Origin of the sequence: Cupriavidus sp. a3 (assembly GCF_051015765.1) — a bacterium.
Taxonomy (GTDB): Bacteria; Pseudomonadota; Gammaproteobacteria; order Burkholderiales; family Burkholderiaceae; genus Cupriavidus; species Cupriavidus oxalaticus_A.
In genome coordinates, this window is record NZ_CP170643.1 from 3,098,266 (window position 1) to 3,154,730 (window position 56,465).

Below are 56,465 nucleotides of genomic sequence, written 5' to 3' on the forward strand. Positions count from 1 at the left end.
ATCAACAAGCCGCGCTGGATCTATGCCTGCTCCAAGCAACTGATGGACCGCGTGATCCACGCCTACGGCATGGAGCAAGGGCTGAACTACACGCTGTTCCGCCCCTTTAACTGGATCGGCGCGGGCCTGGACTCGATCTTCGAGTCGAAGGAAGGCTCGTCGCGCGTGGTGACGCAGTTCCTCGGCCATATCGTGCGCGGCGAGCCGATCAAGCTGGTCGACGGCGGCGCGCAGAAGCGCGCGTTATCAACAAGCCGCGCTGGATCTATGCCTGCTCCAAGCAACTGATGGACCGCGTGATCCACGCCTACGGCATGGAGCAGGGCCTCCACTACACGCTGTTCCGCCCCTTCAACTGGATCGGCGCGGGGCTGGACTCGATCTTCGAGTCGAAGGAAGGCTCGTCGCGCGTCGTGACGCAGTTCCTCGGCCATATCGTGCGCGGCGAGCCGATCAAGCTGGTCGACGGCGGCGCGCAGAAGCGCGCGTTTGCCGATATCTCGGACGGCATCGGCGCGCTGATGCGCATCATCGAGAACCCGAGCGGCATCGCCAGCGGCAAGATCTTCAATATCGGCAATCCGGCCAACATCCATTCGGTGCGCGAGCTGGCCGAGATGATGCTGAAGATGGCCGCGGACTACCCCGAATACGCCGAGGAGGCGCGCAAGACGCAGATCGTCGAAACCTCGTCGGGCGACTTCTACGGCAAGGGCTACCAGGACGTGCAGCACCGCGTGCCGAAGATCGACAACACCGTCGAGGAACTGGGCTGGAAGCCCGAGGTCACGATGGAGCAGTCGCTGCGCCGCATCTTCGAAGCCTACCGCGGGCACGTGGCCGACGCGCGCACGCTAGTGAACCAGTCGTAGGCGCAGGCAGGCAGGCCACAGGCGCTCGATGTCCTAAGCGTCCGCCCGGTCAAACCCCGCCTTGCGCGCCAGCACGATGGCCTGCGCGCGGTTCTCCACTTCCAGCTTGGCGAAGATGCTGGTGATGTGGTTGCGCACGGTCTTTTCGCACAGGTCCAGGCGCGCGGCGATCTGGGCGTTGTCGCGGCCCTGCGCGATCAGCTCGACGATATCGCGCTCGCGCCGCGTCAGCGCGGTGAAGGCGGGATCGCGCACCGGTGCCGAGGCCGGCAGGAAGGCACGCACCTCGTCGAGCCATCGGTTCCAAGCGGGCTCGGTGTCGAGCAGCAGGTGATTGCCGCTTTCCAGCGGCACGAAGCGCGCGCCGGGAATTTCGCTGGCGATCAGGCGGCCCTCGTCGAACGGCACGCGCGCGTCGCGCACCGCATGCAGCACCAGCGTCGGGCACGTGACCCTCGGCAGCAGTTCGACCACATCGATCTCGTTGAACACGCGCATGAAGCGCGCGGCATTCAGCGGCGACGTGGAGACCCGCTCCAGCTCGTTGAACCACGCATGCTGCTCGGCCGTGCCGCCCGGGATGAACTGGGTCGTGAAGAACTGGCGGAAGGCGGGATTCTCCTGGCCCCAGCCTAGCTCGGCGAGCTTGTTCATCAATTCGGCTTCCTCGCGCAGGCGCGGGCTCAGGTTGTCGCGCTTGAGCCGCCCGCGCGCATAACCGCCGTGGAGGATCAGGTGGCTGACGCGCTCGGGGTGCGCCACGGCGTAGGCCACGGCGATCGATGCGCCCTGCGAGATACCCAGCAGCGGGAAATGCTCCACGCCGTTGGCATCGACGATGGTTTCGAGGTCGCGCAGCCACGCGTCGAACGACAGGTCTTCGATATCGCGGTCGGACAGCCCGCAGCCGCGTTCGTCATAGCGGATCAGCGTGTGGTGCGCCGACAGGGCCATGATCATGTGGCTCCACACCGGGCTGTCCACATCGAACTCGAGGTGGCTCATCCAGTTGGCCGCCTTCACCAGCGGCGCGCCGCTGCCCGTGACGGCGTAGGCAAGGCGAACGCCATCCCGGCTGGTGCACAGGCGAATCTGCTGCTTGAACATCGGCATGTCGGGCCGCGCGGTGCTGGGACGGCCTGCCGGCGGCGCGGCCCTCGGGACCGTGCCTGCCAGGCGGGCGCGCCGCGTGACTTCACTAGTGTAGGAAAGGATCGGTGCGGCTTTGCAAGGGATTGCGCAAGCGCGCATGGCGTTGCGCGAATGCACCGGCCCGGCATGAAACCGGGCCGGTGGTCAGGGACGAGCGTGCGGCAGCGTTTGGCACGGGCGGGTCCTGACGCACATGCGGGCGCATGTGCGCTGGCATGGTGCCTCACCGAGGCACGCGGTTATGCATGGCTGAGGCATTCGCCACTGTCGCGCGGGCCGCTGCGTGCGCCGTCGCTGTAGCCGTCGCGCGATCTGGTGCGGGTCCCTTCCGTAAACGGGTCGAACTGTCCCATGCGCGCGCCGTCGGTATATGGATCGGGCTTGCGCATGCCGTCACGGTACGGATCAAAGTCACGGACCGCGCACACTGACATGCCCTGGCGCGCCACCACGGACAACATCGTGGCCTCGGTCGCGGGCCCGTGCGCTCCGTCGCTGAAGGCGTCGCGCTGTCCGTGGCGGACATGCGCGGCAGTCCGCGTGGCTTCGTCACCCGCCCCGGCGTGGGCGGTCGGGCTCGCGCCGACCGCCAGTGCGGCAAGTGCGGTGACGGTGAGCAGGGTCTCGGCAAACTTCTTATGCATTGCTATCTCCAACCGGGGATGCCGGCAGCGTGGCCGCTGCGGTCCCTCATGCAGGCGATCACCAACGGAATGCACGGGCCGCACGGGATCGCCTTGGCCGTGCGGGCCGATTGCCCGGCGCCTGCCGGCTGCCCTCCCATCGCGGCAGCGGTGCGGCGCCTGACTCCTGGATCAGGAAGATGCGGGTGTGGGGGGTACGGGCGCGCATGGCGCCCCGCTTCAGTCGCTCAACGTCAGTGCAGCCATCCGAACATCGCGAGCAGCGGCACCAGCGGCACCAGCGGCACCAGCGGCATTAGCGGCGACAGCGCCGGCGACGGCATCAGCCGCGCCGGACTGCGCCAGCGTGCCGCCAGGCCCGCCGACACGCGGTCGGCGGCCAGCTGCACCGCGGTGCGCCAGAGCGCCGCATCCGGCGCCTGGCGGCCGCGCAGGGAGCGCGCCAGCGACAACGCGCGTCCCAGCTCGCGCGCCGGCGCGCCGTGATCGTGGTCCAGCTCGCGCAGCGAGGCCAGCCACGACTCCCAGTTCGCGTGTGAATGACAGAAGACGTAGAGCAGCAGCAGCGCCGGCGGCAGCAGCACCGCGCCGGTGGGCGCGATGCGCTCGCGCAGCATGCGTCGCAGCCATGGCGGCAGCGCACGTCGCGGCAGGCGCGCGCGACGGGCTTCGTCGGCATGCCGGCTGGACGGGCGAGACCACTGCTGCAACGAACGCATGGCACGGCTCCTCGAGGAGGCGGACCGCCACGAAGGGGTCCTGTGACAAGTTGAGGGTTGCATTGTCCGGCCCGGGGCCGGCGCGCGCATGAGGCCGTGGTCCCGGGCCGGCTGCTGCGACGCCCGGGTTTCCGGGACAAGTGCCCCGGGGGAGCGCCGGCGGGTGGCGCATGGCAGACGCGCGCCTCGACCGCGCGGGCCGCGTCAGACAAAAAAGCCCCGGGACACGCCTTGCGGCGCCGTCCCGGGGCTTGCAGCGGCGGGCACCAGGCCCGCCCGCTTCAGATCTCGACCTTGGTACCCAGCTCCACCACCCGGTTGGCCGGGATCTGGAAGAAATCTGACGGCTTGGCGCCGTTCTGATGCATCCAGGCGAACAAGCTTTCGCGCCACATCGTCATGCCCGGCAGCTTGGACGGAATCACCGATTCGCGCGCGATGAAGAACGAGGTTTCCATCAGCTCGAAATGCATGCCGAGCTTGCGGTCGGCCAGGTCCAGCACCTTCTGCACGTCCGGCGTTTCCTTGAAGCCGTATTCCGACTTCAGGATAAAGACGCCGCCGCCCAGGTCCTTGCAGCTCAGGCGATGATCGTCGTCGACATACGGCACGTCGCGCGTGATGAAGTGCAGGAACACCACGCGCTCGTGCAGCACGCGGTTATGCTTGAGGTTGTGCAGCAGCGACACCGGCACCGACTCGGTGTTGCCGGTCAGGAACACCGCGGTGCCCTCGACGCGGTGCGGCGGGTGCGCCAGCAGGCCGGCGATGAACGGCTCCAGCGGGATGCCGTCTTCCAGGCTGCGCGCGCGCAGCAGCTTGCGGCCGCTGTACCAGGTCATCAGCATGAAGAAGGCCATGCTGCCCAGCAGCAGCGGGAACCAGCCGCCTTCGGCGACCTTGAGCAGGTTGGCGGCAAAGAACGACAGGTCGACCAGCAGGAAGCCCGCGCCGACCAGTACCACCAGCGCCGTGTTCCACTTCCACACATTGCGCATGCACACCGCCGCCAGGATGCTGGTGATGACCATGGTCGTGGTCACGGCGATGCCGTAGGCCGCCGCCAGGTTCTCGGACTTCTTGAACGAGATCACCACGCCGATCACCAGCACCAGCAGCAGCCAGTTGACCACCGGCAGGTAGATCTGGCCGATCTCCGCGGCCGAGGTGTAGCGCACGCGCATGCGCGGCACAAAGCCCAGCTGGATCGCCTGGCTGGTCAGCGAGAAGGCGCCGGAGATGACCGCCTGCGAGGCGATCACCGTCGCGCAGGTGGCCAGCAGCACCATCGGGATCAGCAGCGGCTCCGGCACCATCAGGTAGAACGGGTTCTCGGCGCCGGCGGGGTTTTGCAGCAGCATCGCGCCCTGGCCGAAGTAGTTCAGCATCAGGCACGGCATCACCAGGATGAACCAGCCGAGGCGGATCGGCCGCGCGCCGAAATGGCCCATGTCGACGTACAGCGCCTCGGCCCCGGTCAGCACCAGGAACACCGAGCCCAGCACGATAAAGGCCTGCAGCGCATGCTCGAGAAGGAAGGTGATGCCGTACAGCGGATTGACCGCCTTGAGGATTTCCGGCGCCTGGACCAGGTTCAATACGCCCAGCGCACCCAGCGTCAGGAACCATGCCGTCATGATCGGCCCGAACAGCTTGCCCACCGCGTGCGTGCCATGGCGCTGGAGCAGGAACAGCCCGGCCAGGATGGCCAGCGTGATCGGTATCACGAATTGCGACAGCTGCGGCGCCGCGATCTCCAGCCCTTCCACCGCTGACAGCACCGAGATCGCCGGTGTGATGACCGCGTCGCCATAGAACATGCAGGCGCCGAAGATGCCCAGCATCATCAGGAACTTGGCCTTGCCCGAGCGCGGTGCCACGGAACGCAGCACCAGCGCCATCAGCGCCAGTACCCCGCCCTCGCCGTCGTTGTCGGCGCGCATGATGAACACCACGTACTTGATCGAGACCACGATGATCATGGCCCAGAACAGCATCGAGATGACGCCCAGCACGGCGTCGGGGCTGAAGGCGATGCCGTGCTCCTTGCTGAAGCACTCCTTGAGCGCGTACAGCGGGCTGGTGCCGATGTCGCCGAAGACGACGCCGACCGCGCCGAGCACCAGGGCGCGCGTGCTCGGACTTTCGACGAAATAATGGCTGGTTGTGGACTGGGTAGTCATGAGATTGGGTCTGCCCGGCCGGCTTGCCGGCAGTTTGGTTGGCTCTGTCAGTCGCCACCCGGCGCGGGGTATCGACTGCTGCGACCGTTTTCCGGCGCTTTTTGCGTTCTATTGCATTGCACAAACCCGCGCAATTCTAGATGAACTGCCCGCGAACGACCACTCCGGTGATCCGGATGCCGTTTTCGTGACCGAGCAAGCATGGGAGGGAAGTGGCCGGTGGTCAAGGCCCGGGTAAGCAATACAGCGTGTCCTTGCGCCCGCAAGGGCCGTTGTGGCACAACAACATTTGTGCCTCAGGCGGCACCCAGGAGGGGCCTATACGCCGAGGTAACGATCCAGCGCTTCCGGCTTGCCGGCCAGGTCGGCCGCCGGGCCAGCCAGTACCACCCGGCCTTTTTCCAGCACCACGGCGCGGTCGGCGTGCGCCAGCACCGAGCGGAAGTTGCGGTCTACCACCACCGAAGCGATCCCGGTGGCGCGCACCGTGGCGATGACTTCCCAGATCTCGCGCACGATGCGCGGGGCCAGCCCTTCGGTGGCTTCGTCCAGCACCAGGCAGTCGGGATTGGTCATCAGCGCGCGGCCGATCGACAGCATCTGCTGCTCGCCGCCGGACAGTTGCTGGCCGCCATGCGAGAGGCGCTCCTTCAGGCGCGGGAACAGGTCGAGCACACGCGCCTCGTCCCAGTCGTTGCGGCCATTGCTGCCCTTGCGGGCGGCCATCAGCAGGTTTTCACGCACCGACAGGCTGGGGAAAATGCCCCGCCCTTCCGGCACGTAGGCGACGCCGAGGCGCGCCACCTCGTAAGGCTGCGCCCGCGACATGTCGCGGCCGGCCACGCGGATCTGCCCCTGGCGCTGGCGCATGTGGCCCAGCAGCGTGCGCAACAGCGTGCTCTTGCCCATGCCGTTGCGCCCCAGCAGGCCCACGGTCTCGCCCACGCCCACGGTGAAATCGATGCCGCGCAGCACATGGCTGGAGCCATACCAGGCGTTGATGCCGGTGGCTTCGATCATCGGTGTGCTGGTGAGTGTGCTAGTAGGCGTACTCATGCGGCCTCGTTTTCTTCTTCGCCCAGGTAGGCAAGCTGGACTTCGCGGTTGGACCGGATCGCCTCGGGCGTGCCGGTGGCGATCACCGCGCCGTTGACCATCACGGTGATACGGTCGGCAACCGAGAACACCGCGTCCATGTCGTGTTCGACCAGCAGGATGGCATGGCCCTCGCGCAGGCCGCGCAGCAGCCCGAGCATGCGCGTCGATTCCTCGGCGCCCATGCCGGCGAGCGGCTCGTCGAGCAGCAGCGCAACCGGCTGCGTAGCCAGGCACATCGCCACCTCGAGCTGGCGCTTCTGGCCATGCGCCAGGTCGCTGGCGCGCCGGTCCGCCAGCGGCGCCAGGCCGGCGCGCTCCATCGCCTCGTCGGCCAGCGTGGCGCTGGTGCGGCAGCCCTGCGCGCTTTCCCACAGGCGCCAGGCCCGCTGCGCGCGCGACTGCGCCGCCAGCCGGCAGTTCTCGCGCACGGTCAGCGGCAGGAAGATGTTGTTGCGCTGGTAGCTGCGCCCCACGCCGTGCCGTGCCAGCCGCGGCTGCGACCAGCCGGTGACCTCCTCGCCCTTCAGAAACAGGCGCCCTGACGTGGGCGGCAGCTCGCACGACAGCATGTTGATCAGCGTGGACTTGCCCGCGCCATTGGTACCGATCACGGCATGGATCTCATGCAGCGCCAGCGACAGGTCGACGCCGGCCACGGCAGTAAGGCCGCCAAAGCGGCGCGTGAGCTGCTGCGCCTGCAATACCGGGGTGTTCATGCGGCCTCCGTATTTCGCGCGTTGCCATCATTGGTCTCGCTGGCTTCGCTCCCCTGCCCGCCATTGTGCCGCCCGGTCTTGCCGCGGCGCCCGTGCCGCAGCACCGCGGGCAGGCTCACCAGCCCCCGCGGCAGCAGCGCGACGGCAACGATGATGAAGCCGCCCATCACGAGCTGCCAGTGCTTGGTCAGCGTGCTGAACCATTCGGCCAGCAGCACGAACGAAAACGCCCCCAGCACCGCCCCGGCAAGGCTGCCGACACCGCCCAGGATCACCATCAGCATGGCGTTGCCCGACTGGTGCCACGACGCGATCTCCGGGTTGACGAAGCCGAACTGGATCGCATAGAGGAAGCCGGCCAGCCCCGCCAGCACCCCGCCGGCGACAAAGGCGCCTAGCTGGTACCGATAGGTGGCATAGCCGGCGGCGCGCATGCGCTGCTCGTTATGGCGGATGCCCACCAGCGCATGGCCGAAGCGCGAACGCAGCACCAGCGCCAGCAGCGCGACCGTGGCCACCAGGCCCGCCCACACCAGCCAGTAGAAGTGCGTGGGGTCGGTGACGGTCAGCAACTGCTCGCCCGGCACCGGGAATTCCGGGCGGAAATAGATATAGGTGCCGTCGCTGCCGCCCGCGAGCTTGGTGTCATGGAAGACGAAGTAGACCATCTGCGCGAAGGCCAGCGTCACCATGATGAAATACACGCCGCGCGTGCGCAGCACCAGCGCGCCCACCACCAGCGCCAGCCCGGCCGAGGCGGCCAGCGCGCCGGCCAGCAGCAGCCAGCCGTTGCCCGGCCCGGATTGCGGCGCGAGCATCGCGGTGGCGTAGGCCGCCATGGCGAAGTACGCGGCATGCCCCAGGCTCACCAGCCCGGTATAGCCGATCAGCAGCTGCAGCGACAGCGCGAAGATCGCCATGATCATCACCTTGCTGAGCAGCTCGATATAGAACTTGTGGCTGTCCGCGGTCAGCAGCAGCGGCAGCACCGCCAGCACGGAGAAGGCCACCAGCCAGCCCAGCGCGGCAAGCAGCGCGGCATTGCCGCGGGAATGCCGGCGCGCCGGCAATGTCGTCGGATTCATGTCAGCCCGCCTTGAACAGCCCCTGCGGCTTCCACAGCAGGATCACCGCCATCAGCAGGTAGATCAGCACGCCGGCCGCCTCCTGCCAGAACACCTTGCCAAAGGTATCGACGAAGCCCAGCAGCAGCGAGGCCACCAGCGCGCCCTTGACCGAGCCGATACCGCCGATCACCACCACCACGAAGCACACGATCAGCACCTGCCCGCCCATGCCCGGATACACCGACGACACCGGCGCCGAGATCATCCCCGCCAGCACCGCCAGCGCCACGCCCAGCGCGAACACGAAGCGGTACAGCACGGTGATGTTGATGCCGAGCGACTGCACCATCTCGCGGTTGGTCGCGCCCGCGCGGATCATCATGCCCAGCCGCGTGCGCCGGATCACGTAGTACATGGCCGCGGCCACCGCCAGGCACACCGCGGAGATAAAGAGCCGGTACACCGGGTACGTCATGTCGTTGCCGATCGGCAGCGCGCCGTCGAGCAGCGCCGGCACCTGCACGCCGTGCACATCGTCGCCGACCAGGATGCTGCGCAGCTCTTCGAACACCAGGATCAGGCCGTAGGTCATCAGCACCTGCTGCAGGTGGTCGCGCTCGTACAGGTAGCTGAAGAAGGCCCACTCCAGCACGTAGCCGAACACCACCGCCAGCACGATGCCGAGCGGGATCGCGATAAACAGGTTGCCGGTCAGCCCGGCGAGCGTGAAGGCAAGGTATGCGCCCAGCATATAGAAGCTGCCGTGCGCCAGGTTGATCACGCCCATGATGCCGAAGATGAGCGTCAGGCCGCTGGCGACCAGGAACAGCAGCAGGCCGTACTGCACGCTGTTCAGGCACTGGATGAGGAAGGAGACGATGTCCATGCGGGCACTTCTGCAGACTACGACAGGGAAGACGGTTTTGGGTGCGCCAAAGCCGCCCGAACTTGCCTGAGCAAGGTGTTCTCCCTCTCCCCGCATGGGGAGAGGGGTGGGGTGAAGGGTGGTTTAGCCAGGTACCAGATCAAGCGGAGCCTTCGGTCTTGAATCGATGGGCGTCAGCCTTTGACCCGCATGCCCTCACCCCCTGCCCCTCTCCCGCAGGCGGGAGAGGGGAGCAAACACGCGGGTATTGAAGCGCTTACAGCCTGCACCCACGCGCCGGATCCGCCAGCGCCTTCACCGCCACCGAGCTGACCTTGTTCTCGCGCCCGTCCACCTTGCGCAGGTAGAAATCCTGCACCGGGTTGTGCGCCTTCGACAGCGTAAAGGCACCGCGCGGGCTGTCGATCTTGGCCGAGCCCATGGCCTTGTACAGGTCCGCCTTGCGCGTCATGTCGCCCTTGACCGCACTGGCACCGGCCGCGAGCAGCTGTGCCGCGTCATACCCCTGCACCGCGTAGACGTCGGGCTGCAGCTTGAAGGTCTTGGCGTAGTCCAGCCGGAAGTTCTTGTCGCGCGCATTGCTCAGGCCGTCCGCGTAGTGCAGCGTCGTTTCCAGCCCCTGCGCGGCGTTGCCCTGCGCTTCCAGCGTGCCGTCGGTCAGGAAGCCCGAGCCGTACAGCGGGATCTTGTCCTTCAGCCCCGCCGCGGCCCAGTCCTTGACGAACTTGACCGCGCCGCCGCCGGCAAAGAACACGAACACGGCATCCGGCTTGAGCGAAGCCACCTCGGTGATCAGCGCCTGGAATTCGACGTTGGGGAAGGGCAGGCTCAGCTCCTTCACCACCTTGCCGCCCTTGGCCTCGAAGGCCTCCTTGAAGCCCTTGACCGACTGCTCGCCGGCGGCGTATTTCCACGTCAGCGTCACCACCTTCTTGAGCCCGCGCTCGGCCAGCACCTGGCCCATCGCATAGCCCGGCTGCCAGTTCGAGAATGAAGTGCGGAAGATGTTCGGGCCGCACAGCGGACCGGTGGCTTCATCGACGCCGGCGTTGGGGATGATCAGCAGCGTGTTGTTTTCCTTGGCGACCTTGACGATGCCCATCTGCACGCCCGAATGCACCGTGCCGACCACCACGTCGACCTGGTCGCGCTTGACCAGCTTGGTGGCGTTTTCCGGGGCCTTGGCGGGGTCGGATTCATCGTCGACCTTGAAGTACTCGATCTCGCGGCCGCCGAGCTTGCCGCCCTGCTGCTGCACATACATGCGGAAGCCGTTCTCGATGGCGGTGCCGAGCGCCGCGTACGTGCCGGTGTACGGCAGCATGAAGCCGACCCTGATCTTGCCGCCCGGTGCGGGCTGGGCTGGCGGGGCGGGCTGGGCCGAGGCGCCGGCCATGGCAAACACGGTGGCGGCGGCAAGGCAGGCAGGCGCGAGCCCGCGCGGTGTGAAGCGACGCATCAATGTCTCCTGGTGGTCAAGCCGGCGGCTTACCGGACCGTTGCCGGTCCCCCTGCCGCTGCCGTGGCCTGCGACGGCGCATGCTGCGCCGCGGACCCTGCGGAGCGGGCGGGAAGCCCAATTATTTTAGGTATGAAGTATGTGTGTTTATATGCCGAACCGCGGCCTGCGTCAACGCCTCAGGCTGGTCGCGGTGTGGCGAATGCCCGCATCGCGCGAGTTTAAGCAACGTGGTTTGTGGGGCATATCGATGGATACCCTCGATCTGCGCCATGGTGCCGTACTCGTCGTCTTCGCCCTGCACCGCCAGCACCGGGCCCGTCAGCCCCGACAGCAGCGGACGCAGGTCCCACTGGCGGAAATCCGGGTCGAGCCAGATATCGTTCCAGCCCCAGAAGGCGGATTCGACGTCGTCATGATGGCGCCCCAGCCGCTGGCGCAGGTCGGTGTCGAGATAGACCTGGCGCGTGGCGGCGATGCTGCTTACTGACAGGTCTTCCACCACGATATGCGGCGCGAGCACGGTGATGCCGTCCAGCGCCTGCGGGAAGCTGGCGGCATAGATCAGCGCGATGGAAGCGCCATCGCTGTGCCCCATCAGCCAGGGCACGCCATGCTTGCGGCCGGGCCCGATATCGAGCGCGTCGAACAATGCCGGCAACGCCTCGCGCGCCTGGCGGTGCATGAAATCGGGGCGCCATTTCTCGGCATGCGGGCGCGGCGTGGAACGGCCGTAGCCGTAGCGTGAGAACACCAGCCCGCGATAGTCGCCGGCCTCGCAGAAATCGCGCGGGAAATCGCGCCACATGCTGACCGAGCCCAGGCCTTCGTGCAGGAAGACCACCAGCGGACGCTGCGTGCGCTCGGGGCGCAGCCACTGGTATTCGATCTGGATACGGCGTTCGTCGAACGGGATTTCCACCAGGCTGGTGGGCATCGGCATCTTGTCGTCTGGCATCGCTTCAGGAAGGAGTTGTCTGGGACTGGCGCGCGGCTTCCTCGCGCTGGCGCAGCCGGAAACGCTGGATCTTGCCGGTGGCGGTCTTGGGCAGTTCCGGCACGCATTCGATCTGGCGCGGGTACTTGTAGGGCGCGAGGCGCGCCTTGATGAACGCCTGCAGCTCCGCGGCCATGCCGTCCTGCCATTGCTGGCCCGGCCGCAGCACGACGAAGGCCTTGGGCTTGACCAGCTCGTCGGCATCGGCCACGCCGATCACCGCGGCTTCGAGCACGGCCGGGTGCAGCGCCAGCGCGGCTTCGACCTCGAACGGCGAGACGTAGATGCCGCCGACCTTGAGCATGTCGTCGCTGCGCCCTGCATAGGTGTAGTAGCCGTCGGCATCGCGCAGGTACTTGTCGCCGCTGCGCGTCCATTCGCCGACAAAGGTGTCGCGGGTCTTTTCGCGATTGCACCAGTACATCAGCGCCGCGCTCGGTCCCTTGATGTAGAGGTCGCCGATCTCGCCGGGCGCGCACGGTTCGCCGCGCTCGTCCAGCAGCTTCAGTTCGTAGCCCGGGACGGCCATGCCCGTGGTGCCGTAGCGCACCTCGCCGGGCCGGTTCGACAGGAAGATATGCAGCATCTCCGTGGAGCCGATGCCATCCAGGATGTCGCAGCCGAAATGCGCCAGGAAACGCTCGCCGATATCGCGCGGCAATGCCTCGCCGGCGGAGGTGCACACGCGCAGGGCCACGTCGCTGCGCACGGGCAGGTCGGGCGCGGCGAGCATGCCGGCGAACAATGTCGGCACGCCGAAAAACACTGTTGGCCGCTGCTCCCGCAGTCGCCGGAACACCGCCGTCGGCGTGGGCCGTTCGGCCATCAGCACGGTGGTCGCGCCAACCGACATCGGGAAGGTCAGCGCATTGCCCAGCCCGTAGGCGAAGAACAGCTTGGCGGCCGAGAACACGACGTCGTCCTCGCGAATGCCGAGCACCTGGCGGGCATAGAGATCGGCGGTGTAGAACAGGTTGCCGTGGGTATGCACCGTGCCCTTGGGGCGGCCGGTCGAGCCCGACGAATAGAGCCAGAACGCCATGTCATCGGGGCCGGTGCGCGCGACCGGCGCCGGCGAGCGGGTGCGCGCCAGCATCGCGCCCACGCTGCATGCCGGCGCCGCATCGCCATGCGGGGCGGCCTGGATCACCATCGGCGACAGGCCGCTCTTGTCGATCGCTGCCTGCATCACCGGCAACAGCGGCGTCGATACCACCACTGCGCGGGCGCCGCTGTGCGCGAGCATGTACGCATAGTCGTCCGCGGTCAGCAGCGTGTTGACCGCCACCGGCACCACCCCGGCCAGCAGGCAGCCGAGAAACACCGTGGGGAAGTCGACAGTATCGAGCGCGCACAGCAGCAGCCGCTCTTCCTGCCGGAATCCCGCATCGCGCAGCGCGCCGCCAAAGCGGCGGGCGCGGGCATCGAGCGCGGCGTAGGTCAGCGAAGTGGCGTCGTCGACATAGGCGACCTTGTCGCCCCGCCCTGCTTCGAGGTTGCGCGAAAGCAGGTCTTCGGCGGCGTTGTAGCGCGTCGGCAGCACCGCGACGGTGCCGTCCGGCGCTGCAGTGCGGGCAATGGCGGCGGTATTCGGGGGCGTCATGTCTCCACTCCTTGGTGTCGCATGCCGCGCGCTGCCTGGACCGGTAGCTACGCGCCAGGCGCCAGGCCAGTCGCTGTTATCTCGATGTCCGGATCACTTGCGTGCCGGCATCCGCTTTGCGATGCATTTTATTTCATATCCACTATTATGCAAGCAAGGGGATGCACTATAAGACAGCGCCTTGCGGGGAGCCGCCGGGCGGGAGCCCGAAGCACCACAGGGCGCGGCAACCCTGCTCGTATAATGCGCCCTTGCTTTTTGCCAGGCGGCCCAGGCGCCGCCCGGCCAACATGACCTTCGACACCATGCGCCGCGACCCAGCCCCGCTGCCTGCCACCGACCCCGACGCCCGCCCCGCGCGCGAAGCGTCCGCGCCGGCCGCCAATGCCGAGCGCGACCCTTACCTGACCCAACTGGGCGACCGCATCCGCTCGCTGCGCGCCTCGCGCGGCATGTCGCGCAAAGACCTGGCGCGCGGCGCCGGCGTGTCCGAGCGCTACCTCGCCAACCTCGAAACCGGCACCGGCAATGCCTCGGTGCTGCTGCTGCGCCAGGTGGCCGGCGCGCTCGACGTGCCGCTGCCGGTGGTGCTGGCCGAGGTGGACGGCCCGAACGGCTTGAACGGCCAGCAGGCGACGGAGTTCGCGCAGATGGTGCAATGGCTGGCGCAACTGCCGGCCGCGGACCTCGCGCGCGTGCGTGAAGCCTGCCGCCATGCGCTGGCGCCTGAAGAATCCGGTGACGCGCGCCACCGCCGCATCGCGCTGATCGGCCTGCGCGGCGCCGGCAAGTCCACGCTGGGCCGCGCGCTGGCGGCCGCGCGCGACGTGCCCTTCGTCGAACTGAACACCGTGATCGAGCAGGAAGCCGGCGCCAGCCTGTCCGAAATCCATTCGCTGTATGGCCAGGCCGCCTACCGCCGCTACGAGATGCGTGCGCTGGAACGCACGCTGCGCGAGAACGAGCGCATGGTGCTGGCCACGCCGGGCAGCCTGGTGTCGGAGCCGGGCACCTTCAACCTGCTGCTGGCGCACTGCTACACCATCTGGGTGCGCACCTCGCCGGAAGAGCACATGGCGCGCGTGGTGGCCCAGGGCGACATGCGCCCGATGGAAGGCAACCGCGAGGCCATGGCCGACCTGCGCCGCATCCTGCAGGCGCGCACGCCGCTGTACGCCCGCGCCGATATCTCGATCGACACCAGCGGCCTGGATGCCGCGACCTCGCTGCAACAGCTGCGCGCACAACTGCAGGCCGCGGGCGCCTGACCTCGCTTTACCCGCTCTCACCCCGCACGCGTTGCGCGCGCGGGGCAATCAGGCATTGCGCCGCGCCCTCCTCTGCACTATATTTCATCAAAAGCCGCAAGGCACTATAGTGCATCAAGGAGACAGCCATGTCCGCGCCGGCACCCGCCCCCGAAGCCCCCGTTCCCGTCACGTTCGAGCGCCATCCCGACCAGTACCGCCACTGGAAGCTCAGCTTCAACGGCCCAGTCGCCACGCTGGCGATGGACGTCGACGAGGAAGCCGGCCTGTGGCCCGGCTACGCGCTTAAGCTGAATTCGTACGACCTCGGCGTCGACATCGAACTGCATGACGCGCTGCAGCGCATCCGCTTCGAGCATCCCGAAGTGCGCACCGTGGTGCTGACCAGCGCGCGCGAGCGCATCTTCTGCTCCGGCGCCAATATCTTCATGCTGGGCCAGTCGTCGCACGCGTGGAAGGTCAACTTCTGCAAGTTCACCAACGAGACCCGCAACGCCATCGAGGATGCCAGCGAGCATTCCGGGCTGAAATTCATTGCCGCCTGCAACGGCACCACCGCCGGCGGCGGCTACGAGCTGGCGCTGGCCTGCGACGAGATCGTGCTGGTCGACGACCGCTCTTCCGCGGTCAGCCTGCCCGAAGTGCCATTGCTGGGCGTGCTGCCCGGCACCGGGGGCCTGACCCGGGTGACCGACAAGCGCAAGGTCCGGCGCGACCATGCCGACATCTTCTGCACCACCACCGAGGGCGTGCGCGGCCAGCGCGCAAAGGACTGGAAGCTGGTCGATGAAGTGGTCAAGCCGGCCCGCTTCGCCGAGTACGTCGCCGAGCGCGCCGCGGCACTGGCCGCCGCCAGCGACCGCCCGCAGGGCCACCACGGCATCACGCTGACGCCGCTGTCGCGCACGGTCGAGCCCGACGGCTACCGCTACGAGACCGTGCGCGTGCATATCGATCCCGCGGCACGCAAGGCCACGCTCACCATATTCGGCCCCGACAAGCACCAGCCCGCCGATCTGGCCGGCGTGGTCGCCGCCGGCGCGCAATGGTGGCCGCTGAAGATGGCGCGCGAGCTCGACGATGCCATCCTGACGCTGCGCACCAACCACCTCGGCATCGGCATCTGGGTGCTGAAAACCGATGGCGACCCGGCGCAGGTGCTGGCCGCCGATGCGCTGCTGGAAGCCAATGCCGGCCACTGGTTCGTGCGCGAGACCATCGGCATGCTGCGCCGCACGCTGGCGCGGCTGGACGTGTCGTCGCGCAGCCTGATCGCGCTGATCGAGCAGGATTCGTGCTTCGCCGGCACGCTGCTGGAACTGGCGCTGGCGGCTGACCGCAGCTACATGCTGCACCTGCCCGACGCGCCCGACGACGCGCCGCGCATCTTTGTTTCGCCAGTCAACTTCGGCCGCTACCCGATGCCGAACGGGCAAGACCGGCTGGCCGCGCGCTTCTATGGCGACGAGACCGCGCTGGCCGCGGTGCGCGAACACGTCGGCGCCCCGCTCGACGCGCTCAGCGCCGACTCGTTCGGCCTGATCACCGCCGCGCCGGACGATATCGACTGGGAAGACGAAATCCGCATCGCGCTGGAAGAGCGCGCCAGCCTGTCGCCGGACGCACTCACCGGCATGGAAGCGAACCTGCGCTTCGGCGGCGCCGAGAACATGGCAACACGCATCTTCGGCCGGCTGACCGCGTGGCAGAACTGGATCTTCCAGCGGCCCAACGCCGTCGGCGAGAACGGCGCGCTGAAGGTGTTCGGCACCGGCAACAAGGCGCGCTTCGACTGGGACCGGGTGTAGCGCCCTGCCCCCTGCCCCGCGCAAGGACAACGAGGAGACACCGTGAGCATCGACTACAGCCAGAAGATCCCCAACAACGTCAACCTGTCAGACGACCGCGCGCTGCAACGCGCGCTCGAGCACTGGCAGCCCGCCTTCCTCGACTGGTGGCGCGACATGGGGCCCGATGGCTCGCACAACTTCGACGTGTACCTGCGCACCGCGGTGTCGGTGGACCCGTCGGGCTGGGCGCATTTCGAGCACGTCAAGATGCCCGACTACCGCTGGGGCATCTTCCTGCAGCCGGCCGACCCGGAGCGCAGGATCCATTTCGGCGAACACAAGGGCGAAGCCGCGTGGCAGGATGTGCCCGGCGAGCACCGCGCCAACCTGCGCCGCATCATCGTCACGCAGGGCGACACCGAGCCGGCATCGGTCGAGCAGCAACGGCACCTGGGCCTGACCGCGCCCAGCCTGTACGACCTGCGCAACCTGTTCCAGGTGAACGTGGAAGAAGGCCGCCACCTGTGGGCCATGGTCTACCTGCTGCACCGCTACTTCGGCCGCGACGGCCGCGAGGAAGCCGAGGCGCTGCTGGAGCGCCGCTCCGGCGACCAGGACAACCCGCGCATCCTCGGCGCCTTCAACGAGCGCACGCCGGACTGGCTGTCGTTCTTCATGTTCACCTACTTCACCGACCGCGACGGCAAGTTCCAGCTGTGTGCGCTGGCCGAGTCGGGCTTCGATCCGCTCGCGCGCACCACGCGCTTCATGCTGACCGAGGAAGCGCACCACATGTTCGTCGGCGAATCGGGCGTATCGCGCGTGATCCAGCGCACCTGCGAGGTCATGCGCGAGCGCGGCATCGAAGATCCGGAACAGGTGCGCGCCGCCGGCGTGATCGACCTGGAGACGATCCAGCGCTACCTGAACTTCCACTACAGCGTGACCATCGACCTGTTTGGCGCGGACCAGTCGTCTAACGCTGCCACCTTCTACAGCGCCGGCCTGAAGGGCCGCTTCGAGGAAGGCAAGCGCGCCGACGACCATGTACTCAAGGGCGATGTCTACCGTGTGCTGGAAGTGCGCGACGGCCGCCTGGGCGAGCGCGAGGTGCCGATGCTCAATGCTCTCAATGAAGTGCTGCGCGACGACTACATCAAGGACAGCATGGGCGGCGTGGCGCGCTGGAACAAGGTGATCGAGAAAGCCGGCATCTCCTTCCGCCTGACCGTGCCGCACAAGGCCTTCAACCGCAAGATCGGCACGCTGGCCAACGTGCATGTGTCGCCGCAGGGAGAACTGATCTCAGAGGCCGAGTGGAAGGCCAACGAACGCAAGTGGCTCGCCACGGACGAGGACCGCGCCTTTGTCGCCAGCCTGATGGGCCGCGTGGTCGAGCCCGGCAAGTACGCCAACTGGATCGCGCCGCCGGCGGTGGGTATCAATCGCCAGCCGATGGATTTCGAGTACGTGCGTTTCAACTGAACCAGGCAAGAAGCCGGCAAGGAGATACCGGACTAACCAGAGATAAGAGCAATGGGCGCCCCCGACATCATCAAGCAGCACCTGATCGACCCGGAAATCTGCATCCGCTGCAATACCTGCGAGGACACCTGCCCGATCGACGCCATCACCCACGACGACCGCAATTACGTGGTCAAGGCCGAGGTCTGCAACGGCTGCAATGCCTGCCTGTCGCCGTGCCCGACCGGCGCCATCGACAACTGGCGCACCATGCCGCGCGGCGACGCCTATACCATCGAGGCGCAGCTGTTGTGGGACGAACTGCCGGCCGAGGTGCCGTTGCCGGAGCTGGACACTGCGATCGAAAACACCGCGGCCGCGGCGCCCGCTACGGCGGCGCCTGACGTGAGCATCCAGGCGGTCGAAGCCAGCCGCCACACCTCGCAGCGCGCGCCATGGTCGGCGGCGCACCCGTATGTGAACCTGCACGGCGTGCGGGCGCCGGTCGCCGCGACGGTGGCCGGCAACTACCGGCTCACCGCCGACGACGCCTCCAGCGATATCCACCATATCGTGCTGGACTTCGGCACCCATTTCTTCCCGATCCTCGAAGGCCAGTCGATCGGCATCGTGCCGCCGGGCACCGACGCCGCGGGCAAGCCGCACTACATCCGCATGTACTCGGTGGCCAGCCCGCGCGACGGCGAGCGCCCCGGCTACAACAACCTCGCGCTGACGGTAAAGCGGGTCGACCAGGACCATGACGGCCGGCCGGTGCGCGGCGTGGCATCCAGCTACCTGTGCGACCTGGCCAAGGGCGACACCGTGCAGGTGGTGGGTCCGTTCGGCACCACCTTCCTGATGCCCAACCACGCCGAAGCCAGCGTGATGATGATCTGCACCGGCACGGGCTCCGCACCCATGCGCGCCATGACCGAGCGCATGCGCCGCAACCTGGCGCACTTCAGCGGGCGCCGGATGCTGTTCTTCGGCGCCCGCAATGCCAACGAACTGCCCTACTTCGGCCCGCTGCTCAAACTGCCCAGGGATTTCCTCGACATCCACTTCGCCTTTTCGCGCGATCCCGATACACCGCGCCGCTATGTGCAGGACGCCATCCGCGAGGCGGCCGATGCCGTGGCGACCCTGCTGGCGGACCCGAACGGCCATGTCTACATCTGCGGACTGAAAGGGATGGAGGAAGGCGTGCTGGCCGCCTTCAACGCGGTCTGTGCCGGCGCCGGCCGCAGCTGGGCGGAACTGGAAGCCATCATGAAAGCCGAGGGCCGGCTGCATATCGAGACCTATTAGCCGGCACGCCTGTCTAACCGGAACCGGCCCGCCAGCATCCGGCGGGCCGGACCTTTTTGCCCCAAACACTTCCCTTCTGAAATCGTTCGCCTATAATCTTTCTGAAGAAACAGGAGCAAGGCGATGCAATCCAGGCGGATCCCGGAAACAGACCCCGCCGGCGGCCCCGACCCCGGCACCACGCTGACCAAGGCGGTAATGCGTGCCGCCGGCTTCCTTGGCATCAGCCAGGCGGTGGTGGCAAGCGTGCTGGGGATCAGCACGGCTTCGGTATCGCGCATGGCATCCGGCGGCTATGTACTCGACGCGCACCGCAAGGAGTGGGAATTCGGCGTGCTCTTTGTACGCCTGTTCCGCTCGCTGGACGCAATCCTCGGCCATGGCGACCAGGCGCGGCTGTGGCTGACGCATGAAAACCTGGCACTGGGCGGCAAGCCCATCGAAATGATCCGCACAACGGAAGGTCTGGTCCGTGTCGTTCACTACCTGGACGCCACCCGCGGTCGCATCTGAGCGCCGGCAGTTCGCGCTCACGTTGTGGCGGGCGGTGGAAGCCCAGCACGTTGTCTCCACCATGCCGCTGGTCGACAGCCTCGAAGAACAGGCCGTGCTGGAAGCCGTGCTCGATGCCGGCAAACCTGCGGTACCGGTCGAGGCACGCCACCTGCACTATCTGCTGTTCACCCCCTTTCGCTACCCGCCGTCTCCCTGGGGTTCGCGCTTCCGTGCCGCGCAGGATCCCGGCGTGTTTTACGGCGCCGCGGAGATCCGCACGGCCTGCGCGGAGCTGGGCTACTGGCGCTGGCGCTTCCTTAACGACAGTCCGGCGCTGCCGGGCATCGACGCGCGCGCGCAGACGCTGTTCGAAGTGCGCATCGCCACCGACGGCGTGGCGCTCGACGCCCCGCCCTTCGACCGCGATCGCGATGCCTGGACCGATCCCGACCGGCACGAACCCTGCCAGGCCTTCGGCCGCGTCGTGCGCGAAGCCGGCCTCGGCATGATCCGCTACACCTCGGTACGCGACCCGCATCACGGCCTGTGCGGCGCCGTGCTGACGCCGCGCGCTTTCGCCCACCCGCAGCCACTGGCAACCACCACCTGGATGCTGACCGTGCGCCCCGACCGCGTGATCTGGCAGCGCGACGACCTGCAGCAGCGCGACAGCTTCGAGTTCGCCGCCACGCTGTGGCAGCGCACAAGCGATAGTCCGGGCGAGGGCTGAACCTGTTCGCGCTCGCGGCGATCTAATCGTTGTGGCACGCGGGTTTTCGCGGCGCTTGGCGATATTTCCAGTCAGGTGTTGCAATGCGCAACCAGGTGCCCTATAATCTTTTCTTCGACGGACGCGGGGTGGAGCAGTCTGGCAGCTCGTCGGGCTCATAACCCGAAGGTCGCAGGTTCAAATCCTGCCCCCGCAACCAACCGCTGATGATGCGGTTGGACACTGCAAGTCATCCGATCCGATTCGGTCCCATTCGGTCCGCTCGACAGACAAACCCGCCACTGGCGGGTTTTTTGTTTTGGCCGCGCCGTTTTGCGCAGCCTCAGCACACACGCCGGCAGCATCATCGGTGCGGCATGCAACCGACCTCACCGTGCTGCCCTGCTGACCCGCCGCGGCGCCCTCCGCGAGGGTGATACACTTTCGCCATTCCTCCCGGACGCCCCTCATGAAATTCTGCTCGAACTGTGGCCATGCGGTCGTGTTGCGTGTGCCTGACGGCGACAACCGCCCGCGCAGTGTCTGCGACAGCTGCGGCACCATCCACTACGTCAACCCGCGCAATGTCGTGGGAACGATTCCGGTCTGGGAAGACAAGATCCTGATCTGCAAGCGCGCGATCGAGCCGCGCTATGGCTCCTGGACCCTGCCCGCCGGCTTCATGGAAATCGGCGAGACCACCGCGCAGGCCGCCGCGCGCGAGACGCTGGAAGAAGCCGGCGCGCGCGTGCAGGTGGGCGAGCTGTTCTCGATCCTCAATGTGCCGCATGTGCACCAGGTCCACCTGTTCTACCTGGCCACGCTGGACGACCTGGACATCGCGCCGGGCGAGGAAAGCCTGGAGGTCAAGCTGGTGGAAGAGGCCGACGTGCCGTGGGACGAACTGGCGTTCCCGACCGTGATCCACACGCTGCGCTGCTTCTTCGCCGACCGCGCCGCCGGCCGGCTGCAGGACGGCAGCTTCCGGCTGCATAGCCTGGATATCGACAAGCCCATGCGCCCGCTGACCAGCCGGGCCACGGTCACGCCCTGAGCGCCGGCCGGCGCGCGCAACACCCGGCACGGCCCTCATGATCGCCTGGCTGGAGCCGCACGACCCGTTTCCTCCGGTGGAGGAGGCGCTCGGGCCCGATTCCGACGCGCCCGGCTTGCTGGCGGCTAGCCGCGACCTGTCGCCCCAGCGCCTGCTGCTGGCGTACCGGCAAGGCATCTTTCCGTGGTATTCGAGTGGCCAGCCGGTGCTGTGGTGGAGCACCGACCCCCGCATGGTGCTGGCGCCGCAGGCATTGCGCGTGTCGGTGACGCTGCGCAAGACGCTGCGCCGCGTGCTGCGCGACGCGGACTGGGAAATCCGCGTCGACGACGATTTCGCGGCGGTGATGCGCGCCTGCGCCACCACGCCGCGCGACGGGCAGGACGGCACCTGGATCACCGGCGACATCATCGCCGCCTATGGCACGCTGCACCGCAACGGCCTGGCGCATTCGGTCGAGACCTGGTTCCGCGGCGAGCGTGTCGGCGGCTTGTACGGCGTGGCGCTGGGACGGATGTTCTTCGGCGAGTCGATGTTCGCGCACCGCACCGACGCCTCCAAGATCGCGCTGGCGGCGCTGTGCGCCTTCCTCGGCAACCACGGCGTGGCGATGATAGACTGCCAGCAGGAGACCGACCACCTGGCCTCGCTGGGCGCCAGCCCGATCCCCCGCGCGCAGTTCGTGGCACATGTGCGCGCGGCGGCGCTGCAGCCCGCGATCCACCCGTGGCGGTTCGACAAGTCGGTGCTGGAGTGCTGGGCCGGAACGCCAGCCGCGCCAGCCGGTTGAATCCCGGGTAGGACGCCGCCCCCGCCAAACGTCCGCCCGCATCGTCCCGCCCGGAGCCCCCAGAGTCATGAGCAAGCTGAAGGAACTACCGCTCTCTGCGCTGCAGTTCTACGCTACGGCGCCCTACGCTTGCAGCTACCTGGAAGGCCGCATGGCGCGCTCGCAGGTCGCCACGCCCGCGCACCTGATCAACGCCGACGTCTATTCGCGCCTGGTGCGCGCAGGTTTCCGGCGCAGCGGCATCTTCACCTACCGGCCATATTGCGACGATTGCCATGCCTGCACGCCGTGCCGGGTGCTGGTCGACCAGTTCACGCCCGACCGCTCGCAGCGCCGCGCCTGGCGCCGGCATGAGCACCTGCAGGCGCTGGTGGCGCCGCTGACCTACGTCGAAGAGCACTATTCGCTGTACCTGCTGTACCAGTCGATGCGCCACGCCGGCGGCGGCATGGACCAGGACAGCCGCGACCAGTACGAGCAGTTCCTGCTGCAAAGCCGTGTCAATTCACGCCTGGTCGAGTTCCGCGAACCTCCGGGATCGCCCGAGGCAGGCCGCCTGCGCATGGTCAGCATGATCGACGTGCTCGACGACGGGCTGTCGTCGGTCTACACCTTCTACGACCCGCTCGAGCGCAACGCCAGCTACGGCACCTTCAACATCCTGTGGCAGATCCAGCAGACCCACGCGCTCGGCCTGCCGCACCTGTACCTGGGCTACTGGATCGCCGACAGCCGCAAGATGGCGTACAAGGCACGCTTCCAGCCGCTGCAGGTGCTGACCGGCAACCACTGGCACGCCTTCGAGGAAAAGGACGCCGCCGCGGCCCCAGACGCCCCCGACACGCCTCCCGCGAAGGAGTAGCCCGCCACCGGGCAAGCGGACCAGCCGCTACAATGCCGGGCTGGAATTCACTCTGTGACGGCCCCGCCGGCCGGCTGCCCCGTGCTCAACGCGCTCTACCCCCTGTTTCGCCCCGCCCTGTTCTCGATGGATGCCGAGGACGCCCACCATTTCACGCTGAACAACCTGCTGCGCGCCCACCGCATGGGCCTGGGCGGCTGCATCGGCAACAAGATCGCCGACGATCCGCGCACCGTGATGGGCGTGCGCTTCCCCAACCCGGTCGGGCTGGCCGCCGGGCTGGACAAGGACGGCGCGTATATCGACGGGCTGGCCGCGTTCGGCTTCGGCTTTATCGAGGTGGGCACGGTCACGCCGCGCGCGCAGCCGGGCAACCCGCGCCCGCGCATGTTCCGCCTGCCGCAGGCGGATGCGCTGATCAACCGCATGGGCTTCAACAACGGCGGCGTCGATGCCTTTGTCGCCAACGTCAAGGCGTCGCGCTGGAAGGCCGAGGGCGGCGTGCTGGGGCTGAATATCGGCAAGAACGCCGATACGCCGATCGAGCGCGCCAATGACGACTACCTGTACTGCCTGGAGCGGGTCTACCCGCACGCCAGCTATGTGACGGTCAATATCTCGTCGCCCAACACCAAGAACCTGCGCCAGCTGCAGGGCGCCAGCGAGCTGGACAGCCTGCTGTCGACGCTGAAGGACGCGCAGCAGCGCCTGGCCGACCAGCACAAGCGCTACGTGCCGCTGGCGCTGAAGATCGCCCCGGACCTCGACGCCGACCAGATCGGCAATATCGGCGACGCGCTGGTGCGGCACAAGATCGACGGCGTGATCGCCACCAACACCACCATTTCGCGCGAGGCGGTCAAGGGGCTGCCGCATGCCGAGGAAGCCGGCGGCCTGTCGGGGCGCCCGGTGTTCGAGGCCTCCACGCGCGTGGTGCGCGCGCTGCACGCCGTGGTCGGCGATGCGGTGCCGATCATCGGCGTGGGCGGCATCTTCAGCGGCGCCGATGCGCGCGCCAAGATCGACGCCGGCGCGAAGCTGGTGCAAGTCTACAGCGGGCTGATCTACCGCGGCCCGGCGCTGGTGCGCGACTGCGCCGCGGCCTTGCGTCGCTAAGCCTTCTCCATCCCCCTGCCGGGGCCCGGCTCGAGGAAAACCTCGACGCCCGGGATGCGCAATTGCATGAAGATGGGATCGCCGCAATCGGGGTAATCCACAAGGAAATCACGAATCCCGCGCAATAATATGCGCCTGAATGGCCGATAGCGGGCGCCTGACAGCATCGGATGCCGCGCTTTGGCATGATGACTACGCATTTCGTGCGCGAGAAGTGGTATCCTCGCAGGCTTATCGCTGTCGCATCCGACGCGCCCGCGCACGCTCCCTCTCGCCGCAGGAAGCCGCCGCGCACGCCCCGGACCGGCACCGTCCGCCAGTGCACGGGCGAGCGCCAGGACAGCGGACCGAACCATCCGCGGCCGCATCCATCCAGAACCGAGCATTCGGGGGAGAACAGATAATGAAGTCCATCAAGGGTCTCGCAGCAACCAAGTCGATCCTGGGCGGCGCCGTGGCGCTGGCCTTGCTGTACGGCGGTGCCGTGCAGGCCCAGACCGTCAAGGTACTGTCGATCGTCGACCACCCCGCGCTGGACGCGATCCGCGACGGCGTGCGCGCCGAACTGAAGGCGGCCGGCTATGACGCCGACAAGAGCCTGAAGTGGGAATACCAGAGCGCCCAGGGCAACACCGGCACCGCCGCGCAGATCGCCCGCAAGTTCGTCGGCGACAACCCGAACGCCATCGTTGCCATCGCCACCCCGTCGGCCCAGGCCGTGGTCGCCGCGACCAAGACGGTGCCGGTGGTGTACTCGGGCGTGACCGATCCGGTCGCCGCGCAGCTGGTCAAGAGCTGGGCCGCTTCGGGCACCAACGTGACCGGCGTGTCGGACAAGCTGCCGCTGGACAAGCAGGTCGCCCTGATCAAGCGCGTGGTGCCGAAGGCCAAGAACGTGGGCATGGTCTACAACCCGGGCGAGGCCAACTCGGTGGTGGTGGTCAAGGAACTGAAGGAGCTGCTGGCCAAGGAAGGCCTGACGCTGAAGGAAGCCGCCGCGCCGCGCACCGTGGACATCGGGCCGGCCGCCAAGAGCCTGATCGGCAAGGTCGACGTGATCTACACCAACACCGACAACAACGTGGTGTCGGCGTATGAGTCGCTGGTCAAGGTCGCCAACGAATCGAAGATCCCGCTGGTGGCGGCCGATACCGACAGCGTCAAGCGTGGCGCGGTGGCCGCGCTGGGCATCAACTACGGCGACCTGGGCCACCAGACCGGCAAGGTCGTGGTGCGCATCCTGAAGGGCGAGAAGCCGGGCGCGATCGCTTCGCAGACCAGCGACAACCTGGAGCTGTTCGTGAACACGGGCGCCGCCGCCAAGCAAGGCGCCACGCTGTCGCCGGAGCTGATCAAGGAAGCCAAGACGGTCATCAAGTAAGCACGTCACTGCCCGCCGCCGTCGCAATACGGCGGTGCCCTGCCGCGCCTACCCGGCGCGGCAGGCGCAGACCGGGCGAGGCGGCGGGCGGCTCCACACGGGCCGCCGTGCCGCCCCGCTCCAAACCGGCGCCAGGATAGCCGCCGGCCCCCGCAACAGGATTCCCCCATGTCCCTTTTTTCCCTTCTGGGCGCCCTGGAGATCGGCCTGATCTTCAGCCTGGTCGCGCTCGGGGTGCTGATTTCCTTCCGCATCCTCAACTTCCCCGACCTGACCGTTGACGGCAGCTTTCCGCTGGGCGGCGCCGTTGCCGCGACGCTGATCGCCGCCGGCCAGGACCCGTTCCTGGCGACCGTGGTCGCGATCGCAGCCGGCGCGCTGGCTGGCTGGATCACCGGCTGGCTCAACGTGCGTCTCAAGATCATGGACCTGCTCGCCAGTATCCTGATGATGATCGCGCTGTACTCGGTCAACCTGCGCATCATGGGCCGCCCCAACGTGCCGCTGATCACCGAGCCGACCCTGTTCACCATCCTGCAGCCGGAATGGATGCCTGACTACGTGCTGCGCCCGCTGGTGCTGTTCATCGTAGTGGTGATCGCAAAGCTCGGCCTGGACTGGTTCTTCAGCTCGCAACTGGGCCTGGCGATGCGCGCCACCGGCGCCAACCCGCGCATGGCCCGCGCGCAGGGCATTCCCACCGGCCGCGCCACGCTGGCCGGCATGGCGCTGTCCAATGCGCTGGTGGCACTGGCCGGCGCGCTGTTCGCGCAGACCCAGGGCGGCTCGGATATCTCGATGGGCATCGGCACCATCGTGATCGGCCTGGCCGCGGTGATCATCGGCGAAACCGTGCTGCCGGCGCGCCGCCTGATCTGGACCACGCTGGCCGTGGTGCTCGGCGCCATCCTGTACCGCTTCTTCATCGCGCTGGCGCTGAACAGCGACTTCATCGGCCTGAAGGCGCAGGACCTGAACCTCGTCACCGCCGCGCTGGTGACGATCGCGCTGGTGCTGCCGGCCACGCGCAAGAAGCTGTTTGCCCGCAAGAACGGAGGTGCCTGAGATGCTGCGCGCACAAGACCTGAAGCTCACCTTCAACCCGGGCACCCCGATCGAGACCCGCGCGCTGCGCGGACTCACGCTGGAAATCCCGAGCGGCCAGTTCGTCGCCGTGATCGGCTCCAATGGCGCCGGCAAGTCGACCTTCCTGAACGCGATCAGCGGCGACCAGATGGTCGACTCGGGCCGCATCACCATCGATGACACCGACGTCACGCGCCAGCCGGCATGGGATCGGGCGCACCTGGTGGCGCGCGTGTTCCAGGACCCGATGGCCGGCACCTGCGAGGCGCTGACCATCGAGGAGAACATGGCCCTGGCGATGGCGCGCGGCGCGAAGCGGGGTTTCCGCCCGGCGCTGAACCGCGCCTCGCGCGAGCTGTTCCGCGAGAAGCTGCGGCTGCTGAACCTGGGGCTGGAAAACCGCCTGACCGACCGCATCGGCCTGCTGTCCGGCGGCCAGCGCCAGGCGGTGAGCCTGCTGATGGCATCGCTGCAGCCGTCGCGCATCCTGCTGCTGGACGAGCATACCGCCGCGCTGGACCCGAAGACCGCCGCGTTCGTGCTGGAACTGACCGCGCGCATCGTCGAGGAGAGCAAGCTGACGACGATGATGGTGACGCACAGCATGCGCCAGGCGCTGGACTACGGGCAGCGCACGGTGATGCTGCACCAGGGACAGGTGGTGCTGGATGTCTCTGGCGACAAGCGCAAGGGGCTGGATGTGCCGGACCTGCTGAAGATGTTCGAGCAGACGCGGCATGAACAGCTGGATGATGACGCGCTGTTGCTGGGCTGACAGCGCTGACATCCAAGAAGAATGGGGAGCTTTGGCTCCCCATTCTTTTGCGTTCGATGACGCTTGAGTGTCCCGAATGTTTGCTCCCCTCTCCCGCGAGCGGGAGAGGGGAGCAAACCGGCAGCATGCAAACAACTAATCGATCGTGATGCGCCGCTGTCTGATCAACCCCGCCCACCGGACACTCTCCTTCTGGATTGTTGCCGCCAGCTGCTGCGGCGTGCCACCCGCCGCCTCCATCCCCAGCGTTGCCAGCTTTTCCTTCAGCGCCGCATCGGCCAGCACCGCGTCGGCATGCTGGCTGAGCTTGCGTACGATCTCGGGCGGCGTACCCGCCGGCGCCATCAGCGCATACCACGACACCGCCTCGAATTTCGGGAAGCCCTGCTCCGCGATCGTCGGCACATCGGGCAGCACCGTCGAGCGTTTGGTGCTGGCCACGCCCAGGGCGCGCAGCTTGCCTGCCTTGATATAGGGCAACGCCGCCGACAGCTGCGCGAACATCATCGTCACCTGCCCGCCGACCACATCGGTCATGGCCGGGCTCACGCCCTTGTACGGCACGTGGTTCAGCTTGACGTTGGCATCGAGCTGCAGCAGTTCCCCGGCGAGGTGCGCCTGGCTGCCGGCGCCGGGCGAGGCGAAACTCAGTTCGCCCGGTTTCTGTGCGGCCAGCTTGAGCAGGTCCGCCAGCGATCTGGCCGGCGTGGCCGCGTTGACCACCAGCACGTTTTCGGCGGTGGCGAGCATCGCCACCGGCGCCAGGTCGGACTGCTTGTAGGGAAGGTTTGGCATTAGCGTGGGATTCACCGCGATATTCCCGACCGGCACCAGTGCGATGGTGTAGCCGTCTGGCGCTGCCTTGGCCACCATGTCGACACCGATGGTGCCGGCGGCGCCGGCCTTGTTCTCGACCAGCACGCTCTGGCCGGTGGCCTTGGCGATGCCCTCCCCGACGGCGCGCGCCAGCACGTCGGCGGGGCCGCCGGCGGCAAACGGCACGATCAGGCGGACCGGCCTGGCGGGATAAGCCGGCGGCTGGGCATGGGCCGGCGCCGCACCGAGCCATGCCGCGCAGGCTGCCGCACAGGCAAACAGGCAATGCATGGCAAGGCGCCGGATGTCAGAACTCACGAAAGACTTAACATCGGATTTCACAGCGGCATTCACAGCGGATTTCATGACGTTTTCCCCAATTTGGCAGTAATCAGGCTATGGCTCCTCCACCGCGCCGGCAGTCTTGTTATCGCCGATGGCCGTGTGCGGTCAGACACGTTGCCTATCCCGTGCCCCGCTCTGCAGCGGCGGGACCGGTCAGCGCAAAGCTCGCGCGATCCGCTTCATTCGCCATCGCGGGCAGGCAGGCATAGTCGCCCGGCTGCACCTCAACGAAGCGCGCCAGTTCCAGCGACGCCAGCAGCGCGGTGCCGGCGGCATCCTCATGCATTCCCAGCAATGCCGCACGCACGCGAGCACACTGCTGCGGATCGGTTCCCGCCGACGCGACCAGCACCGGAATCGGTGCGGGCGGCGTCAGCGCCAGCGTCTTCAGCTGCGCGGCAAGCCCCGGGTCATAGCGGCGCAGCAGGTCCATCACATAGCTGTCGATCACCCCCACGTCGGCATCGCCAGCAAGCACGGCATCGATGACCTCGCGCGGAGTTGGCGTGGCCATCGCAGCGGGCCGGTACAGCGACTGCGTACCCGCCGGTGCCAGCCGCATCAGGTAATGGCGCGGCGCGTTATAGCCCGAGTTCGACTCAGGCAACATGCATGCCAGCCGCCCGCCGAAGGTTTGCGCCAGGGACTGCACCGGCGCATCGGCGCGCACGATGAACTCCGTGAAATAGACCGGCCTTCCGCCATAGCGCGCATGCGACGGAACCGGCGCGGCCAGCAACTGCGGCGTAACCGGCGCGCTCGCGTACGGATAGCCACACATGAACACGCAGCCGCAGTCCGGCCGCGCCCACAGCGCGCTGACCGGCGCCGGCGCGGGATGCCCGACATACGGCAACGCAACGCCCGCGCGCTCGGACACGCGCGCCAGCAGCGCGCGCCATGCCGCTTCGGCCTGCGGCGTTACCGCGTACATGCGGGCATTGGCAATCATGCGTACACCAGCTTCTGGCCCAGCCCGCGCTGCTCGGCCTTCTTCAGGATGGCATGTCCCAGCGCGATATCGCTGAGCGACAGGCCGCGGTGCCAGAACAGGTTGGTTTCGTCGTCGCTCTGGCGGCCGGGCTTGCGGCCGGCGGCGATCTCGCCCAGTTCGGCGTAGAGCGTCTGTTCCGACAGCTTGCCCGCTTCGACATGCGCGCGCAGCGAGCCGAACATGCCGCCCTTGCACTGGCCCCAGTCGTCCACCACCATCCGCGTCATGATGTCGGTCAGCGACAGCTCGACCGCGCTCATGGTGCCGTAGGGCACGACGAACGCACCGGGCTTGATCCATTCGGTCTTGAGCATCGGCGTCGGGCGCTCCAGGCGCGACGCCTCGACCACGATGTCGGCGCCGCGCACGCACGATTCCCAGTCGTCGGTCACCACGATCTTCTTGCCGAGATCGCGCTCCAGCCGCGCGGCAAAGGCATTGCGGCTTTCCGGACGGCGCGAATGCACGCGGATCTCGTCGAAGTCATAGAGGCTGTCGAGCAGGCGCACATTCCAGTACGAGGTGCCGCGCGCGCCGATATGGCCCAGCACCTTGCTGTCGCGGCGTGCCAGGTGCTTGGCGCCGAGCGCGGTCAGCGCGCCGGTGCGGGCATCGGTGATGAAGGTGGCGTCGATCACCGCCACCGGCATGCCGGTGCGCGGATCGAACAGGTTCAGCATGGCCATCTCCGAAGGCAGGCCGAGCTTGTAGTTGTCGACGAAATCGCCGACGACCTTGACGCCGGCCAGCCCCAGCGGCGCCACGTAGCCGCGCAGCACGTTGAAGTGGCCGTTGAAGGCCGGGTCCGGCATCAGGTGCACGCGCGGCTCGATCACGGTCTGGCCATTGCCCTGCGCAACCAGTGCCTGCTCCACCGCATCGATGATTTCGGCATCGGTCATTTCCAGCCGCGCAATGTCCCGGCCGTTGAGGTAGGTGAGATGAATGTCAGCCATACGGTCCCCGCTCTCCAGATCAGTGTGTGGTGTGTCGATGGAGTCCAGTGTAGGGTTGGCGCCCTTGACTGTCATATGCTTATATATCCGCCTGCCTTAACATCAGGTTAATGCCATGAAAATGAACCTGCGCCAGATCGAAGTCTTCCGCGCGGTGATGCTGACCGGATCGATCAGCGGCGCATCGAAGCTGCTCTATGTGTCGCAACCGGCCATCAGCCGGCTGATGTCGCACACGGAACAACGGCTCGGCCTCGAACTGTTCCGCCGCACCAAGGGGCGGCTCTACCCCACGCCGGAAGCGCGGCGGCTGCTGGGCGAAGTCAATGCGGTCTATGAAGGGATCGAGCGCGTCAACGAGATCGCCGAGGATCTCGCCGCCAAGCGGACCGGCAGCCTGCGCATCACATGCAGCCCCAACCTGGGGCAGACCGTGCTGCCGCGCGCGATCGCCAGCTTCCGCGCCGCGCACCCGGCGGTGCGCGTGGTGGTGCGCACGCAGATCCCCGGCAACATGTTGCGTGCGCTGCTATCGGGACAGGTGGACCTGGCGGTGTCGAACATGCCGCTGACGCACCCCAACCTGGAGGCGCGGCTGCTGGTGAAGAACGAGATCGTGGCGCTGGTGCCGGTGGAACATCGGCTGGCCACGCGCAAATGGGTGCGTCCCGCCGACCTGATCGGCGAAGACCTGATTGGCTATGGACCCGATGTGCCGTTCGCGCTGCTGGTGCACGAGATGTTCGGCAACGATGGCGACCAGCCCGACATGCGGGTACAGGTGGAGCAGGCCCATGTGGCGCGCGCGCTGGCGCAGGCCGGTGCCGGCATCGCGCTGGTCGATGCCATGACGGTATTCGGCGCGAACTGGCCCAATATCGTCGCCGTGCCGATCCGCACCAGGGTCAATGCCTCGGTGCAGATCTTCCATGTGCAGACGGAGCCGCTGTCGCGGCTGTCGCTGGAGTTCGTGGAGACGCTGACGGGGATGATGAAGCGTTGAGCCGCGGGGGCGGCTGCGGCGAGGCGTATCGGCCTCAGGCCGTGGCCGCCTTGTCCAGCCACCTCGCCAGCTGGTCCGTCACCGCGCTGCTCGAGAACGAGCAACTGTCCTGCGCAAACACCGCCGACATCTCCAGCCTGCGCAGCAGCTCTTCCATCGCCTGCCCATAGACGGGCGGCAGCGCCAGCCCGCTGCCGGCATCGCGCCACGCACGCACGAGTTCCTGCGCGGGCATGGCCCCCGCGACGTGCCGGTCCAGTGCGGCGCGCATGCGCGCCAGCGTTTCCGTGTTGGCTGCGCTCATGAACGCGCCCTCCTTTCCTTGTAGAGTTCGCGGAACGTGCGGCCCGACGGGGCCGGCATGTCGCGGGTTTCGGTCCAGCCCTTGCCGGCCATCGGCAGGCTGGTGATCAGCTTGTTGCCGCCGCCCATGCGGCCCAGCCACCAGGCACCGATGCGCGTGGCAAAGGCATACAGGTCGGGCCGCTTGGCCACGTAGCCCCAGGCCTTCAGCGCAAAGCGCTCCTGCCACGGTCGCAGGCCGCGTTCCATCTGCTTCTCGCGCAGCTTGCGCAACAGGTCCGACAGCGGGATCGAAGCCGGACAGACCCGATTGCATTCGCCGCACATGGTCGCCGCCTGCGGCAGGTCCACCGCATTCGCCAGGCCTACGTAGCTGGGCGTCAGCACGCTGCCCATTGGCCCCGGATAGACCCAGCCATAGGCATGGCCGCCGATCTTCTGGTAGACCGGGCAATGGTTCATGCAGGCGCCGCAGCGGATGCAGCGCAGCATCTCCTGGAAATCGCCACCGATCAGCCCCGAGCGGCCGCCGTCGACCAGCACGAAGTACATATGCTCGGGGCCATCGCGCTCGCCTTCGGCGCGCGGGCCGGTCAGCAGCGAGAAGTAGTTGGAGATCGCCTGGCCAGTGGCCGAACGCGGCAGCAGGCGCATGACCGTGGCCAGGTCTTCCAGCGTCGGCAACACCTTCTCGATGCCGGTCACGGCCACGTGCACGCGCGGCATCACCGTGCACATGCCTTCGTTGCCTTCATTGGTAACCACCGCGACCGACCCGGTCTCGGCGATGATGAAGTTGCCTCCGGTCACGCCCATGTCGGCCGACAGGAATTCCGGGCGCAGCACCTCGCGCGCCTCGCGGGTCATCTCCGGGATATCGGTCAGCCGCGGCTTGTGGTGAACCCTGGCGAACAGGTCGGCGATCTCGTCCTTGTCCTTGTGCACCACCGGCGCAATGATGTGCGATGGCGGCTCCGAGTCGTTGATCTGCAGGATGTACTCGCCGAGGTCGGTCTCGATGCTCTGCACACCCATCTCGCCCAGCACCTGGTTCAGGCTCATTTCCTCGGTCACCATCGACTTGCTCTTGATGACCTTCTTCACGCCGTGCTTCTGCGCGATCTCGGCGACCAGGCGCGCGGCGTCGGCGGTGGTCTCGGCGAACAGGACCGTGGCGCCGCGGCTGGTGGCGTTCTGCTCGAACGTCGCCAGCCAGACATCGAGGTTTTCGAGCGCGCGGTTGCGGCGCTCCTTCAGCGCCTCGCGCGTGGCGTCGAAGTCGATGTCGCGGATGGCATCGGCGCGTGCCGTGACGAACTTGGTCGAGAGCTTCTTCAGGTTCTGCTGCAGGCGCTGGTCGGCCAGCTTCTGGCCGGCGCGCGCCTTGAATTCCATACTGTGGACTTGCATCGTGGCGTCTCTCGTTGTCAGGCGTCGCCGGCCAGCACCTGGGCGATATGCAGCACGCGGGTCTGGCTGTCGCCGGTGCGGCGCAGCCGGCCTTCGATATTGAGGATGCAGCCCAGGTCGCCCAGCACCACCGCATCGGCGCCGCTGGCCTTGATGTTGGCGCATTTCTCGTCGACGATGGCCGTCGAGATATTGCCGTACTTGACCGAGAACGTGCCGCCGAAGCCGCAGCAGGCTTCGCAGTCCTTCATCTCGGTGAGCTGGACGCCGGGCAGGCGCGACAGCAGTTCGCGCGGCTGTTGCTTGACGCCCAGCTCGCGCAGGCCGGAACAGGAATCGTGGTAAGTGATATGGCCGGCAAAACCGGACGGCAGCGTCTCGACGCGCGCAACGTTGACCAGGAACTCGGTCAGCTCGTACACCCGTTCGCGCAGGCGTTCATAGCGGCCGTTCAGCTCCGGATCGTCGCCCAGCAGGTCACCGTAGTGGTGGCGGATCATGCCGCCGCAGCTTCCCGACGGGACCACGATGTAGTCGAACATCTCGAACTCGCGCAGGAATTTCTCGGCGAGATCCCGCGACACGGCGCGCTCGCCCGAGTTGTATGCCGGCTGGCCGCAGCAGGTCTGCGCCTCGGGCACCATGACCTCGTAGCCGGCGGCTTCCAGCAGCTTCAGCACCGAAAATCCGATCTCCGGACGCATCAGGTCCACCAGGCAGGTGGCGAACAGACCGACTCGCATTGTTGGCTTCTCCAGACCCCAAAACCCCGCAATTATGCGCGCCTTGGGCCGCGCGTGGCGCACAAACCGTTCATCGCCCGCATGAATTCCGGTGCGAATACATCATTTTCCCAGGCGACATCACGGCGTGATTCTTACCGTAATGTCATTTCACCTATTGAAATTTTCACGATGCGAGATAGAATCAGGCAGACACTTAAAATTGCCGCAAAGCAACAATTTCCTCTCTTTCCACTATGTCCGAAGCAGACAAGTCACCCGGCAAGACGTCCATCCAGGTCATCGAGCGCATGATGACCCTGCTGGACGCCCTCGCCCAGCACGCCGACCCGGTCAGCCTGAAAGAGCTGTCGCTGGCCACGGGCCTGCATCCTTCCACCGCGCACCGCATCCTTAACGACATGGTGGCCTGCCGTTTCGTCGATCGTTCCGATCCGGGCAGCTACCGTCTTGGCATGCGCCTGCTGGAACTGGGCAACCTGGTCAAGGCTCGCCTGTCGGTGCGCGACGCTGCGCTGGCGCCGATGCGCGCGCTGCACCGCGTGACCGGGCAGACGGTCAACCTGTCGGTACGCCAGGGCGACGAGATCGTGTATATCGAGCGCGCCTACAGCGAGCGCTCCGGCATGCAGGTGGTGCGCGCCATCGGCGGCCGCGCGCCGCTGCACCTGACCTCGGTCGGCAAGCTGTTCCTGGCCGCCGACGAGTCGGCGCGCGTGCGCAACTACGCCACCCGCACCGGCCTGGCCGGGCATACCCGGACCTCGATCACGGACCTGACCAAGCTGGAGCGGGAGCTGAACTGGGTCCGCACCAATGGCTACGCCCGCGACAATGAAGAACTGGAACTGGGTGTGCGCTGCATTGCCGCCGGCATCTACGACGACTCGCGCCGGCTGGTGGCGGGCCTGTCGCTGTCGGCCCCGGCTGACCGGCTCCAGGACAGCTGGCTGCAGAACCTGAAGGAAACCGCGCTGCAGATTTCGCGCGGCATGGGCTACGTGTCCGAAGCCGCGGCCTGAGCGCCGGCATTCGTTCGAGAGCGCGACGACGCGCGGGCCGCCAGCAATGGCGGCCCGCGCGTTTTTACTTCCGGCATCGGGCACATTGATTCATATAGGTTTACCCTTAGTTTTCTGATAACCAGCAAACCTTATAATCGACGGCCATGCGAACCCGTGCCGTCACCCTCACCGAACAGGTCACCCGCCAGTTGCGCGCCGATATCGAAAGCGGCGCGTACCCGGTCGGCACCCGGCTGCCGACCGGCAAACAGCTCTCGGAGCAATATGGCGTCAGCGCCGCGGTGATCCGCGAAGTCACCGAGCACCTGCGCTCGCAGGGCTTTGTCGAGACGCGCCAGGGCGTGGGCTGCACGGTGCGCTCGCGGACCGGCGCGGCGGGGTTCCAGCTGCCGCGCGAGCCCGATATCGACGCCGCCGGCCTGGCTGACCTGTACGACCTGCGCATCGACCTGGAAGGCGCCGCGGCCGCGCTCGCGGCCGTGCGCCGCACCGATGACGACGTCGCCGCGCTGGCTGCGCTGCTCGAGCGGCTGCATGCCCACCTCCACGACGGGCAGCCGGCAACCGATATCGACGCGGCCTTCCATATCGGCATCGCCGCGGCGACGCATAACCCGTATTACCGCCAGTTGCTGCAGTACCTGAACCTGCAACTGCACCAGGCAGTCGCCACCGCGCGCGCCAATACGCTGCGCCAGCCCGGGCTGGCCGAAGGCGTGCAGGCCGAACATGAAGCCATCGTCGACGCGATCCGCCGCGGCGACCCCGACGCAGCCCGGACCGCCGCGGTCACCCACCTGCGGAACGCGGCGCGGCGTCTTGGCCTGACGCTGCGCGCGCGCACCGCCAGCCCTTCCCCCGCGCAGCCCTGACACCACGGAAACACCGAACATCATGCAAACCGCTCATTTCGCCCAACGCCTCGCCGAAGCGCTCGGCCCCGACACTGTCCTGACCAACCCCGACGACATCGCTCCGTGGCTGTCTGACTGGCGCGGCATCTATCGCGGGCAGGCGCAGGCAGTGGTGCGTCCGCGCAGCGTGGAACAGGTCTCGCGCGCGCTGGCGCTGTGCCAGCAGGCGGCGGTGCCGGTGGTGCCGCGCGGCGGCAATACCGGCCTGTGCGGCGGTGCTACGCCTGACGGTCAGGCGGGCAACGTGGTGCTGAGCCTGGACCGCATGAATGCGGTGCGCTCGCTCGACACCATCGCCAACACCATGGTGGCCGAGGCCGGCTGCATCCTCGGCAACCTGCGCCGCGCCGCGCAGGAGGCCAACCGGCTGTTGCCGCTTTCGCTGGCGGCCGAGGATTCGTGCCAGATCGGCGGCAACCTGGCCACCAATGCCGGCGGCGTCAACGTGGTGCGCTATGGCATGGCGCGCGAGCTGGTGCTGGGCGTCGAAGCCGTTCTACCCAACGGCGAGGTGTTCAACGGCTTGCGCACGCTGCGCAAGGACAATACCGGCTATGACCTGAAGCAGCTGCTGATCGGTTCGGAAGGCACGCTGGGCGTGATAACGGCGGCGGCGTTGCGGCTGTTCCCACGCACCGATACGCGTAGCGTGGTGCTGGCGGCAGTAGCCTCGCCAGCGCAATCGCTGGAACTGTATGAACTGCTGTTCGCGCAGTGCGGTGCGCGCCTGCAGGCATTCGAGTTCTTTACCGGCGAGTGCCTCGACCTGGTGCTGATGCACGCGGAAGGCGTGCAGGAACCGTTCGCGCAGCGCTATCCCGCCTATGTGCTGGTCGAACTGGCAGACACCACGGATGAGGATGCGCTCAACGCGCTGCTGGAGCGCGTGATCGGCGAAGCGCTGGAGCGCGAACTCTGTCTCGACGCGGCGGTCTCGGCATCGCTGGCACAGCTGCAGGCGCTGTGGAAACTGCGCGAGGAAATCTCCGAGGCACAGCGCGCCGATGGTCCGCACCTGAAGCACGACGTGTCGCTGCCGATCGAACAGATCCCGGCGTTCATGGCGTCAATGGCAAGCCGGCTGCGCGCGCTCGACCCGGCGATCCGGCCCTTTGTCTTTGGCCACTTCGGCGATGGCAATCTGCACTACAACCTGTCGCGCCCGGCAGGCGCCCCCAAGGACTGGGCAGCGGCCCAGGGCGAGACTGTGACTGACGCGGTGCTGGATGAAGTAATGCGCTACGGCGGCAGCATCAGCGCCGAGCACGGCATCGGCCAGCTCAAGCGCCATGCCTTCCTGGCGGTCAAGGATCCTCTGGAATTGCGGCTGATGCGAGAGATCAAGGCGGTATTTGATCCGGCCGGGATCATGAACCCGGGCAAGCTGCTCTGAGCGCTGTCGCGCTGGTACAAAAAAACGCGCCGGGATCCGGCGCGTTTTTCATTGCAGGTCAGCGATCAGATACCACGCCCCTGCTGCGAAGCCAGGATCGCGTGCGCGCCGCCCGGACGCTGCGTCAAGTTAGGGGAAGAGGGAAAGCCCTGCGGGTGCTGCGACGGCGCATGCTCCAGCCAGTCCTTGACACGGTTGGCATCGGCAAAGCGCGACAGCTTGCCCGCCGAATCCAGGAACACCATCACCACATTGCGGCCCTGCACGCGTGCCTGCATCACCAGGCACTGGCCTGCCTCGGAGATAAAGCCGGTCTTCTGCAGGCCGATCTCCCAGTTGCCGCCGCGCACCAGGCGGTTGGTGCTGACATAGTGCTGCGTGCGGCCCAGCACGTTGACCTCATGCTCGGTCTGGGTCGAGAACTCGCGGATGGTCGGGTTGCGGTATGCGGCGTTGACCATGCGCACCAGGTCCATCGCGCTCGAGACATTACTGCTCGACAGGCCGCTTGAGTCGACAAAGTGGCTGTCGTTCATGCCCAGCTCGCGCGCCTTGCGGTTCATGGCCTGCACGAAAGACGGCAGCCCGCCCGGATAGTGGCGGCCCAGCGCCGAAGCGGCACGGTTCTCGGACGACATCAGCGCCAGCAGCAGCAGTTCCTGGCGGGTCAGCTGCGTACCAAAGCGCAGGCGCGAGCTGCTGTGCTTTTCGGTGTCGCGGTCTTCCTCGGTGATGGTCAGCACTTCATCCATCGGCAGGCGCGCGTCCATGACCACCAGCGCGGTCATCAGCTTGGTGATCGAGGCGATCGGCAGTACCGCCGAGGCGTTCTTCTGGAACAGCACCTCGTTGGAGCCCTGGTCCATCACCAGCGCCACGCTGGAGCGCAGCGCGAGCGCGTCATCGGTGTCGCGCAGCCCCATCGCCTCGCCCAGCGATGGCTTGGCGGGCGTGAACACGGCGCGCACCGGCGCCGCGCGATGCGCGGCCACGACCTGGCGCTTGCCGTTTTTCAGCACGATCACCTTGCGGCCGGAACGGGCTTCGCTCTTGGCAACCTTGCTGGTGCGCGACTTCGCGCTCACAGCCTTGGAAGCGGATTTTTTGGTGACTTTAGCGTTAGTTGCCTGCTTTTTAGACGCTTTTTGCGTGCTTGCGGACGTACTGGCAGCTTCGGCGACGGGAGCTGCAACCATCGACACCGACACCAGCACCGCGGCGGCAACGGCGGACAAGGGCGTGGAGCCGAAGAATCTGGAAAAAATGGAATCAGACCGAAACATGATTCGTTCAGCGCATGAGGAATGGCGCTAGTGTAGAAAATTAAGAAATTGTTAGCAAGATTAAAGACTTACAGACGCTCCTTAAAGTTCGATTTACAAACATTTCCACATGGTGGAAAAAGTTGACCACAGGTCACGTCCGCAAACGAACTACAATCGCTCCGCCTTGCTCACCCCAGTAACAATCACGGCCAATACGGCAATTCGCTCTCTATATCGGCAGCAATCGTTACACATTGATACAAACCTCTCTATGAGAGGAAACGCGCAAACCCGCTCACCGGTTCCCGTTCGGTGGTCATGCGATTTTCCGGCGCGTCCGGATCGGCAAATCCCAGCGACATGCCGCACACCACCATTTCCTCCGGCGGCAGCAGCAAGTGGCTGGCAATGATCTTGTGGAACTGCGTGAACGCCGCCTGCGGGCAGGTATCCAGCGCGCGCGCCCGCGCGGCAACCATGATGCTTTGCAGGAACATGCCGTAGTCGAGCCAGCTGCCCTGCTCCATGATGCGGTCGATGGTAAAGATCATCCCCACCGGCGCATCGAAGAAACGGAAGTTGCGCGCGTGCTGCTCATGCATGCGCGCCTTGTCCTCGCGGCTGATCTCAAGCAGGCCGTACAGGTCCCAGCCCACCTTGCGCCGTCGCGCCAGGTAGGGGTTGGCCCATTCGCGGGGGTAGTACGGGTATTCCTCCAGGTACTTGCTGTCGCGCTCGGGGTCTTCGTAAGCGGCAAGCACATCGGCGCACAACTTTGCCTTGGCTTCTCCCGACAGGACATAGACCCGCCATGGCTGCGTATTGGTGCCGGAGGGAGCGCGGCTGGCGACGGCCAGAATGTCTTCCACGGTCTCCCGCGGCACGGGCGTATCGAGAAAGGCCCGCACCGAACGCCGTGTCAGGATCGCACGATCCACGCACGCCACGGCGTCCTGCGAACCCGGTTTCATCTCGAGGGACATCTTGTTCGTCTCCATTGCCCCGCCGTCACCCTTGCGCGCCTGCGGCCGCCAGCGGCAGCAGCGCCTCGCGCAGCGGCGCCGGCAGCGGTACCGGCCGGCGCGTGGCGCGATCGACATAGACGTGGATGAAATGCCCCTGCGCGGCGGCAACCTCGTTGTCGCCGCTGAACAGGCCGACCTCATAGCGCACGCTCGACGTGCCGAGCCTGGCGACGCGCAAGCCTGCGACCACGGTCTCCGGGAAGCTGAGCGACGAGAAGTAGTTGCACTGCGTCTCGATCACCAGCCCGATGGTCTTGCCCGACTCGAGATCGAGCGCACCCTGCCGGATCAGGTAGGTATTCACCACGGTGTCAAAATAACTGTAGTAGACAACGTTGTTAACGTGGCCATAGACATCGTTATCCATCCAACGTGTCGTGATCGGCTGGAAGTACGGATAGGCACTGCGCGGGTCGGCTTGTGGCTTCATGGGGCGAGCAAGGAACTGGGCAAGAACGGAAAAGGGAAACGGAGTGCGCCAGGGCAACCGTTGACGCGTTCGCGCCTGCGAAACGAACGCACCAGCGCTACCTGCGGATGACCAGTGCCACCCCTGACGCAGCAAGCACCATGCCCGCGGCGGCCAGCGGCGGGAAGCGTTCGCCGAAGAGCAGCCAGGCCATCACGGCAGTGGTTGGCGGCGTCAGGTACATCAGGCTCGACACCCTGGTTGCCGCGCCCTGGCGGATCAGCACGAACAACAGCGAGATGGCGCCGATGGACAACGCCACCACCGACCACGCCAGCGCGCCGATCATGGCGGCGGTCCATTGGACGCCGCGGGTCTCGAACAGGAACATGAATGGCAGGCAGGCGAGCGCGGCGGCGCCGAACTGGATCACGGATCCCATGCGCAGGTCGAACACCGGGCAGAAGTGCTTCTGGTAGACCGTGCCGACGGTAATGCTGAGCAGCGCGCCGACCGCCAGCGCCAGGCTTGCCGGCGTCAGCGAGCTGGTGCCGAGCTTGTTGCCCACCACCAGTGCCACGCCGGCGATGCCCAGGAGCAGGCCCAGCCACTGGCGCCCGCTGATGCGCTCGCCCAGCCGCGCGGCGATCAGCGCGGTCAGGATCGGCTGCATGCCCGCGATCAGCGCCGACACGCCGGCCGGCATGCCGAGCTTGATCGCCGCCCACACGCCACCAAGGTAGCCGCCCTGCAGCAGCAAGCCCGCCACGGCAAGATGGCCGACCACGCGCCAGTCGGTATGTGTCGAGCCGGCCGCGCGCGGCAACGGCACGCCGGCCAGCAGCACGAACGGCACCATCAGCACCAGCACGCCGGCAAAGCGCAGGAACAGGAATGTCATCGGTTCCGCATACGGCATGCCGTACTTGGCAACGATGAAGCCGGTGCTCCAGATCAGCACGAACAGCCACGGCATCGCCGCCACCCATGCCGTCTGGCGGGTGCCCGCGCCCACCGCGCGGCCGGGTTCTGCCGCGGCGCTCATGACACCCCCACCAGCGTGCCGTGGCGGGCATGGTATTGCGCGGCCAGGCGCACGGTCTGCACGTGGACCGCGACCGTGTCTTCGATCTGGTTGCCGTAGCCACCGGCCATCGCCACCGCCACCGGCAGTCCTCGCGCCATGGCGGCGTCGAATACCAGTTGGTCACGCCGCGCCAGGCCGGCGAAGCTCAGTTTGAGCCGCCCGAGCCGATCGCCCTCGTGCGGATCGGCGCCGGCCAGGTAGATCAGCAGGTCGGGCGCGAAGCGGCTGAATAGCGTATCCAGTGCCGCCTGCAGCGCACTGGCATAGCCATCGTCGTCGCAGCCGTCCGGCAGGCCGACGTCGAGGTCGCTGGCTTCCTTGCGGAACGGGTAGTTTTTCTCGCCGTGCAGCGACAGCGTGAACACGGTGGGGTCGCCTTGCAGGATCGACGCCGTGCCGTTGCCCTGGTGCACGTCGAGATCGACCACCGCCACGCGGCGCACGTCGCCGTCGCGCTGTAGCACGCGCGCCGCAATGGCAGCGTCGTTGAACACGCAGAAGCCGCCTCCCTTGTCGGCATACGCGTGATGCGTACCGCCCGCGAGGTTCACGGCAACGCCTTCGCGCAAGGCCGCCCGGCACGCCTCGATGGTGGCACCGGCAGAGCGCCGCGAGCGCTCGACCATGGCTTCGGACCACGGGAAGCCGATTTCGCGCTGGCGGGCGGCATCCAGCGTGCCGGCGGAAGCGGCCTGTACGTATTCCGGCGTATGCGCCAGCAGCAGGGCATCGTCGCCGGCGCGCGGCGCCTCGGCCAGGCGCAGGCCAGGAATCTGGGTTGCGACCGTGTCGCGCAGCATGCTGTACTTGCGCATCGGGAAACGATGTCCCGGCGGCAGCGGCAACACGAAATGGTCGGCGTAGAAGGCGAGCATGGGTCGGCCTGTGCGGTTCTGTTCACGTCTTGTCGGTTTTCGCAGGCGGCGGCCAGCCGTACAGCGAGGCAAGCCGCGATGTTAGCATCGCTCACCATCCCTCGCCGCCCTGCCGAAATGCCTGCTGCGGCACAAAATCAGCGCACCGCCACAATCTTTTTGTGCGACGCACAAAATGCGCTTGACATTAAACCTGGCTTCCCTAGAATTGGAATTGTTGCGGCGCATCAAAGCATCGGGCGCGGCACACAACCACCCACACGCGCCTGGGCTGGCCGAAACGGGAAACACCGTCACGGCCCTGACATCTAGGCGGCTTATTTTTGTATTTTGCTTGACCTTGAAGTTCACCACTGGAGACCAGCAATGATCCTGACCCCGGAACAAGTCGCAGCAGCGCAAAAAGCAAACCTGGAAACGCTGTTCGGCCTGACTACCAAGGCATTTGAAGGCGTCGAAAAGCTTGTCGAACTGAACCTGCAGGTCGTGAAGACCACGTTCGCCGAAAACGTGGAAAACGCCAAGAAGGCGCTGTCGGCCAAGGACGCACAGGAACTGCTGGCCCTGCAGGCCGCAGCCGTGCAACCGGTCGCCGAGAAGACCCTGGCTTACACCCGTCACCTGTACGAAATCGCTTCGGAAACCCAGAGCGAGTTCACCAAGGTGGCCGAGGCCCAACTGGCCGAAGGCTCGAAGAACGTGCAGGCGCTGGTCGAGAACTTCGCCAAGAACGCCCCGGCCGGTTCGGAATCGACCGTGGCCATCGTGAAGTCGGCGATCTCGGCTGCTAACAACGCCTACGAGTCGGTGCAGAAGGCGACCAAGCAAGCCGTGGAAATCGCTGAAACCAACTTCCAGGCCGCTGCTTCCGCCGCCACCAAGGCTGCCCAGCAAGCCAGCGCCACGGCCCGTACGGCCACGGCGAAGAAGGCTACGGTTGCCTGATAGCTGTTTGCCTTGACGATGGACCGGCTCCGGCCGGTCCGTTGGCAAAGCGCATCGAAGCGGAAACCTGCCGGTGTGTTTTGCCAACGATGAAGGTGGTGTCCCGACCGAGGATAGCGGCACTGCCTGGTCTGCCGATGTCTCCTCGGTACCGCGGTCTCCTTGTCCAAAGGTATCGTTAAAGCCTGGCCTGCAAAGGCCGGGCTTTTTTTTGGTTTTTCTCTTTCCCGCTTGTGCAGCGCCCCGCCCTGTTGGCCCCCAGTGTGGTGGCCTCGGGCTTCTGGCGGTTAATTGCATTCTCGGGGCAAAAAAAGAACCCGCCCGGAGGCGAGTTCTGCGCTTGCTGCGGAATCCTCAGCGCTTGCGCGGCGGCGGCACGTCGGTACAGGTACCTTCGTAGATCTCAGCCGCCATGCCGATCGATTCGCCCAGCGTCGGGTGCGGGTGGATGGTCTTGCCGATATCCACCGCATCGGCGCCCATCTCGATCGCCAGGCACACTTCGCTGATCAGGTCGCCGGCGTGCGTACCCACGATACCGCCGCCGATCACGCGATGCGTTTCCTCGTCGAAGATCAGCTTGGTAAAGCCCTCGTCGCGGCCATTGGCGATGGCGCGGCCCGAAGCGGCCCACGGGAACACACCCTTGCTGTACTTGATGCCCTGCGCCTTGCACTCGTCTTCGGTCAGGCCGGCCCAGGCCACTTCCGGATCGGTAAAGGCCACCGACGGGATCTGCTTGGCATCGAAGAACGCCTTCTCGCCATGCGCGGCTTCCGCGGCCACGTGGGCTTCATGCACCGCTTTGTGCGCCAGCATCGGCTGGCCGACGACGTCGCCGATCGCGAAGATATGCGGCACGTTGGTGCGCATCTGCTTGTCGACGTTGATAAAGCCGCGGTCGGTCACGGCCACGCCCGCCTTTTCGGCGGCGATGCGCTTGCCGTTGGGCGCGCGGCCCACCGACACCAGCACCAGGTCGTAGCGTTGCGCCTCGGCCGGGGCCTGCTCGCCCTCGAACTTTACGTAGATGCCGTCCGGCTTGGCTTCCACCCCGACCGTCTTGGTATTCAGCATGACCTTGCCGAAACGGTCCTTGTTCTTCTTTTCCCAGACCTTGACCAGGTCGCGGTCAGCGCCGCCCATCAGGCCCGGCAGCATCTCGACGACATCGATTTCCGCGCCCAGCGTGCTGTAGACCGTGGCCATTTCCAGGCCGATGATGCCGCCGCCGATGACCAGCATCTTGTTGGGCACTTCCGGCAGTTCGAGCGCGCCGGTCGAGTCGACGATGCGCGGGTCTTCCGGGATGAAGGGCAGCTTCACCGCCTGGCTGCCGGCGGCGATGATGGCCTTCTCGAAGCGGATCACGGTCTTCTTGCCGGTGCTGCGCTTGCCCTCGCCCTCGGTCAGCTCGACTTCCATATGGTGCGGGTCGAGGAAGTTGCCGATGCCGCGCACCACCTGCACCTTGCGCGCCTTGGCCATGCCGGCCAGGCCGCCGGTCAGCTTGCCGACCACCTGGTTCTTGTAGTGGCGCAGGCCGTCGAGGTCGATCTTGGCTTCGCCGAACAGGATGCCATGGGCGGCCAGCGCCTTGGCTTCGTCGATCACGGCGGCGTTGTGCAGCAGCGCCTTGGAGGGGATGCAGCCCACGTTCAGGCAGACGCCGCCAAGCGTGCTGTAGCGTTCGACCAGCACGGTATTCATGCCCAGGTCGGCGGCGCGGAAGGCGGCCGAGTAGCCGCCGGGGCCGGCGCCCAGCACCAGCATTTCGCACTGGATATCGGCACCGCCGCTATGCGTTGCGGCGGCCGGCGCAGCGGCGGCCGGTGCCGCGGCAGCCTGCGCAGGCGCAGCGGCCGGAGCCGGAGCTTGCGCGGGCGCCGGTGCAGCGGCGGCGGCCTCGGCCTCCACGGTGCAGATCACCGCGCCCTGGCCGACCTTGTCGCCCACCTTGACCTTGACTTCCACCACCTTGCCGGCGACCGACGACGGCACATCCATGCTCGCCTTGTCGGACTCCAGCACGATCAGGGACTGTTCCGTCTCGACCGTATCGCCGGCCTTGACCAGTACCTCGATCACTTCCACCGCGTCGAAATCGCCGATATCCGGCACCTTGACTTCGATCACACTCATATTTGCTCCTCAATACGCGCCCGCCTCTCGGCTTCAGGGCGCGCCGTCGTTGTTGGTTGCCGCATCCGCCGCCGGCGCTGCGCCATTGTCTGCATCGTGCAGCCGCACCGTATGGACCTCGATCGGCCCCGATGAGCTTTTGTCGAACTCCACGCCCGCATCGACGCCGATGCGCGCGATCTCGCCCGCATCCAGGTCGGGCCGGTCATACACCGCGTGCATCGCGCCCAGCGCGTAGTTGCGGCCCGAGCCGATGCCCCAGAAACGGTCGAACGAAAACACCTCGCGATACGAATAGACGCCGAAGATGCCGGCCGGATTGGCGATCAGGCATACGATCTGCGACGACTCGTAGGGATCGTCCTCGTCTTCCTTGGTGTTGACGAAGTACTCCGTCTTCAGCTTCTCGTGCACCTTCAGGAAGGTGCGGAACACGTCGTCGCGCGAGTCCAGCCGGCACTCCTCGCCCAGGCCCGCCAGCAGCGTGCGCATGACCGGGAAGTGCGCGGTCGTCCCGGCCAGCGCGATAAAGCCGTCGCCGACCGGAAAGACCTTCTGGTTGCGCTCATACGCGCGCGACAGCCGCGTATCGCCGAAGGTGACCAGCGCGTCCGCCGCGATCGCCACCTCGGCGCCCTTCTTGACGACAACACAGGTAGTCATGGCTCGCTCCTCTGAATCAACTCAGGTGGCTGGCCTTTCGCACACCGGCAAAGCCGGTGTGCGTCGCGGCTGCTTTTTACAGCAGGATGCGGCGGAAGTCGGCCAGCAGTTGCGCGAAGTACGTGTTGAAGCGCGCAGCCTCGGCGCCGTCGATGACGCGGTGGTCCCACGACAGCGACAGCGGCAGCGTCAGGCGCGGCGCGAACTGCTTGCCGTCCCACACCGGCTTCTGGAACGACTTGCACACGCCCATGATGGCCACTTCCGGCGCGTTGATGATCGGCGTGAAGTACGTGCCGCCCAGGCCGCCCAGCGACGAGATCGAGAAGCAGCCGCCCTGCATCTGGTCCGGCTTGAGCTTGCCGTCGCGCGCCAGCTTGGCCAGCTCGCTCATTTCCTGGCTGATCTCCAGCACGCCCTTCTTGTCGGCGTCCTTGATCACCGGCACGACCAGGCCATTCGGGGTGTCGGCGGCGAAACCGATGTTGAAGTACTTCTTCAGCACCAGGTTGTCGCCGTCGAGCGAGGCATTGAAGTTCGGGAACTTCTTCAGCGCCGCGACCGTGGCCTTGATCATGAAGGCCAGCATGGTGACCTTGATGCCGGACTTCTCGTTTTCCTTGTTCAGCTGCACGCGGAAGGCTTCCAGCTCGGTGATGTCCGCTTCGTCATGGTTGGTGACGTGCGGGATCATGACCCAGTTGCGGTGCAGGTTGGCGCCGGAAATCTTCTTGATGCGAGACAGGGCCTTGCTTTCCACCTCGCCGAAGCGGGTGAAATCGACCTTCGGCCACGGCAGCAGGCCGAGCTCGCCACCGCCGCCGCCAGCCGCGGCAGCCTGGGCCGGCGCGGCGGCCTGGCCGGTCATCACGCCCTTGACGTAGTTCTGCACGTCCTGCTGCGTGATGCGGCCCTTGGGGCCGGTGCCGGCCACGCGCGACACGTCGACGCCCAGCTCGCGTGCGAACTTGCGCACCGACGGGCTGGCGTGGGCGGCCTTGCCGCTTACGCCAGCGACGGCCGGCGCGGCGGCAGCCGCTGCTGCCGGAGCCGGGGCCGCCGCGGGCGCGGGTGCCGGGGCGGGCGCGCTGGCAGCGGCCGGTGCCGGAGCCGCCGCGGCAGCCGGAGCCGGTGCCGCGGCGGCGCCTTCCAGGATCAGCAGCAGCGTACCTTCGGACACGTTGTCGCCAACCTTGACCTTGACTTCCTTGACCACGCCGCCCTGTGGCGACGGCACGTCCATGGTTGCCTTGTCGGATTCCAGCGTCACCAGCGCGTCTTCGGCGTTGATGGTGTCGCCCGGCTTGACGTGGACTTCGATGACCGGCACGGCGTCGTAGTCGCCGATATCGGGTACCTTGACTTCGATGGCGCCGCCACCGCTCGCGGCAGGGGCTGCCGCGGGAGCCACTGCCGGCGCGGCAGCGGGTGCGGGCGCTGCGGCGGCCGGCGCCGGAGCAGGCGCAGCGGCCCCGGCGGGCGGTGCCGCGGAGGCCTCGTTGGCCGCTTCCAGCATAACCAGCACGGAGCCTTCGGACACGTTGTCGCCCACCTTGATGCGGACGTCCTTGACCACGCCGGCCTGCGGCGAGGGCACGTCCATGGTGGCCTTGTCCGATTCCAGCGTCACCAGCGCGTCTTCCGCGTTGATGCTGTCGCCGGGTTTCACATGCACTTCGATGACGGGAACGGCGTCATAGTCGCCGATATCCGGCACCTTGATTTCAATTGCTTGACTCATTCAGTGTCTCCTGGGCAGGCCGGCGCGCACGACATCCGCAAGCGGCGAGATTACCTTCGCCGCCCGCTTCTGTCACGCCGCCATGCCGCAAGGCGCCAGCCGGCGGTTTGCCGGGGCGCCCGCGGCACGGCGTCGCCGTACTGCGGGGGTGGGTGCAGGCTGCCGGATCAGACCGACATCGGGTTGGGCTTGCTCGGGTCGAGGTTGTACTTCTTGATGGCCTCGGCCACCTTGTCGCGGCTGATGGCGCCCTCGTCGGCCAGCGCCTTGAGCGCGGCCAGCGTGACCCAGTGGCGGTCCACTTCAAAGAAGTGGCGCAGCTTCTCGCGGGTATCCGAGCGGCCGAAGCCGTCGGTGCCCAGCACCACGTAGCGGCGCGGCACGAACGGGCGGATCTGCTCGGCGAAGGCGCGCACGTAGTCGGTCGATGCAATCACCGGGCCGCGGACCGACTTCAGCTTCTGCGTGACAAAGGCTTCGCGCTGGGCTTCGGCCGGGTGCAGCAGGTTGAAGCGCTCGGCGGCCTGGCCTTCGCGGGCCAGCTCGGTGAAGCTCGGGCAGCTCCACAGGTCGGACTCGACGCCCCAGTCCTTCTTCAGCAGCTCGGCGGCGGCAACCACCTCGCGGAAGATCGTGCCGGAGCCCAGCAGCTGCACGCGCGGCGCGTTGCTGTTCTCGACGCCCTTGCGGAACTGGTACATGCCCTTGACGATGTCCTGCTCTACGCCAGCCGGCATTTCCGGATGCTCGTAGTTCTCGTTCATCACCGTCAGGTAGTAGTAGACGTCTTCCTGCTCGGCGTACATGCGGCGCAGGCCGTCCTGCATGATCACCGCCAGTTCGTACTGGTAGGTCGGGTCGTACGAGATGCAGTTCGGGATCGCGGCGTGGAACACGTGCGAGTGGCCGTCTTCATGCTGCAGGCCCTCGCCGTTCAGCGTGGTGCGGCCGGCGGTGCCGCCCAGCAGGAAGCCGCGCGAGCGCATGTCGGCAGCGGCCCAGCACAGGTCGCCGATACGCTGGATGCCGAACATCGAGTAGTAGATGTAGAAGGGGATCATCTGCACGCCGTGCGTCGAGTACGACGTGGCGGCGGCGATCCAGTCGCACATGGCGCCGGCTTCGTTGATGCCTTCCTGCAGCACCTGGCCAGTCTGCGATTCCTTGTAGAACATCAGCTGGTCATGGTCTTCCGGCACATACTTCTGGCCTTCCTGGTTCCAGATGCCGACCTGGCGGAACAGGCCTTCCATGCCGAAGGTGCGCGACTCGTCCGGGACGATGGGCACCACGTGCTTGCCGATCTGCTTGTCTTTCAGCAGGGTGTTCAGGATACGCACGAAGGCCATGGTGGTGGACACTTCGCGGCCTTCGCCGGTGGCCTTCAGCAGCGCCTCGAACGCGGACAGCTGCGGGACCGGCAGCGCTTCGGCCTTCTGGCGGCGGGCCGGCAGGTAGCCGCCCAGGTTCAGGCGCGCCTGGCGCATGTATTCCAGTTCCTTCGAACCTTCCGGGAAGGTGATGTACGGCACATCTTCCAGCTGGTCGTCGGCAACGGGGAGATTGAACTGGTCGCGGAACTTGCGGATCGCGTCCACCGGCATCTTCTTCTGCTGGTGGGCCACGTTCATGGCCTGGCCGGCGTCGCCCATGCCATAGCCCTTGATGGTCTTGGCCAGGATCAGCGTGGGCTGGCCCTTGTGCTCGCTGGCGGCCTTGTAGGCGGCGTAGATCTTGTGCGGATCGTGGCCGCCGCGGTTCAGGCGCCAGATATCGTCGTCGGACCAGTCGGCCACCATCGCCTTCAGCTCAGGCGTGTTGAAGAAGTGCTCGCGGACGTAGGCGCCGTCCTTGGCCTTCATGGTCTGGTATTCGCCGTCGACGCATTCCATCATGCGCTTCATCAGCAGGCCCTTGGTGTCGCGCGCCAGCAGCGAATCCCACTTGCTGCCCCACACCACCTTGATCACGTTCCAGCCGGCACCGCGGAATTCGGATTCCAGTTCCTGGATGATCTTGCCGTTGCCGCGCACCGGACCGTCCAGGCGCTGCAGGTTGCAGTTGATGACGAAGACCAGGTTGTCGAGCTTCTCGCGGCCGGCCATGCCGATCGCGCCCAGCGATTCCGGCTCGTCGGTCTCGCCGTCGCCCAGGAAGGCCCAGACCTTGCGGTCGCCGGCCTTGGCCAGGCCGCGGCTGTCCAGGTACTTCATGAAGCGGGCCTGGTAGATGGCCATGATCGGGCCCAGGCCCATCGACACCGTCGGGAACTGCCAGAAGTCCGGCATCAGCCACGGGTGCGGGTAGGACGAGATGCCGTGGCCGTCGACTTCCTGGCGGAAGTTGTCGAGCTGGTCCTGGCTCAGGCGGCCCAGCAGGAAGGCGCGCGAGTACACGCCCGGTGCCGAGTGGCCCTGCACGAAGACCAGGTCGCCGCCGCTCTGTTCCGAGGGGGCGCGCCAGAAATGGTTGTAGCCAACGTCATACAGCGTGGCCGCCGAGGCAAACGAGGAGATATGGCCGCCGACATTGGTGTGCTTGTTGGCGCGCAGCACCATCGCCATGGCGTTCCAGCGGGTGTACGAGCGGATGCGGTGCTCGATGTCCTGGTCGCCGGGGATGCGGGCCTGCTGCTCCACCGGGATGGTGTTGATGTACTGCGTCTCGGCGTGGAACGGCTGGGTCACGCCGTTCACGCGTGCGTACTCGATCTGCTTGTCGATCAGGAACGCGGCGCGTGCCGGGCCCTCGGCGGCGAGGACGCCCTGCAGGGCATCCAGCCATTCATGGGTTTCCTGGGGATCGGCGTCGTTGGCGCTGGATGCGCCGAGAATCTGCTCTGGTACGGCGGACATGACTGTCTCCTGGGTGAATTCGTGCTTCCGTGCCTGCGCTTCCGGCGCCGGCTTTGGGGGCTCTACGGGTTGACTCGCACCGTTGCGGGTTCGGCGCTGCCGCGCCTTGCATCGGGGCCGCCGCCGGGGAACCTGTTCCGGCTCCTCCGCGCGGCAGGCGCATGGCTACCGCCCGCATTCTTGGGTCGAACCGATTCTATGGAAGCCCATTGGGCAACACAAGTGAAATTTTCAAATTGCGATATCGTTTTTTACGATGTGGAATAATGACGCAATGCACCAAGATCCACGCCACGACGCGCATGGCGCCAGCCGCAAGGGCGCCCGCGCGGACAGCGGCGGCCGGGATTTCATTGGCGCTTTCCCCAAGCGACGCACCGCAATAATCTCGGTACACTGAACGGTCAGCCGTCAATCCCTCCCATGCCGTTCCTCGATCGCTACCTCTCCCGCCTGCGTGCAGCCATGCTTTCTCCCGATGCTTCGGGCACAGCCAAGGCCGCCGGGGGCGACACCGGCCACAACCCGCCTCCGGCGACGGGGCTCGGTCCGATCGACACCCTCGACCCCGACGACGGCGCGCCGGTGGCGGCCCCGCGCGGCCTGTGGTGGCTGCGCTGGCGCAATCTCGTCGCCACCAGCTGGTTCATGTTCATCCCGCTGGTCGCGATCGTGCTGTTCACGGTGGCAATGGGCGTGATCCTGTGGTCGCTGCACGAGACCGAGCGCCAGCAGCAACGCGATGCGCTGTACCGCGACGCCGCCTGGGCGCAACAGCGCGTACGCCTGTCGCTGCTCAGCAACCAGGACCAGCTGGCCTCGCTGGCGCGCGACATCGCCGCCGCGCAACTGGAGCAAGGCGCCTACCGTACCGCCGCCCAGGAAATCCTGCGCGAGAACTCCGAGATCGTCTTTATCAACTGGCTCGACGCCACCAAGCGCGGCCGCTGGTCGCTGCCGTCGACGTCCGAGTTCGCGGTGCGCCTGCGCGAAAACCAGGACCAGCCGCTCGAGCCCGAAGTGCTGGACACCTTCGATGCCGCGCGCGAAACCCAGCGCGTGGTCTACTCGCGCCCGCTGGTCAACGACCGCGGCGACAGCTTCATGCTGATGCAAGTGCCGATCGTGCGCGACAACGAGTTCCTCGGCACGCTCGGCGCGCTGTACTCGATCAACGGCATCCTGACGCACCTGCTGCCGCCGGAGCTGACCGAGCGCTACCGCTTCTCGCTGATCGATAAGAACAACCAGACCCGCGCCAGCACCTCGCTGCGTCCAGTGCCCGGCAACGCGCTGTCGTATGAAGTGCTGCTGGATCCGCCCGGCCACTCGCTGTCGCTGCGCGCCGACGCCTACCCGCCGCCGTCGAACCTGCCCAACAACATGCTGCTGTGGCTGGTGGTGGGCCTGTCCTGCTTCCTGCTGTGGAGCCTGTGGAGCATGTGGCGCCATACCAGCCGCCGCTCCGAGGCGCAGCGCGCGCTGCTGGCCGAGACCTCGTTCCGGCGCGCGATGGAAAACTCGATGCTGATCGGCCTGCGCGCGCTCGATCTGAACGGCCGCATCACCTACGTCAACCCCGCCTTCTGCCGCATGACCGGATGGCAGGAGAACGACCTGGTCGGCCGCCTGCCGCCCTTCCCCTACTGGCCGCCGAACGACCAGCAGGAGATGCAGAAGCAGATCGACCTGACGCTGCAGGGCAAGTCGCCCGCCGGCGGCTATGAGATGCGCACGATGCGCCGCGACGGCAGCAGCTTCTACGCGCGCATGTATGTGTCGCCGCTGGTAGACAGCCGCGGCCGCCATACCGGCTGGATGAGTTCGATGACCGACATCACCGAGCCCAAGCGCGCGCGCGAGGAACTGGCCGCCGCGCATGACCGCTTCACCACGGTGCTGGAGAGCCTGGACGCCGCGGTGTCGGTGCTCGCCACCGACAAGGCCGAGCTGCTGTTCGCCAACCGCTATTACCGCCAGCTGTTCGGCTGGGAGGCCGAGGGCCACCTCAAGCTCGCCGGCGACGATCTCGACAAGGAACAGGTCTCGAGCGACAACACCGATTACGTCGACGCCTACGCCGGCCTGCCCGCTTCCGAGCTGATGCCCTATGCGTCGGACGCGCGCGAGGTGTTCGTGCCCGACATGCAGAAATGGTTCGAAGTGCGCCGCCGCTATATCCAGTGGGTGGACGGCCACCTGGCGCAGATGCAGATCGCCACCGACATCACCGTGCGCAAGGCCGCCGAGGAAATGGCGCGCCAGCATGAGGAACGCCTGCAGTTCACCAGCCGCCTGACCACCATGGGCGAGATGGCGTCGTCGCTGGCGCACGAGCTGAACCAGCCGCTGGCCGCCATCAACAACTACTGCATGGGCGCGGTGGCGCGGCTGCATTCGGGCCGCAGCACGCCGGAAGACCTGATCCCGGTGCTGGAGAAAACCTCCGCGCAGGCCGTGCGCGCGGGCACCATCATCAGCCGCATCCGCGGCTTCGTGAAGCGCAGCCAGCCGCAGCGCCGCGAAGCGGCGCTGCACGATATCGTCGCCGATGCCGTGGGCCTGGCCGACCTGGAGGCGACCCGCCGCCGCGTCACTATCCTGACCCGGCTGCCGGCGCCGCCGATGACCATCTATGTCGACCCGGTGCTGATCGAGCAGGTGTTGGTGAACCTGCTCAAGAACGCGGTCGAAGCCATGGCCGGCCTGCCGGCGCTGCGCGCCGGCGGCGTGGTGCGCCTGCACGCGCGCGTGGAGCCGGGCGAGTTCGGCGACAACGTCCATATCGATGTCATCGACCAGGGTCCGGGCGTCGACGAAGCGACCAAGGAACGGCTGTTCGAGCCCTTCTTCAGCACCAAGTCCGACGGCATGGGCATGGGGCTGAACATCTGCCGCTCGATCATCGAGTCGCACCAGGGCCGGCTGTGGGTGGAGAACAATGTCGACGGCATTGGCTGCACCTTCAAGATCATGCTGCCGCTGCATCCGGTGATGGCCGAACAATAATCCCCGCATTCGACCGCTGTCCGATTCGTTCCGGACGCCCCCGGCAGGCCGGGGCGGACTCCCTACGCATGTGGGGGATCCGTCTCGCCACAGAGGCCCCGGGGCGGTTACACTTCGCAGCAATGAATTGTTGTCCCGAGGAGACTACATGACCGCAACGCCAAACCCCACGCCCCACCGCGGCGAGACCGTGTTCATCGTCGACGACGATGAAGCCATGCGCGACTCGCTGACCTGGCTGCTGGAGGGCAATGGCTACCAGGTTCGCAGCTTTACCAGCGCCGAGCAGTTCCTCGCCGCCTACGACGCCAGCCAGGTGTCCTGCCTGATCCTCGACGTGCGCATGCCCGGCATGAGCGGCCCGGAACTGCAGGAGCGGATGATCGCCGAGAACATCAATATCCCGATCGTCTTTATCACCGGCCATGGCGACGTGCCGATGGCGGTATCGACCATGAAGCGCGGCGCCATCGATTTCATCGAGAAGCCGTTCGACGAATCCGAACTGCGCGCGCTGGTCGAGCGCATGCTGCAGAAGGCCCGCACCGACCACTCGGCCGCGCGCGAGCAGCGCGCCGCCAAGGACCTGCTGGGCAAGCTGACCACGCGCGAGCAGCAGGTGCTGGAGCGCATCGTGGCAGGCCGCCTGAACAAGCAGATCGCCGATGACCTGGGCATTTCCATCAAGACGGTGGAGGCGCACCGCGCCAACATCATGGAAAAGCTCAACGTCAACACGGTCGCCGACCTGCTGCGCCTGGCCCTGTCGCGCAACAGCTGACCTGCGGCGCCGGCTGGCCTCCTCAAGCCCTCCTGGCCAGCCTTTCCGGGCGCCACTGCCGGCGCCCCGGTCTCAATTCTTCAGGTAATCTTCGTCCCGGAACGTGACCACCCATTGTGGCCGGTAGACCACAAAGACGGCCACCAGCAGCCCGGTCAGGAACGCCTCGCCAAACGCCAGGATCAGCGTAGCCGCCAGCGTATCGGCCACGGTGAACGGCAGCCCCGGCGCCATCACGTGCCGCCACGCCGCCTGCGCGGCACTCGCGCCCAGCGCGGCCAGCCCCGCGGTGAAATAGCCGTGCCCCAGGATAAAGATGAACGGATGGCGCGGCAGCCAGCGCCGCATCAGCGCCTGCAGTCCGGCCGAAAGCAGCGCCGGCACCAGCGCCAGCCAGGTATAGCGCACCCATAGCGAAGGCCAGTCGAACAGCGCCCAGCTGTGGCCGGCCAGGTATTCAAGCCCGAACAGCGACACCAGGTCCACCACGAACAGCGACAGCAGCGCCAGCGGCAGCCCGAACAGCGTCACCATCAGCGTGGCGCCCAGCAACTGGATCACCAGCCCGCCGACCAGCGTGGCGCGCACCGTCCACAGCAGCGCCACCAGCACCATCGCCCCCAGCCAGGCGTGCTGCAGCGAATTGCGCCGCAGCAGGCGCCACGGCCGGCGGCTCAGCGCCCACAGCAGTCCGGCGAGGGACACGACAACGAGCAGCGGATCTGACAGCAGGGACGGGAGCGCGGTGTGCATGCGGCCGATGCTACCAGTCCCTTACCCCTACAACCCTTGCATCCGGTCAAGCTGCGCGCGCCAGCCCGCACTGACCCTTTATAATTCGCCTTTGATCCGCATGCCCGCATGACGGGCGCACGCCACTCGCGGCCGAAGCCATCTGCCGGATCCGCCCAAATTCGCACAAACCCGCCCAAACCGGTCTTTTCCTCCATGTCTGCCCAACTGATCGACGGCAACGCCCTTGCCAAACAAATCCGCTCCGAAGCCGCCCAGCGCGCCGCCAGCCTGACCGAGCGCGGTCACCGCCCCGGCCTCGCCGTGATCCTGGTCGGCGAGGACCCGGCCAGCCAGGTCTACGTGCGCAACAAGGTCAAGGCTTGCCAGGACAACGGCTTCCACTCCTCGCTGGACCGTTACCCGGCCGACCTGTCCGAGGCGGAATTGCTGGCCCGCATCGACGCGCTCAACCAGGACCCGAGCATCCACGGCATCCTGGTGCAGCTGCCGCTGCCCAAGCACATCGACAGCCACAAGGTGCTGGAAGCGATCGCCCCCGAAAAGGACGTCGACGGCTTCCACGTCGCCAACGCCGGGGCGCTGATGACCGGCGCCCCGCTGTTCCGCCCGTGCACGCCGTATGGCTGCATGAAGATGCTGGATTCGATCCAGTACCCGCTGCGCGGCGCGCGTGCCGTGGTGGTCGGGGCCTCCAATATCGTCGGCAAGCCTATGGCGATGCTGCTGCTGCAGGCCGGTGCCACCGTCACCATCTGCAACAGCAAGACGCGCGATATCGGCGCCCATACCCGCGACGCTGACGTGATCGTCGCCGCGGTCGGCAAGCGCAACCTGATCACCGCCGACATGGTCAAGCCGGGCGCCGTCGTGATCGACGTGGGCATGAACCGCGACGACAACGGCAAGCTGTGCGGCGACGTGGACTTCGCGGGTGTGCGCGAGGTGGCCGGCTACGTCACGCCGGTGCCTGGCGGCGTCGGCCCGATGACCATCACCATGCTGCTGGTCAACACGCTGGAAGCCGCGGAACGCGCCGCGGGCTGAAGCGCGCGCGCGTTCGGCGTACATTCGACCTACAGTACGCCACACGGGGTGCTGGAAATGCCCGCACCCCGCCCCCATCTGCGGGGCATCGACCTTTGAGGCCAGCCAACCGAGAACACGCCATGGACCAAGCCGCACAAGCCACCCCGGCCAACAATCCGCTGCTGGACTTTTCCGACCTGCCCCGCTTCGCCGAGATCCGGCCCGAGCACATCAGCCCGGCGCTGGACGTGCTGCTCGAAAATGCGCAGCAGGCGGTCGCCCGCGCCGAGGATCCGGCCACGCCGGCCGACTGGGCCAACGCCGTGCAGGCGCTGGAAGCCGCCACCGAGCCGCTGGGCCGCGCCTGGGGCGTGGTCAGCCACCTGAGCGCGGTCGCCGACACGCCGGAACTGCGCAAGGCACACGCCGACAACCTGCCGCGCATGACCGAGTTCTGGTCGTCGCTCGGCCAGAGCCTGGCGCTGTA

The 56,465-nt window shown here is 66.9% G+C and carries 51 protein-coding genes, 1 tRNA gene and 1 pseudogene (1 of these 53 running past the window's edge); 26 read left to right on the plus strand and 27 right to left on the minus strand.

The window, feature by feature from the left end:
- On the plus strand, positions 1-288 hold a 288-nt coding region (locus ACAD63_RS14890), incomplete at its 5' end, for an NAD-dependent epimerase/dehydratase family protein (protein WP_434032905.1).
- Positions 246-872: pseudogene (locus tag ACAD63_RS14895) on the plus strand (bifunctional UDP-4-keto-pentose/UDP-xylose synthase); the annotation flags it as partial. The gene ACAD63_RS14890 and the pseudogene ACAD63_RS14895, both read left to right, overlap by 43 nt.
- A 33-nt stretch (positions 873-905) precedes the next feature.
- Here ACAD63_RS14895 and ACAD63_RS14900 read toward each other — a convergent pair.
- The 11 genes from ACAD63_RS14900 to ACAD63_RS14950 all read right to left on the minus strand — a co-directional run bounded on the left by ACAD63_RS14900 (position 906) and on the right by ACAD63_RS14950 (position 13,396).
- Positions 906-1,985 (minus strand): alpha/beta fold hydrolase, encoded by a 1,080-nt coding sequence (locus ACAD63_RS14900; RefSeq protein ID WP_133096830.1) that lies wholly within the window; start codon positions 1,983-1,985, stop codon positions 906-908.
- Between the two features lie 278 nt (positions 1,986-2,263).
- Positions 2,264-2,668 carry a hypothetical protein gene (locus ACAD63_RS14905; RefSeq protein ID WP_434032906.1) on the minus strand — a complete coding sequence of 135 codons (405 nt, stop codon included), beginning with the start codon at positions 2,666-2,668 and terminating at the stop codon, positions 2,264-2,266.
- Positions 2,669-2,901: 233 nt separating this feature from the next.
- Positions 2,902-3,387, minus strand: a complete 486-nt coding sequence (locus ACAD63_RS14910; RefSeq protein ID WP_434032907.1) for a hypothetical protein — start codon at positions 3,385-3,387, stop codon at positions 2,902-2,904.
- A 281-nt stretch (positions 3,388-3,668) separates the two neighbouring features.
- The gene (locus tag ACAD63_RS14915) at positions 3,669-5,570 is read right to left on the minus strand and encodes a potassium transporter Kup (RefSeq protein ID WP_434032908.1); all 1,902 of its coding nucleotides are present in this window, start codon (positions 5,568-5,570) and stop codon (positions 3,669-3,671) included.
- 318 nt (positions 5,571-5,888) lie between these two features.
- Entirely contained in the window at positions 5,889-6,626 is a 738-nt protein-coding gene (locus tag ACAD63_RS14920; RefSeq protein ID WP_434032909.1) for an ABC transporter ATP-binding protein, read from the minus strand.
- Entirely contained in the window at positions 6,623-7,384 is a 762-nt protein-coding gene (locus tag ACAD63_RS14925; protein ID WP_135705016.1) for an ABC transporter ATP-binding protein, read from the minus strand. Before ACAD63_RS14925 ends, ACAD63_RS14920 begins: the two co-directional genes overlap by 4 nt.
- The gene (locus tag ACAD63_RS14930) at positions 7,381-8,469 is read right to left on the minus strand and encodes a branched-chain amino acid ABC transporter permease (RefSeq protein ID WP_133096825.1); all 1,089 of its coding nucleotides are present in this window, start codon (positions 8,467-8,469) and stop codon (positions 7,381-7,383) included. The genes ACAD63_RS14925 and ACAD63_RS14930 overlap by 4 nt, the downstream gene beginning before the upstream one ends.
- Position 8,470: 1 nt before the next feature.
- The gene (locus ACAD63_RS14935) at positions 8,471-9,337 is read right to left on the minus strand and encodes a branched-chain amino acid ABC transporter permease (RefSeq protein ID WP_063238635.1); all 867 of its coding nucleotides are present in this window, start codon (positions 9,335-9,337) and stop codon (positions 8,471-8,473) included.
- 256 nt (positions 9,338-9,593) lie between these two features.
- On the minus strand, positions 9,594-10,796 hold the full coding sequence (locus tag ACAD63_RS14940; protein ID WP_195429522.1) for an ABC transporter substrate-binding protein: 1,203 nt from the start codon (positions 10,794-10,796) through the stop codon (positions 9,594-9,596).
- A gap of 121 nt (positions 10,797-10,917) precedes the next feature.
- Complete coding sequence (locus ACAD63_RS14945) at positions 10,918-11,733, minus strand: alpha/beta fold hydrolase (RefSeq protein ID WP_195429524.1); 816 nt, start codon at positions 11,731-11,733, stop codon at positions 10,918-10,920.
- Positions 11,734-11,758: 25 nt separating this feature from the next.
- Positions 11,759-13,396 (minus strand): benzoate-CoA ligase family protein, encoded by a 1,638-nt coding sequence (locus ACAD63_RS14950; RefSeq protein WP_195429526.1) that lies wholly within the window; start codon positions 13,394-13,396, stop codon positions 11,759-11,761.
- A gap of 305 nt (positions 13,397-13,701) precedes the next feature.
- Between ACAD63_RS14950 and ACAD63_RS14955 the strand changes: the two genes are divergently transcribed.
- The 14 genes from ACAD63_RS14955 (at position 13,702) to ACAD63_RS15020 (ending at position 27,497) form a co-directional block, all read left to right on the plus strand.
- Positions 13,702-14,664 carry a helix-turn-helix transcriptional regulator gene (locus ACAD63_RS14955; protein ID WP_135706244.1) on the plus strand — a complete coding sequence of 321 codons (963 nt, stop codon included), beginning with the start codon at positions 13,702-13,704 and terminating at the stop codon, positions 14,662-14,664.
- Between the two features lie 128 nt (positions 14,665-14,792).
- The gene (boxC, locus tag ACAD63_RS14960; RefSeq protein ID WP_434032910.1) at positions 14,793-16,472 is read left to right on the plus strand and encodes a 2,3-epoxybenzoyl-CoA dihydrolase; all 1,680 of its coding nucleotides are present in this window, start codon (positions 14,793-14,795) and stop codon (positions 16,470-16,472) included.
- Between the two features lie 42 nt (positions 16,473-16,514).
- Positions 16,515-17,939, plus strand: coding sequence for a benzoyl-CoA 2,3-epoxidase subunit BoxB (gene boxB / locus ACAD63_RS14965; protein WP_434032911.1), 1,425 nt, complete (start codon positions 16,515-16,517; stop codon positions 17,937-17,939).
- Between the two features lie 51 nt (positions 17,940-17,990).
- The gene (gene boxA, locus ACAD63_RS14970) at positions 17,991-19,229 is read left to right on the plus strand and encodes a benzoyl-CoA 2,3-epoxidase subunit BoxA (RefSeq protein ID WP_135705012.1); all 1,239 of its coding nucleotides are present in this window, start codon (positions 17,991-17,993) and stop codon (positions 19,227-19,229) included.
- Positions 19,230-19,352: 123 nt separating this feature from the next.
- Positions 19,353-19,742 carry an MbcA/ParS/Xre antitoxin family protein gene (locus ACAD63_RS14975; RefSeq protein ID WP_063238628.1) on the plus strand — a complete coding sequence of 130 codons (390 nt, stop codon included), beginning with the start codon at positions 19,353-19,355 and terminating at the stop codon, positions 19,740-19,742.
- Positions 19,702-20,454 carry an RES family NAD+ phosphorylase gene (locus ACAD63_RS14980; protein ID WP_133096818.1) on the plus strand — a complete coding sequence of 251 codons (753 nt, stop codon included), beginning with the start codon at positions 19,702-19,704 and terminating at the stop codon, positions 20,452-20,454. The genes ACAD63_RS14975 and ACAD63_RS14980 overlap by 41 nt, the downstream gene beginning before the upstream one ends.
- A gap of 122 nt (positions 20,455-20,576) precedes the next feature.
- Positions 20,577-20,653 (plus strand) — tRNA-Met (locus ACAD63_RS14985).
- A 249-nt stretch (positions 20,654-20,902) separates the two neighbouring features.
- Complete coding sequence (locus ACAD63_RS14990) at positions 20,903-21,487, plus strand: NUDIX hydrolase (RefSeq protein WP_135705011.1); 585 nt, start codon at positions 20,903-20,905, stop codon at positions 21,485-21,487.
- A gap of 37 nt (positions 21,488-21,524) precedes the next feature.
- Positions 21,525-22,277, plus strand: coding sequence for a leucyl/phenylalanyl-tRNA--protein transferase (gene aat, locus ACAD63_RS14995; protein ID WP_133096816.1), 753 nt, complete (start codon positions 21,525-21,527; stop codon positions 22,275-22,277).
- A 67-nt stretch (positions 22,278-22,344) separates the two neighbouring features.
- Positions 22,345-23,139 carry an arginyltransferase gene (locus tag ACAD63_RS15000; RefSeq protein WP_133096815.1) on the plus strand — a complete coding sequence of 265 codons (795 nt, stop codon included), beginning with the start codon at positions 22,345-22,347 and terminating at the stop codon, positions 23,137-23,139.
- A gap of 81 nt (positions 23,140-23,220) precedes the next feature.
- Positions 23,221-24,255, plus strand: coding sequence for a quinone-dependent dihydroorotate dehydrogenase (locus tag ACAD63_RS15005; protein ID WP_133096918.1), 1,035 nt, complete (start codon positions 23,221-23,223; stop codon positions 24,253-24,255).
- 403 nt (positions 24,256-24,658) lie between these two features.
- Positions 24,659-25,636 (plus strand): ABC transporter substrate-binding protein, encoded by a 978-nt coding sequence (locus ACAD63_RS15010; protein ID WP_116317769.1) that lies wholly within the window; start codon positions 24,659-24,661, stop codon positions 25,634-25,636.
- A 168-nt stretch (positions 25,637-25,804) separates the two neighbouring features.
- The gene (locus ACAD63_RS15015; RefSeq protein ID WP_029047685.1) at positions 25,805-26,701 is read left to right on the plus strand and encodes an ABC transporter permease; all 897 of its coding nucleotides are present in this window, start codon (positions 25,805-25,807) and stop codon (positions 26,699-26,701) included.
- A 1-nt stretch (position 26,702) separates the two neighbouring features.
- Entirely contained in the window at positions 26,703-27,497 is a 795-nt protein-coding gene (locus tag ACAD63_RS15020; RefSeq protein WP_063238620.1) for an ABC transporter ATP-binding protein, read from the plus strand.
- 135 nt (positions 27,498-27,632) lie between these two features.
- Here the strand turns inward: ACAD63_RS15020 and ACAD63_RS15025 are convergent, their stop codons facing one another.
- The 3 genes from ACAD63_RS15025 to ACAD63_RS15035 form a co-directional block, all read right to left on the minus strand.
- Entirely contained in the window at positions 27,633-28,679 is a 1,047-nt protein-coding gene (locus tag ACAD63_RS15025; RefSeq protein ID WP_133096813.1) for a tripartite tricarboxylate transporter substrate binding protein, read from the minus strand.
- A gap of 97 nt (positions 28,680-28,776) precedes the next feature.
- Positions 28,777-29,610, minus strand: a complete 834-nt coding sequence (locus tag ACAD63_RS15030; RefSeq protein ID WP_135705009.1) for a phosphate/phosphite/phosphonate ABC transporter substrate-binding protein — start codon at positions 29,608-29,610, stop codon at positions 28,777-28,779.
- The gene (locus tag ACAD63_RS15035; protein ID WP_133096811.1) at positions 29,607-30,608 is read right to left on the minus strand and encodes an ornithine cyclodeaminase family protein; all 1,002 of its coding nucleotides are present in this window, start codon (positions 30,606-30,608) and stop codon (positions 29,607-29,609) included. The genes ACAD63_RS15030 and ACAD63_RS15035 overlap by 4 nt, the downstream gene beginning before the upstream one ends.
- A gap of 115 nt (positions 30,609-30,723) precedes the next feature.
- Here ACAD63_RS15035 and ACAD63_RS15040 point away from each other — a divergent pair, with 115 nt between their 5' ends.
- Positions 30,724-31,611, plus strand: a complete 888-nt coding sequence (locus ACAD63_RS15040; protein ID WP_434032912.1) for a LysR substrate-binding domain-containing protein — start codon at positions 30,724-30,726, stop codon at positions 31,609-31,611.
- A gap of 34 nt (positions 31,612-31,645) precedes the next feature.
- Here the strand turns inward: ACAD63_RS15040 and ACAD63_RS15045 are convergent, their stop codons facing one another.
- The 3 genes from ACAD63_RS15045 to ACAD63_RS15055 are packed head-to-tail and all read right to left on the minus strand — an operon-like array spanning position 31,646 to position 34,067.
- Entirely contained in the window at positions 31,646-31,915 is a 270-nt protein-coding gene (locus ACAD63_RS15045; protein ID WP_133096809.1) for a hypothetical protein, read from the minus strand.
- Positions 31,912-33,324, minus strand: a complete 1,413-nt coding sequence (locus ACAD63_RS15050) for a LutB/LldF family L-lactate oxidation iron-sulfur protein (protein WP_135705007.1) — start codon at positions 33,322-33,324, stop codon at positions 31,912-31,914. Before ACAD63_RS15050 ends, ACAD63_RS15045 begins: the two co-directional genes overlap by 4 nt.
- Positions 33,325-33,341: 17 nt before the next feature.
- Positions 33,342-34,067 carry a (Fe-S)-binding protein gene (locus ACAD63_RS15055; protein ID WP_434032913.1) on the minus strand — a complete coding sequence of 242 codons (726 nt, stop codon included), beginning with the start codon at positions 34,065-34,067 and terminating at the stop codon, positions 33,342-33,344.
- Between the two features lie 236 nt (positions 34,068-34,303).
- Between ACAD63_RS15055 and ACAD63_RS15060 the strand changes: the two genes are divergently transcribed.
- The 3 genes from ACAD63_RS15060 (at position 34,304) to ACAD63_RS15070 (ending at position 37,399) form a co-directional block, all read left to right on the plus strand.
- Positions 34,304-35,089 (plus strand): IclR family transcriptional regulator, encoded by a 786-nt coding sequence (locus ACAD63_RS15060; protein WP_029047693.1) that lies wholly within the window; start codon positions 34,304-34,306, stop codon positions 35,087-35,089.
- A 146-nt stretch (positions 35,090-35,235) separates the two neighbouring features.
- On the plus strand, positions 35,236-35,964 hold the full coding sequence (locus tag ACAD63_RS15065) for a FadR/GntR family transcriptional regulator (protein WP_133096806.1): 729 nt from the start codon (positions 35,236-35,238) through the stop codon (positions 35,962-35,964).
- Between the two features lie 22 nt (positions 35,965-35,986).
- Positions 35,987-37,399, plus strand: coding sequence for an FAD-binding oxidoreductase (locus ACAD63_RS15070; protein WP_434032914.1), 1,413 nt, complete (start codon positions 35,987-35,989; stop codon positions 37,397-37,399).
- A 65-nt stretch (positions 37,400-37,464) separates the two neighbouring features.
- Here the strand turns inward: ACAD63_RS15070 and pbpG are convergent, their stop codons facing one another.
- A complete protein-coding gene (gene pbpG / locus ACAD63_RS15075; protein ID WP_434032915.1) occupies positions 37,465-38,484 on the minus strand; it encodes a D-alanyl-D-alanine endopeptidase in 1,020 nt (339 codons plus the stop codon).
- Between pbpG and ACAD63_RS15080 the strand changes: the two genes are divergently transcribed.
- Complete coding sequence (locus ACAD63_RS15080) at positions 38,450-38,713, plus strand: hypothetical protein (protein WP_371704746.1); 264 nt, start codon at positions 38,450-38,452, stop codon at positions 38,711-38,713. The genes pbpG and ACAD63_RS15080 overlap by 35 nt on opposite strands.
- Positions 38,714-38,933: 220 nt before the next feature.
- On the opposite strand, the gene ACAD63_RS15085 is transcribed toward ACAD63_RS15080, so the two are convergent.
- The 4 genes from ACAD63_RS15085 to ACAD63_RS15100 all read right to left on the minus strand — a co-directional run bounded on the left by ACAD63_RS15085 (position 38,934) and on the right by ACAD63_RS15100 (position 42,060).
- Positions 38,934-39,647: a nitroreductase gene (locus tag ACAD63_RS15085; RefSeq protein WP_133096803.1), complete on the minus strand. Its 714-nt coding sequence runs from the start codon at positions 39,645-39,647 to the stop codon at positions 38,934-38,936.
- Between the two features lie 25 nt (positions 39,648-39,672).
- Positions 39,673-40,119 (minus strand): acyl-CoA thioesterase, encoded by a 447-nt coding sequence (locus ACAD63_RS15090; protein ID WP_434032916.1) that lies wholly within the window; start codon positions 40,117-40,119, stop codon positions 39,673-39,675.
- Between the two features lie 97 nt (positions 40,120-40,216).
- Positions 40,217-41,143, minus strand: a complete 927-nt coding sequence (locus tag ACAD63_RS15095; RefSeq protein WP_133096801.1) for a DMT family transporter — start codon at positions 41,141-41,143, stop codon at positions 40,217-40,219.
- Positions 41,140-42,060, minus strand: coding sequence for a histone deacetylase family protein (locus ACAD63_RS15100; RefSeq protein ID WP_135705002.1), 921 nt, complete (start codon positions 42,058-42,060; stop codon positions 41,140-41,142). The genes ACAD63_RS15095 and ACAD63_RS15100 overlap by 4 nt, the downstream gene beginning before the upstream one ends.
- 366 nt (positions 42,061-42,426) lie before the next feature.
- Here ACAD63_RS15100 and phaP1 point away from each other — a divergent pair, with 366 nt between their 5' ends.
- Positions 42,427-43,005, plus strand: a complete 579-nt coding sequence (gene phaP1, locus ACAD63_RS15105) for a TIGR01841 family phasin PhaP1 (RefSeq protein ID WP_133096799.1) — start codon at positions 42,427-42,429, stop codon at positions 43,003-43,005.
- A gap of 354 nt (positions 43,006-43,359) precedes the next feature.
- Here phaP1 and lpdA read toward each other — a convergent pair whose 3' ends face one another.
- The 4 genes from lpdA to aceE form a co-directional block, all read right to left on the minus strand.
- The gene (gene lpdA, locus ACAD63_RS15110) at positions 43,360-45,147 is read right to left on the minus strand and encodes a dihydrolipoyl dehydrogenase (RefSeq protein ID WP_133096798.1); all 1,788 of its coding nucleotides are present in this window, start codon (positions 45,145-45,147) and stop codon (positions 43,360-43,362) included.
- A 33-nt stretch (positions 45,148-45,180) separates the two neighbouring features.
- On the minus strand, positions 45,181-45,810 hold the full coding sequence (locus tag ACAD63_RS15115) for an MFS transporter (protein ID WP_133096797.1): 630 nt from the start codon (positions 45,808-45,810) through the stop codon (positions 45,181-45,183).
- Positions 45,811-45,886: 76 nt separating this feature from the next.
- Positions 45,887-47,551 carry a dihydrolipoyllysine-residue acetyltransferase gene (gene aceF / locus ACAD63_RS15120; protein WP_135705001.1) on the minus strand — a complete coding sequence of 555 codons (1,665 nt, stop codon included), beginning with the start codon at positions 47,549-47,551 and terminating at the stop codon, positions 45,887-45,889.
- Positions 47,552-47,718: 167 nt separating this feature from the next.
- Positions 47,719-50,406, minus strand: a complete 2,688-nt coding sequence (aceE, locus tag ACAD63_RS15125; protein ID WP_135705000.1) for a pyruvate dehydrogenase (acetyl-transferring), homodimeric type — start codon at positions 50,404-50,406, stop codon at positions 47,719-47,721.
- Positions 50,407-50,829: 423 nt separating this feature from the next.
- On the opposite strand from aceE, the gene ACAD63_RS15130 reads away from it, so the two are divergent.
- The gene (locus ACAD63_RS15130) at positions 50,830-53,415 is read left to right on the plus strand and encodes a PAS domain S-box protein (protein WP_135704999.1); all 2,586 of its coding nucleotides are present in this window, start codon (positions 50,830-50,832) and stop codon (positions 53,413-53,415) included.
- Between the two features lie 148 nt (positions 53,416-53,563).
- Entirely contained in the window at positions 53,564-54,196 is a 633-nt protein-coding gene (locus tag ACAD63_RS15135) for a response regulator transcription factor (protein ID WP_029047707.1), read from the plus strand.
- A gap of 72 nt (positions 54,197-54,268) precedes the next feature.
- Here ACAD63_RS15135 and ACAD63_RS15140 read toward each other — a convergent pair whose 3' ends face one another.
- A complete protein-coding gene (locus tag ACAD63_RS15140; RefSeq protein WP_133097426.1) occupies positions 54,269-54,949 on the minus strand; it encodes a hypothetical protein in 681 nt (226 codons plus the stop codon).
- Positions 54,950-55,144: 195 nt separating this feature from the next.
- Here ACAD63_RS15140 and folD point away from each other — a divergent pair, with 195 nt between their 5' ends.
- On the plus strand, positions 55,145-55,996 hold the full coding sequence (folD, locus tag ACAD63_RS15145; protein WP_133097427.1) for a bifunctional methylenetetrahydrofolate dehydrogenase/methenyltetrahydrofolate cyclohydrolase FolD: 852 nt from the start codon (positions 55,145-55,147) through the stop codon (positions 55,994-55,996).
- Between the two features lie 122 nt (positions 55,997-56,118).
- A protein-coding gene (locus tag ACAD63_RS15150) for a M3 family metallopeptidase (RefSeq protein ID WP_434032917.1) crosses the window boundary here: on the plus strand, positions 56,119-56,465 show its beginning. Its footprint extends 1,747 nt past the window's final position; the window shows 347 of its 2,094 coding nt (coding positions 1-347); the start codon lies at positions 56,119-56,121; its stop codon lies off the right edge, out of view.

Coding starts and splice junctions, on each gene's coding strand:
- ACAD63_RS15040 (WP_434032912.1), top strand. CDS start 30,724: ATGAAAATGAACCTGCGCCAGATCGAAGTCTTCCGCGCGGTGATGCTG.
- boxC (WP_434032910.1), top strand. CDS start 14,793: ATGTCCGCGCCGGCACCCGCCCCCGAAGCCCCCGTTCCCGTCACGTTC.
- aceE (WP_135705000.1), bottom strand. CDS start 50,406: ATGTCCGCCGTACCAGAGCAGATTCTCGGCGCATCCAGCGCCAACGAC.
- ACAD63_RS15000 (WP_133096815.1), top strand. CDS start 22,345: ATGAGCAAGCTGAAGGAACTACCGCTCTCTGCGCTGCAGTTCTACGCT.
- ACAD63_RS15070 (WP_434032914.1), top strand. CDS start 35,987: ATGCAAACCGCTCATTTCGCCCAACGCCTCGCCGAAGCGCTCGGCCCC.
- ACAD63_RS15050 (WP_135705007.1), bottom strand. CDS start 33,324: ATGCAAGTCCACAGTATGGAATTCAAGGCGCGCGCCGGCCAGAAGCTG.
- ACAD63_RS14945 (WP_195429524.1), bottom strand. CDS start 11,733: ATGCCCACCAGCCTGGTGGAAATCCCGTTCGACGAACGCCGTATCCAG.
- aceF (WP_135705001.1), bottom strand. CDS start 47,551: ATGAGTCAAGCAATTGAAATCAAGGTGCCGGATATCGGCGACTATGAC.
- ACAD63_RS15115 (WP_133096797.1), bottom strand. CDS start 45,810: ATGACTACCTGTGTTGTCGTCAAGAAGGGCGCCGAGGTGGCGATCGCG.
- ACAD63_RS15100 (WP_135705002.1), bottom strand. CDS start 42,060: ATGCTCGCCTTCTACGCCGACCATTTCGTGTTGCCGCTGCCGCCGGGA.
- ACAD63_RS14990 (WP_135705011.1), top strand. CDS start 20,903: ATGAAATTCTGCTCGAACTGTGGCCATGCGGTCGTGTTGCGTGTGCCT.
- ACAD63_RS15130 (WP_135704999.1), top strand. CDS start 50,830: ATGCCGTTCCTCGATCGCTACCTCTCCCGCCTGCGTGCAGCCATGCTT.
- ACAD63_RS15060 (WP_029047693.1), top strand. CDS start 34,304: ATGTCCGAAGCAGACAAGTCACCCGGCAAGACGTCCATCCAGGTCATC.
- ACAD63_RS15015 (WP_029047685.1), top strand. CDS start 25,805: ATGTCCCTTTTTTCCCTTCTGGGCGCCCTGGAGATCGGCCTGATCTTC.
- ACAD63_RS14950 (WP_195429526.1), bottom strand. CDS start 13,396: ATGACGCCCCCGAATACCGCCGCCATTGCCCGCACTGCAGCGCCGGAC.
- ACAD63_RS15135 (WP_029047707.1), top strand. CDS start 53,564: ATGACCGCAACGCCAAACCCCACGCCCCACCGCGGCGAGACCGTGTTC.
- folD (WP_133097427.1), top strand. CDS start 55,145: ATGTCTGCCCAACTGATCGACGGCAACGCCCTTGCCAAACAAATCCGC.
- ACAD63_RS14930 (WP_133096825.1), bottom strand. CDS start 8,469: ATGAATCCGACGACATTGCCGGCGCGCCGGCATTCCCGCGGCAATGCC.
- ACAD63_RS15045 (WP_133096809.1), bottom strand. CDS start 31,915: ATGAGCGCAGCCAACACGGAAACGCTGGCGCGCATGCGCGCCGCACTG.
- ACAD63_RS15095 (WP_133096801.1), bottom strand. CDS start 41,143: ATGAGCGCCGCGGCAGAACCCGGCCGCGCGGTGGGCGCGGGCACCCGC.
- ACAD63_RS15030 (WP_135705009.1), bottom strand. CDS start 29,610: ATGATTGCCAATGCCCGCATGTACGCGGTAACGCCGCAGGCCGAAGCG.
- aat (WP_133096816.1), top strand. CDS start 21,525: ATGATCGCCTGGCTGGAGCCGCACGACCCGTTTCCTCCGGTGGAGGAG.
- ACAD63_RS14915 (WP_434032908.1), bottom strand. CDS start 5,570: ATGACTACCCAGTCCACAACCAGCCATTATTTCGTCGAAAGTCCGAGC.
- boxA (WP_135705012.1), top strand. CDS start 17,991: ATGGGCGCCCCCGACATCATCAAGCAGCACCTGATCGACCCGGAAATC.
- ACAD63_RS15065 (WP_133096806.1), top strand. CDS start 35,236: ATGCGAACCCGTGCCGTCACCCTCACCGAACAGGTCACCCGCCAGTTG.
- ACAD63_RS15010 (WP_116317769.1), top strand. CDS start 24,659: ATGAAGTCCATCAAGGGTCTCGCAGCAACCAAGTCGATCCTGGGCGGC.
- ACAD63_RS15025 (WP_133096813.1), bottom strand. CDS start 28,679: ATGAAATCCGCTGTGAATGCCGCTGTGAAATCCGATGTTAAGTCTTTC.
- ACAD63_RS14925 (WP_135705016.1), bottom strand. CDS start 7,384: ATGAACACCCCGGTATTGCAGGCGCAGCAGCTCACGCGCCGCTTTGGC.
- lpdA (WP_133096798.1), bottom strand. CDS start 45,147: ATGAGTGTGATCGAAGTCAAGGTGCCGGATATCGGCGATTTCGACGCG.
- ACAD63_RS15085 (WP_133096803.1), bottom strand. CDS start 39,647: ATGTCCCTCGAGATGAAACCGGGTTCGCAGGACGCCGTGGCGTGCGTG.
- ACAD63_RS14920 (WP_434032909.1), bottom strand. CDS start 6,626: ATGAGTACGCCTACTAGCACACTCACCAGCACACCGATGATCGAAGCC.
- ACAD63_RS15090 (WP_434032916.1), bottom strand. CDS start 40,119: ATGAAGCCACAAGCCGACCCGCGCAGTGCCTATCCGTACTTCCAGCCG.
- ACAD63_RS15055 (WP_434032913.1), bottom strand. CDS start 34,067: ATGCGAGTCGGTCTGTTCGCCACCTGCCTGGTGGACCTGATGCGTCCG.
- ACAD63_RS14940 (WP_195429522.1), bottom strand. CDS start 10,796: ATGCGTCGCTTCACACCGCGCGGGCTCGCGCCTGCCTGCCTTGCCGCC.
- ACAD63_RS14900 (WP_133096830.1), bottom strand. CDS start 1,985: ATGCCGATGTTCAAGCAGCAGATTCGCCTGTGCACCAGCCGGGATGGC.
- ACAD63_RS15140 (WP_133097426.1), bottom strand. CDS start 54,949: ATGCACACCGCGCTCCCGTCCCTGCTGTCAGATCCGCTGCTCGTTGTC.
- ACAD63_RS15035 (WP_133096811.1), bottom strand. CDS start 30,608: ATGGCTGACATTCATCTCACCTACCTCAACGGCCGGGACATTGCGCGG.
- ACAD63_RS15020 (WP_063238620.1), top strand. CDS start 26,703: ATGCTGCGCGCACAAGACCTGAAGCTCACCTTCAACCCGGGCACCCCG.
- ACAD63_RS14905 (WP_434032906.1), bottom strand. CDS start 2,668: ATGCATAAGAAGTTTGCCGAGACCCTGCTCACCGTCACCGCACTTGCC.
- ACAD63_RS14935 (WP_063238635.1), bottom strand. CDS start 9,337: ATGGACATCGTCTCCTTCCTCATCCAGTGCCTGAACAGCGTGCAGTAC.
- ACAD63_RS14910 (WP_434032907.1), bottom strand. CDS start 3,387: ATGCGTTCGTTGCAGCAGTGGTCTCGCCCGTCCAGCCGGCATGCCGAC.
- ACAD63_RS14975 (WP_063238628.1), top strand. CDS start 19,353: ATGCAATCCAGGCGGATCCCGGAAACAGACCCCGCCGGCGGCCCCGAC.
- phaP1 (WP_133096799.1), top strand. CDS start 42,427: ATGATCCTGACCCCGGAACAAGTCGCAGCAGCGCAAAAAGCAAACCTG.
- ACAD63_RS14955 (WP_135706244.1), top strand. CDS start 13,702: ATGCGCCGCGACCCAGCCCCGCTGCCTGCCACCGACCCCGACGCCCGC.